Raw genomic sequence first — 57,671 nt, forward strand, 5'->3', positions numbered from 1 at the left:
CACCAACAGACACGGAAGGCTGCTGCTGGAGATCTTGCTAAGAGCAATCTGTTGCTTTTCGGCTTGTAACCCACAATTCTCGGAGGCTTTTTCTACCTGAGAGAATTGTAACCGCCCATTGATCAGCGGAAGCCCGGCAGTCAGCGCTGTTTTACTGAGGAAATTCCCATGGGCGCGGGAGACATAAGCGATGCTTTCAATCAGGGCGTCCAGCACCTCATGCATTGGATGGCTACCTTCCTCAGTATTGAGGGCATGAGGGCTGGACAAGCGAAAATCACTCACGGCGTGTTCCCTTGATTTATGACAGTAATCGCAGTTTCATTTACTTGTTTTTTTCGAGGGGCCACGCTTTGTTTGGTCTTCTTGCGAGAAGCAGAAAGATTAGGAGATACAACGCATTACAGGTATCAAATAATCTCTCAGTTCTCGCTAAGAAGTTTCGGTGTTCTTGTGGGATCTAAGAAAACACCCTGAGTAAAATGTGGCAATCTCGGGAACTTGTACTGTCAAATAAAGGGGCAAAAATAGCAGGAGTGTATTTGCCAAGGCATTCGCTATAAGATCAGCGCCTTAAAATTCTGATTGTCCGGAATCGCAAGTTTCCCAATGAACACAGCGTTTCCCTCCAAACCAACATATCCGAAAGTTTGAGAGTGAGCGTGTGTACGAAAGGGGATAGTGGGATAATTTCCCCTACGGCAAGTTATCCCATGCATTCTTAGGGGTAAAACGCAAGACCAGTGAGGTTCAGCACCCAGAACCCCTCAATCACAATAGCTTAGGCAGTTTTCCGGCTAAGAAGCCAAAAAACAGCTTTATGCGTGGAATTTGCTTGAGAGTGTGCGGCGAAGCCAGCCAGACAGGCAAAGCAGGCAATGGGTCCTCCAGATCAAGGCGCACAAGACTGTCATCCTCAAGGCCGATTCCAATCTGACCAAGACCAACCCCGCATCCGGCACGCACCAATTCCCAGTAAGTTACCCTGTCATCACACCGCACACTAAAGAAGTCCCGGTCCACGTTCAGGCCAGCTTCCTGCATGCCGCGCAGGATCAGGTCAGACCTGTCGTACCCGATCCAGTCAAGCGCTAAGAGTTCCTCTCTTGTGCTCGGCATGCCAACCCGCTCTACAAACGCACGGCTTGCGAAAAGCCCCAATGGCGTCTCGCCAATCTTCTTGGCAACAATGTCCAGCTGCGTCGGCGTAAACATGCGCACTGCGATGTCGGCTTCTTGAAACAACAAGTTTTGCGCATCGTCAGAAGGGAGAAGCTCAATCTGGATCTCAGGGTAGCTCTGCCGAAACTCTGCAATAAGCTTTGGCAGCACATAATGAGAGATCACCTGACTGGCGGTGACACGCACAGGCCCAGCAAAACCGCTTTGCTTGCGCTCTTCTGCATGAAGCAGAAACTGAGCTGCCGCTGAATGCATGGCCTTGGCGTGGGGCAGCAACGCTTCCCCATCCTCCGTCAAGCCAAGCCCGCGCTGATGACGGTAAAACAACGAGACGCCCAGCTCCGCCTCAATCGCCTTCACTTGCCGCCCAATTGTTGGCTGGCTCTGGTTCATCTTCTTGGCAGCAGCTGAAAGACTACCTGTCTCCGCAACCGCTACAAAAACACCAATGAGATCCCAGGAAAGATGATGTAGTCTGCTATTCATAATTGAATATCATATCTGCAATTCATTCGAATTTACATAGGAAATGGAGCTACTACTATCATGTCTAACGCGTGTTCCCGAAACGTGACTGCCGGTTTTCAGATAAGAATACGCGATTTGGAAAAGAGTATTGGACAGGAGCGGTCATGAGACCCGTAGCTTTGATTTTAGGTGCCTCTGGCAGATTTTCAAAAAACATGACTGAGCAGTTGGAAGCTGCAGGCTGGGAAACCCGCGCCTTTGATCGTGCAAACCAAAATATGAAAAAAGCTGCAGAAGGTGTTGATGTCATCGTGAATGGAGCAAACCCGCAATATCCGCACTGGAAGCGGGATGTGCTTCCCTTCACCCACAAGGTGATTGAAGCAGCCAAACATGCCAAAGCCACAGTCATCATCTCGGGCAACAATTACTGCTTCGGCCCAAACATGAGCTCTCCCATTGGCCCGCAAACACCTCAAAAAGCAACCAACGAACTAGGTGTGATCAGAATAGAACTGGAACGCCTCTACAAATCATCAGGTGTGCGGACCATTTTGCTCAGAGCCGGAGATTTCATCGACACCTCTGCCAGCGGCAACTGGTTTGACCTGATCATGGCCACCAAGCTGGAGAAGGGGAAGCTCATCTATCCCGGTAAGACCGATATACCCCACGCATGGGCGTATTTGCCGGATATGGCGCGTGCTGCCGTCCAACTGCTGGAAATGCGAGACCAGTTGAACACCTATGAAGACATCTCTTTCCCCGGCTACACGTGGACGGGGAATGAACTCAGCAAAGCACTCACAGAAGTCACCAAACAGAATGTGAGCATCAAACAGTTCAGCTGGTGGCTGATCCGTCTGAGCCGACCTTTCTGGCCCATGGCAAAACACCTTTTGGAAATGCGCTATCTTTGGAATACCCCGCATTGGATGGATAAAACACGGTTTGATGAGCTGCTCCCTGACTTTGAGGCAACGCCGGAACGGGAAGCCCTGAAGCAGGCCATCAGCCATTTACCCGCTTTCCAGCTGAACAAGCCGATCTCACTGAAACAGCCCAAAAGAGCGGCATGAGATTTTACCTGAAGTGGTCTCCAAGAGTTTACAGAGGCAAAGCCGACAGGATATAACTGAGTAGTCCAATCAGATGTATTATGCGGCATTTGCCTCTTTGAATTTTGGAGTGCTCTTTGACCTTTAAACTTGGAATTCTGGAAGTTGGCCGACCACCCGAGAACCTGAGCAAGACATTCGGTGATTACCCGTCAATGTTCGAAACGCTCCTGAAGGATCAGGGGGGCAACTGGCATTACATGTCTTACCCTGTGGTGGATGGCCAACTGCCTCAAAACGTTCATGACTGCGACGGCTGGCTGATCACAGGCTCCAAGCACGGTGTCTATGATGATCTTGAGTGGATCGACCGGCTAAAGACTTTTCTGAAAACGGCCTATGACGAGCACGTGCCAATTGTCGGCATTTGCTTCGGACATCAGATCCTTGCTGAAGCGCTGGGCGGTAAAGCTGAAAAGTCCAACAAAGGCTGGGGCTGTGGCGTCTTCACTTACTATGTCCTGGAAAATCCCAATTGGGTGCCAGAGGGCCTGACCAGTTTTTCCATTGAAGCCTATCATCAGGATCAGGTGACAAAACTGCCAGCAGATGGAGAGGTCATCGCGTCCTCAGATTTCTGCGAGTTTGCAGCGATCGATTACAAGGGCAGGGCGCTCACGCTACAAGGGCATCCGGAGTTCAACAAGGACTACTCAGTAGCCCTGTTTAAGGAACGCCGGGGTGACACGCTGCCTGAAGACATCGCCGATCATGCAATCGCCTCCTCGGAAGCGCCCATGCAAATTGGAGAGGTCGCACACATGATCGTAAACTTCATTCAGCAGGCAGCAGTGAAAGAAAAGCAAGAAGGGCACTAACTGTTGCCCTGCGCTGTTTAAGAGGCTCGGGTTTGCAACCTGAGCCTTCTCAAGGACTTATATGGCTATTTCCCAAGGCTTTCTTCACGCCAATGATAAGGCAGGCCAATACCCAGCCTCCTACTACACCGCGACCGCAAACAAGCATCTCTCCTTTCCCGCACTGGAAGGCGAGCATACCTGCGACGTCTGCGTCATCGGCGCTGGTTATGCGGGCCTGTCTTCTGCCTTACATCTGGCCGAGCGTGGCTACAAAGTCCATCTCCTTGATGCGCACCGTGTTGGATGGGGAGCCTCAGGCCGCAACGGTGGCCAGCTTGGCAGCGGTCAGCGAAAAGATCAGGACGAGCTGGAAAGCCTTGTTGGTCTGGAGCGTGCCAAAGAACTCTGGAACCTTGCTGAAACCGCCAAGTCCCTGACGAAAGATCTCATTGCAAAACACCAGATCCAGTGCGACCTGAAACCGGGAATTCTCCACGCAGATCACAAACAAAGCTATGTGAACCACAGCAAAGCCTATGCCGAAAAGCTGGCAAACACATACGGTTACGAAGAGCTTCGCTTTGTAGACTCTGCCGAAATACAAGAGATGCTCGATACAACGGCGTATCATGGTGGCACGCTGGATACGGGGGCAGCTCACTTGCACCCGTTCAACTTCGTGCTGGGCCTTGCTGACGCCTGCAAGAATGCTGGAGTGCAGATCTTTGAAAACTCTGAAGTACTGGAGGTCGAAAAAGGCGAGCCAGCTAAGTTGAAGCTTGCCAATGGACAAGTCACAGCACGCTACGTGGTCTTCGCCTGCAACGGTTATATTGATAGCCTTGAAAAGCGTGTGGCGGCGCGGGTCATGCCCATCAACAATTACATCATTGCCACCGAACCTTTGGGCGAAGATCTGGCTCGTTCCTTGATCTCCAATGATGTGGCTGTGGCAGACTCCCGGTTTGTGATCAATTACTACCGCCTGTCCGCTGACAATCGCCTCTTGTTCGGTGGAGGGGAAAGCTACAGCTTCCAGTTCCCGCTCGATATCAAAGCTTTCGTCCGTAAGCCCATGTTGCAGGTCTACCCGCAGCTCAAGGACGTACCCATAGAATATGGCTGGGGCGGAACGCTGGGCATCACGCTCAATCGCATGCCTTACTTCGCTAAGCTCGCCCCCAACATGCTCAACGCCAGCGGCTTCTCCGGTCATGGTGTCGCCATGGCAACGCTTGCGGGCCAGCTGATGGCAGAGGCCATTGATGGTCAAGCGAGCAGGTTTGACGTGATGGAAAAAGTCCCAACCCACGTCTTCCCCGGTGGCCGCCATTTACGATGGCCCCTGATGGTCCTTGGAATGCTCTACTACAGCCTGCGGGACAGGCTATAGGTCTGGCACTCAGCTTTTCTCCAGCTCTTGCTCCATTTCTGGCTTGTCCAGATACAGCCGTTGCCGCTGATAAAGCTTGCCGTCAACCTCCACCAGCAATCCTTGCCTGCGCAGCGAGGCCACATATTTTGCCATGCCCCGTCGGCCTTTCTTCTCAAAGAACGGCAAAATGCGCGGCATCATATTGGGCAGCACCATGGCCAGTCGTGTTAGCCAGGAGTCACTGGCTTTTGGGTACCGCTCCAGGCATGGCTTTTCCAGATGCTTCACGAACTGATCAGCCACCACGCTCGGTGACTGCGGCTCATCAATGAAATTAAGCACGCTGCCACCTTCCAACGCTTCCTGGCGCAGCATGTAGGTGTCTGTGGCTGTCGGTAAAACGCAGCTCACCTTGATGCCGTGCAGGTCTTCATCCAGTGCAAAGGAAAGCATGGCCCCGCGCAGACCAAACTTGGTCGCCGCATAAATCGGGGTTTCCCGAAGTGGCTGGATGCCGCCAAGCGAAGTGGTCGTGATGATGCGTGGATCATCACCTTTCAGCAGATAAGGCACCGCCAATCGGCTCAAGACCAACGGGGAGATCATATTGATGGTGATCTCTTCTTCAATGCTTTCTGGTGTGCGTTCATGAAACCGATCCACTTTGGTGATCGCCATGTTGTTGATCAGCACATCCAAAACACCAAAGTTCTCTTCCACCTCGCGCAAGAGTCGGATCATCTCCTCGCGTTGTGTCAGATCTCCTTCGAACACATGCACACGCAAACTGTCCAGTTGGGCCTGAAGCTCCCGCGCGGCACGGCCATTCTTGTCTGCCAGAACAAGATTCATCCCTCGTTCGTGCAGGCGTTTGGCGATGTGCCCGGCGATGTCACCACCACCACCGGTTATCACCGCCGTACGCCCCTGAAAACGATAGGTACTCATGCAGCCACCTCCGCTTTCTTTGCGCTCGACGAACCCTTTGGCTTGAGCGCAGCGCGCTTGAAGCGAATATCCTCAGGGAAGGTCCAGCCCATCCGCTTGTAAAGCTTCTTCACATACTTGGTGTGCGCTGTGGCATCACAATATCCCGTATGTCGGTCCGTCTTCAAAAAGTGGATGCCACCAGAAAGGTCCGGTGTTTCACTCCGAATAATCGCGTGCATCTGGCTGGCGCGAGATGGATTATCTTGCTGGTCTTTCAGATAGTTGGCGACCAGTCCGGCCATGTAGTCAAACCGCTTGTAGGCACCGGAGTTGGTCTCAATATAGCTGATGCCAAACAGGTTCTTGTGCTCGCGAGAAGCTGCCTGAATGAACATCTTGGGCCGTCCGCCCTCATAGCTGAAATACTCACCGGCAAAGTCCAGATGCTGGTTGAATCCGGTCGCACACAGGATCAGGTCAATCTCTTCCCGGCTGCCATCTTTAAACACCACTTCTGATCCATCCAGTCGGTCCACATCCGGCTTCACCGTCACATCCCCATGCTGCAGCGAATGCACCAGTTGAGTGTTGAGCAGAGGATGCGTCTCAAACAGCTTATGATCCGGCTTGGGAATGCCGAACCGTTGCAAAGTGCCGTTAAACATACGCAGCAACAGCGTGAAGAACGGGCGGATCATCCAGATGGGTAAGTTTGGACCACCATCAGCAAATACATCTGCTGGCATACCAAAAACATGCTTGGGTACGATGTAATAACCGCGCCGCATGGAAAGGAAGGCTTTCTCCCCCAAAACGCCTGCATCACAGGCAATATCGCAGCCAGAATTGCCCGCTCCAATCACCAGCACCCGCTTACCGTCAAACTCGCGAATGTTCTTGTAAGTCTGGCTGTGGCGGATCTCGCCATCAAACGAACCTTGCAACTCCGGCATGTTGGCCTGCCATTGCGAGCCCGTTGCGCAAACCACGGCCTTATATTCGCGGCACTCCCCGTTAGACAGATGAACCTGCCAGCGGTCATTCTCGGTCTTGGTCAGCTTTTCTATCTTGGTTGAGAAGGTAATCTTCTCTTGCAGCCCATAAGCCTCTGCGAAATCATGCAGATACTTCAGGATCTCGGTGTGCTTGGGATAGTCGGCAAAATGCTCCGGCATCGGGAAATCCGCAAAACCAGACAAGCTGCGAGAGCTGATAAAATGCGCACTCTCATAAATGGCCGTACCTTCGTGTTTGATGTCCCAGAGACCACCAACATCCGGGTTTGGGTCAAACTGATCCCATTCAATGCTGTTGTGTTGTAATGCGCGGGCCATCACAAGCCCTGCAGGGCCTGCACCAGCAATGCAGACCGCGTCACCCCTATCTATAATCTCCACGGTTCCCTCCCCGAACTGTGAAAATCTTACCCTACGGCAATAAGAGGGACGTTTAGAAGGACATATACGGACGTAGGGCGGACAATTTCGGTCATATCTTGCGGTCACTCCCGTGTTTCCGTAGCATGATTGCATTGGGAGAGGGCATGCATTCTGAAAATAACCAGTCGGCACCGCCAGAAATGGCTCAGCATTCAAAGGTTCCACCACACCTGTTGCGCTATCTGTTACAGGAGCTGGAGCAGCGCGGCATCGCCGCAGGAAAGGTGCTGCCTCATACATTCCTGGGCCAGAACACTGACCCTTCGGTGTTTCTGTCTCACGAGGCCCGCCTGACCTATCAGCAAAGCCGCCTCATCATCCTCAAAGCACTGGCGTTGACGGGAGATGAAAGCCTCGGTCTTGCCGTCGGCCATCGTCAGTCCATCACCTCTCTGGGGCTTGTCAGCCTTGGCGTTATGGCAAGTGCAACGGGAAGAGCAGCCCTTGAGTTCGGTATCAAGTACCACCGCCTGACCGGAAGCATGCTGGAAATTGATCTGGAACCTGCAATTGATAATGCGCTCACAATGATTGCGCGCAGCCGGTTCCATGAGCCGGTCCTGCTCACATTCTTTGTGCAGGAACTGTTTGCCGCCATGGTGGGTGTTGTCCGCTTCACAACGGGAAGCAAGCAAGCCATCCAGCGTATTGAGATGATGCAAGCACAACCAGCAAAGAAAAGCCTCTATCAGGAGGCGCTCGGATCATCTGTCAGCTTTGATGCCTCGCGAAATGCAATATTTTTTGACGCAGAGCACCTGCAACGTCCGCTGGCAACGGCAGACAGGTTTGTTGTGCAGGAAGTTGAAACACTTCTGACATGTATGGTGCAGGAAGAAAGCAACCGTTTGGGCTTCCTTAAAACCGTGGAGGAAGAAGTCCGCCGTGGCCTGAAAAACAACCCATCCATCGAAGAAATCGCAGGTGGGTTCTCCATGAGTGAACGCAGTTTTCGGCGTAAACTAGCCGCTTTTCAGGTCTCCTTCCGCGATATCCTCTCGCAGATCCGCCAGTCGCAAGCCATGGAACTGCTCTTATGGTCGCGCCTATCATCTGAGCAGATTGCAGCAGAGCTTGGCTACTCGGATCCAAGGGTGTTTCGAAGGGCATTTAAGCAATGGACAGGGGAGACTCCAAGCCAGTTTAGAAAGTCCGCAGTTCAACTGTGAATGGTACATACCGCACCAAAAGTCCCATTGGGTATCTCAACGTTATTTTATATTCTCCGAAAATTCCTTATAAAGGCGCAGGAAGCACATGTTGCACTGCGCAATTCCGAAAGACAAAGAGTGGCTTTCGGTGAGGTCGCGCAAAGACATAAGTCTGAAAGCACAGGCACAGATCAAAAACCAATAATAATAAGCGTACGCCGGTTTGGGGATGAACAGACTGGCAATGAGTGCGCGGAATAACAAAGAATGAAGGCAGTTGGATTGCTCCAGACAAAGGGCCAGCTGCTTGGATGAACGAAACGGGCACCTAAATCAATGTCTCATACATCTGCGACTCAGCGGAAAACCATTAAAGACATCATGAAGGCAAAAGGCCATCACAAGCTGGTCTGCCTCACGGCCTACACTGCACCAATCGCACAGATGCTGGATGAGCACTGCGATCTGCTGCTGGTGGGAGATAGCGTCGGCATGGTGCTCCACGGCTTGCCAGACACGACAGCTGTCACACTGGACATGATGATCATGCACGGCAAAGCCGTCATGCGTGGCTCTCAAAATGCGCTTGTTGTTGTTGATATGCCTTTCGGCTCCTTTGAAGAAAGCCCGCAAGCCGCATATCGCAACGCGTTGCGTGTGATGCAGGAAACCGGCTGTCAGGCCGTCAAGCTGGAATACAATTCCGCAGCGCCTGAAACCATTCGCTTTCTCGTAGATCGCGGTATTCCCGTGGTGGCCCATATCGGCCTGCGCCCGCAATATCTACATGTGGAAGGCGGCTACAAGGTTGCTGGTAAAAGTGAAGAAAGCCGCAAAGAACAGCTGGAATGCGCACGTCAGGTGGCCGATGCTGGTGCATTCTGCGTTGTGGTTGAAGGCACCAAAGACGAAGTCGCCCGCGAAATCTCTGACAGCGTGCCAATCCCGACCATCGGTATCGGTGCTTCCGTTGATTGTGATGGCCAGATTCTCGTCACCGATGACATGCTCGGCATGTTCGACAAGACCCCAAAGTTCGTGCGCAAATACGCTGAGCTGAAGTCTCAGATCGAGCAGGGCGTGAAGTCATTTGCAAACGATGTTCGCCGTGAGCAATTCCCAGCTGAGAACGAAACCTACTAGACGAGATAAGAACCGTCGGGATCCATAGATACCAGTAAAACTGCTGGATGATCTTGGCGGTTCAGCTCCCTAAAATTTGGAAATGTCAGCCCCCCCTCAACAGCATGATATGGTGTGGGGACTGGCATGACTTGGCTTGGGGGAGCAAACGGTGCTTATTCTGGTTTTAGGAGCTTTACTTTGCGTGGCAGCTCTTGCTGCCTATACCTTTTGGGGTGTCCTCAACATTCAAACACCAACCAACGGCCCGTCAATCATGTTTGAAGGCCGCCGAGGCACTGCGTTGTTGGTGATTGATGTTCAAAGTGACTTCACCAAGGAAACAAGCTCTCGGAAATGGGAGCCAGACTACCTGCAGGCTCGCATCGACTACATAAATGCGCTGGGTGCGTTGGCACGGGATAAAGGCTGGTCCGTCATCTCCATTCGCCATGTATATAAGGGATGGTACACCAACTTGTTGGTCCGGCTCCTTGGAGAAGGCTTGGGGGCAAAGGGCTCTGATGGCCTTCAGATGGATCCACGCCTCACTACTGAGCCCGATCTGGATCTCGTAAAATCAAAGAGCGATGCTTTTGGTGAGCAAGCGTTCTCCGAGTTCCTAAAAAATCACGAAGTTGACCACCTGATCGTGACAGGTCTGGATGGCAATGCCTGCGTCAAGAACACAACAATCGGTGCGCTTAACAGAGGGTACCGCGTCGAACTTTGCGACCCCGCCATTCTCGCCCAAAATCAGAGCGCATGGAAACTGCAGAAGGAGGCGCTGCAGGAAATGGGCGCCGCCGTCTCATGGGATATTGTTGAGAATAAAGCTGATCTCAAAACAGAGAAAGATCCAGCTTAATCAATCAGTTTGCCATCCTTATCAAAGAATGGATGTTGACCACCAAAGTCGCCGATAAAGCTCAGATGGTTGATCAGTTCTCCCTCACTCCAGCGGAAGATACGCACCGCAGGCGGGTCCATAACAAAGCCAGGTTCCCCATGCGGATCCAGATCAAGCGTCACCTGATGACCAGAGGCAGGGCAGATGCTCACCGGAATGCCGTTCTTGAAGACCTCGATCGCCCGGTGCACATGGCCACAAGCGATCTGTCGGATTTGCGATTGCCCTGTAACAACAGGCCAGAAATCCTCATCAGCGCGCATCAGCATGATGTCATCCATGTGCTGAATACCAGTCTTGAACGGCGGGTGATGCATGAACACCAAAGTCGGCTGATCTTTGTGCGCTTCCAGCTCATCGCGCAACCATGCTTGCTTATCAGCATCAAAATGGCCGTCATGCTTACCCGGAATGGTCGTGTCTAATCCGATAATGCGCAGGCCTTCCTTCTCGATGGAAAACTGAAGCGCACCCTCGGATGTTAGGTAGTCATGATCCGCAAACGCATCCCGCATTGCATCCCGGTGATCGTGATTACCGGGGATCACATAAAACGGCATTTCCAGCTGATCAATCTCTTGCCGGAACAGCTCATACTCATCCGCATTGCCCAAATCCACCAGGTCGCCGCTGATCACGACAAAATCAAGTCGTGGACGAAACGCGTTGAGATGCGCAACGGCCTGACGCAAATGATAGAGTGTATCAACACAGTTGTAGGCGAATTTTCCGCCAGCCTTGATATGAATGTCAGTAAGCTGCGCGAAGATCATGTGTGGTACCCCAAAAAATAGGCTGCAAGTCAGAATAAACTCTAAACGATGAATAAGCCTGCATCAGCGGAAATTGCGCTGCTGACTAATCCGTCTTACCTCAAACAACAAGTGAACTTTTCATGACAGGGGCATGGTTGCAAGACATCACTCTGGACAATCAGAAGGGGTGGGCAGGCGATGGGCGCAATACAACCACAGACCTCCCACATATTAGCATCTCCTTGATTTGCTCATTTTTCGCCAGTTTTAGGCAATAAAATCGCCTAACTGCGGGTTTTGACGCATTGAAAGGATTTTTAAAACATATCACAGTACACCCCTGAAATATGAGAGGCGAATTTTCGGGAGATATTCGGCTCAGGACAGTTTCGAGCCGTAGCGGAGGAGGAACCGCGAGCGGTTCATTGGGAGAAGGGCGTGTTATGGGGATAGCACGCCCTTATTTTTTGCTGGGTCTGTTAAATGATCAGACTTCTTAAGGCGTAAGAGACCACTGCGATGGAGGCAACGCCTGCCACCCAAAGGGCTGCAAACCAAAGCAACCGCTTCCATAAAGGTTGGTCAATTTCGCCGGTTTTATCGAGGCTCATCAGTGATACCCTTCCGTTGATTTGATCTTGCCACGGAACACGTAGTACGCGTAGGCCGTATAGGCGAGGATCATCGGGATGAGGATGACCGCTCCCACAAGCAGGAATTTCAGACTACTGTCAGGCGCAGCTGCTTCCCAAAGGGTGTAAACATTTGGCACCACATACGGGAAGATGTTGATCCCAAGTCCCACATAGGTCAGCAGGAAGATCACAAGTGACGCGAGGAATGGTGTGTAATCCGCATCGCTCATCAAAGCCCGCCACAGCACCAGCGTGGTGACTGCCACAAGAAGTGGAACCGGGAATGTGTAAAGCAGATATGGGAAGCTGAACCACTTCTCCATAATGCTCTCATTGATGAATGGCATCCACATGCTGACCAGCAGAAGGAAGCCAATCAGAATAAGAGCGGCGTACTTCGAGACGCGGCGGAAATGCGCTTGCGGCACACCTTCCAGCTTCATCACCAGCCATGTAGCGCCAAGCAGGGCGTAGCCGGAGATCACGGCAAAACCGGTCATGACAGAAAATGGTGTCAGCCAATCCCACCAGCCGCCGGCATAAGTGCGGTCAACCACCTCAATGCCTTGCACAAGCGTGCCAAGCACCAGTCCCTGACAGAACGCAGCAACGATAGACCCTGCAAAGAAAGATATATCCCAGAAAGGTCTGCGCTCAACAGATGACTTGAAGCGGAACTCAAAGGCAACGCCTCTGAAGATCAGCCCGATCAACATGCCAATAATCGGTGCGTAGACCGCAGGCATGATGACTGAATAGGCCAGCGGGAACACGGCAAACAAACCACCGCCACCAAGGACGAGCCAGGTCTCATTGCCATCCCAGACAGGGGCAACACTGTTCATCATCAATGTGCGTTCATCAGCGTCTTTGGTGGTCGGGTACAAGATCCCGATGCCAAGATCAAAGCCATCCAAAATCACATAGGCGAAGATCGCGACTGCAATGAGAAAACCCCAAATGAGTGGATAATCAAGAATCATGGGAACGATCTCCCTCATGTGGTTGCAGGGCCTGCGCAGGAGTGATGCCTGCGGTTCTGACGGGTACGCCTTCCTCAACGCCCTGGCTCGCGTCCGGAGACTTCGCCATGGATCGGAAGATGTAGAAGATACCAACGCCAAAGACGATACAGTACACCGCTACAAAGATGACCAGCGAAGCCCAGACGGCAGGCGCTTCAACGGGTGAGACGGATTCTGACGTCCTGAGCAACCCGTAGACCGTGTAGGGTTGGCGGCCAACTTCCGTTGTTGTCCAGCCCGCTATGACAGCGACGAAACCAGCAGGCCCCATAACGATGGAAGCTCGCTGAAGCCATTCACTCTCATAAAGCCGGCCACGGATCCGAGACCATAGGCCCCATACGCCAACAAGCAACATCAAGACACCAATACCAACCATGATGCGGAAAGACACAAATACGATAGCTGCCGGTGGCCAGTCTTCCCGTGGAAACTCATTCAAACCAGGGACAACACCATCGAGGCTGTGGGTCAGAATAATGCTGGAGAGATAAGGGACTTCAATCTTGTACTTTGTTTCTCCAGCTTCCGTATCCGGCCATCCAAAGAGGATGAGCGGGGCAGGGCCCTGAGAATCAAAGTGCCCCTCCATAGCTGCAATCTTGGCAGGCTGATGCTCCAGAGTGTTGAGGCCGTGATAGTCCCCGGCAAGCATCTGGATTGGCGTGACAACAATCATCATCCACATGGCCATGGAGAACATCACCTGCGCCGCCGCATTAAAGCGGTTCTTCAGCAGATGATAGGCACCCACGGCACCAACCACGAAGGCGGTGGTCAGGTAAGCTGCCAGCACCATATGCACGAGCCGGTAAGGGAAGGAGGGGTTGAAGATGATCGCCCACCAATCCGCAGGCACGAACTGGCCAACGTCATTCATGGCGTAGCCTGCTGGTGTCTGCATCCAGCTGTTTACGGAAAGAATCCAGAAAGCGGAAAGGGCGGTGCCAATGGCAACAACCACAGTGGCGATGAAGTGAAGCTTCTTGCCTACGCGGTTCATACCAAACAACATGATGCCGAGGAAACCTGCTTCCAGAAAGAACGCAGTGAGCACCTCATACCCCATGAGCGGCCCAATGACCGATCCGGTTTTGTCTGCAAAGGCAGACCAGTTGGTGCCAAATTGATACGCCATGACGATGCCGGAAACGACACCCATGGCAAAAGATAGTGCAAAGATTACGATCCAGAACTTGAAGACCCGCAAGTATACATCGCGACCTGTCCATAGCCATAAGCCTTCGAGCACGGCAAGAAAACTCGCCAAGCCTATAGTAAAGGCGGGAAATATGATATGGAACGCGATTGTAAAAGCAAATTGGAATCGAGCTAGATCAACTGCTAAACTGTCCATGTGACCACCTGTCGATGGGATGTGCTAATTTTAAATCATGGAATTCCGTAGCGGAACACTGTTAATAATTATGTTTTTTCCGCGATCCATGACCAGTGCACCCCAAAAGATAGGGCACTTGTCTTTGCTGTAGTAACTGTTTCCTTGAAAAAGTGAGTTGCATTAGGAGCTATGCGCTATGCAAAGTGTCGCATAATTTCTGCTTATGCCCGATCCGACACAGCACTATCCAGTTTGTATTAATTCTAATTCTAATATTTCGTTTTGCCATGGAATGATGGCTGCACAAACCAGTAAAGCAGCAGCAAACCACCTAGAATCGGTATGAAAGCGATCAGCAACCAAAAGCCAGATCGATTGATGTCATGCAGCCGCCGCACGGCCACGGCCAGATTGGGCAAGAAGAATGCAATGCTCATGATGGAGCTTAACGGAGCACCATCCTGCACACTCCCCGCAGGCAATCCCAGAGTAGGGGCGATCACAAAGTTATCGATAAGGTGAGCGGCAACCATCACGATGAAAACGAACAGAGCCCACCACCAGTATTCGGACCGCGGTGCGCGGCCAGTGAACTGCACATACTTCTTGAAACAAGTTCTGATGGCTCGTTCAAAGGTCATAGCGTCCTCACATCGTTGTTTTGCTTCGTGCACAGCTTGAGTGCCAGAATGCCCAGGAACACAAGCGGGCGGCAATCACTGAGATGATGCGGGTTCACTGATAACGGGCAATCACAACTTCTCGGGATGGCAGGACGTGAAGATAGAGTAAGAACACCCAGCCTAAGATTGGCAAGAGCCAGAGAAACAACCAAAACCCGGAATAGTTCACATCATGAAGGCGACGAACGCCCACGGCTAATCCCGGCAGGAGCAATATAGCTGAGACGATCAAACCTATTGGCTGCGTGGTGTGCTGATTGCTCTCAGGAATTTGCTGAAAAAGACTTTCAAGGATCAAACCGTCAACACCAGCTGCGATTAGGCCCATAATGGAGCTGAAGAGAACCCACCACCAAAACTCAGAACGTGATGCCCGACCATAGAAGTGAGCATACTTCTTGAAACAGGTTCTGACAGCTTGGTTAAAGGTCATCGCATCCTCACGTTAATTGCCAAATCTATGACGGTCCGAAGGTCAGAATGCCAAGCAACGTGTTTCAACTGCAATTACTGAGATGCAAGGGGCCTGTGACTGTGGTTCAATTGAAAGCCCAAATGCAAAACAGGAGAGTAAAGAACCGGTCTTTACTCTCCTGTTTGTGTTTATTTGCTTAAGCAGAGCTTACTGTTTGAGCTGATACTGAACCGTCGGCGCAAAGCTGCATCCCCCACAGGAGCTTGCACAGCTGCTGGAGGCGGAGCTTGAGGAGCATCCCACTTCCTCAATGCGCCCCAATGCTTTGAGCTGCGAAACCATCGCCATGGCAAAGTCACTTGGGATGTTCATATCCTGAGCGATCTCACCCACGGTGGCGCCGCCACGCTTTGCCAAAACACCTTCGATCTGCTGCAACATTTTATTCTGCGGCCTCCAGTGCTGCCTGATGCGCAATGGTGCTCTCTGCTTTCTGACGCATGAAGACCAACACACTGGCAATTGCAGCCAGCAGTCCAATGATCCAGAGCGCAGAAGACGTTGGATGGCGAGCGAAGGTGCCAATCTGATAAGCCAGAGAAGCGCCGGAATAGGCCAGCAAGGTGGTCCAGCCTGCCGCAAACAGAGCCCAGTTGCGACCAACCTCACGCCAGATAGTTGCTAGAGCCGCAGTGCAGGGAATGTAAAGCAGCACAGCAACCATGTAGGCGAATGCACCGACCTTTCCGTCAAAGTGCGCTGCAAGTGCAGTGAACAAGCCAACCTCAACCTCTTGCTCTTCTGCAGCCACATTGAAGCTGGAGGTGTCACCAATATCGATGCCAAGTGGATCAAGCATCTGCGAAGTCAAGTCCACAATGCTGGTCGTGAAGGTATTGATGGCCTCTTGCGCGGTTTCCAGCGGTGCAGGAGCTCCACCTTCTTCATCAGTGGTGACGTAGAGTGTCTGCAAGGTACCAACCACAGCTTCCTTCGCAAAGATGCCAGTGACTAGACCGACTGTGGCTGGCCAGTCATCTTCACTCAGCCCCATAGGGGCAAAGATTGGTGTTACTTGCTTGGAAACCACTGCTAGAACAGAGTTGCCATTGGCCTCGTTGCCAACGTTTCCTTTGAAGTCCACGGAGTTCAAAATGGTCAGAACAGCGACCACCGTGACAATGATCTTACCAGCGCCAAACAGGAAAATCTTCAGACGCGTCCAGACCAACTTCATCACCTGCGCAAACTGTGGCATCTGATAGGTTGGCAGCTCAATCGCAAGACTGGTGGATTGCCCTTTATAGAAGGATTTGGACAGCGCCCAGCCTGTAAAGACAGCAACGCCAACGCCCAGTAGATAAAGCGCGAACACGATGTTTTGGCCATTGACTGGGAAGAACGCAGCAGCAAACAGCGCATAAACCGGCAGACGTGCACCACAAGACATGAACGGCGCCATCATGGATGTCACCACCCGCTCACGCTCCGTCTCCAGCGTACGGGTCGCCACAACAGCAGGTACAGTGCAACCAAAGCCCAGAATAAGCGGCAGGAAGGCACGACCGGGCAGTCCGATCCGGCGCATCAGGCCATCTGCAACCACTGCGGCACGAGCCATATACCCGCTCTGCTCAAGGAAAATCTGACAGAGGAAAAGCAAACCGACGATAGGGGCGAACGTACCGACAGTCTGTAAACCTCCGCCAAGTGCTGTGATCAGCATTTCCAGTGCACCACCTTCAAGCCCAACTGCATAAAGCAGGCTCAACGGCGCCTGAATAAACAAGGCGTCTCCCAATCCATCAAACAGATCGATGAAGTAGGAGGAAACATTAATCGCGATGAAGAACATCGCATACATCGCGCCAAGGAACACAAACGGGCCAGCCCACTTGGAAAGCACAAAGCGGTCAATCTTATCTGAGAAGCTGCGCACATCCTGTGGCTCAGGCAATTCCATCAGTTGCGCGAGAGAATAAGCCCGATTGAAGTAACTCGTCGCCATCACCAACTCAGTTGGATCTTGCAGGCGAAGCTCACATCTTTTGGAAACAGCTTGAGCCTTCTCCAGCACAGCAGCAGGCACCATCTCACGCGCCAGCTTGTCTCCTTCCATTAACCGATGCGCCAATGGCATGGATTGATCTGACAACGCCGGAGCCAGTTTGGCGATCTCATCAGCGAGCTCTTTGACAGGCTCAATCAGATCAAACGGGTCTGTCAGCAAACGGGAGGGGACATCTGGTGAGCGAACAGCAGTCGACAATTCATCACGCAAACCAGCCAGAGAATGCTCGTCGTGGACGGAAGTTGCGATCACCGGCATAGCAAGCGCAGCTGAGAGGCGATCAGCTGCTGACTGCAAAACACCGGCAGGCCAAAGATCTGCTTTGGTCATCACTGCAACGATTGGCACATCAAATGCGAGGGCCTGCAGCAAAATAGCGAGAGAACGCTCCAGCGCAATCGGATCAAGCACAACGGCCAGTGCAGTCGGGCGATCAGACAAAAGCGCTTGACGGGTAATACGCTCGTCAATGCGGTCATCTTCAGGGGAGGAAAGCGTCGCAACACCCGGCAGGTCCAGCAGGGCGAGCGTGGTGGTCTGAGTCTGGCAAATGCCAGTCTTACGATCAACAGTAACACCGGGCCAATTGCCGATAACCTGACTGCGGCCAGTCAACTTGTTGAACAGGCTGGATTTGCCGGAGTTGGCAGTTCCAAGCAAATGAACTTGGGGTTTGTCTTCACAGCGACAAGAGCCGGTGTCGTGGCAGCTCATTGGCTAACCTCTTCCACCAAAATGGTGTCAGCCAGATCAACGCCAACTGCCACGCGCTGAGAGCCGATGGAAAGGATACGTGCCCGCTTGCCGCTGCCTTCAAAAATGGAAAGTGGACGGTCACTCGTCAGGCCAAGAGAGCGCAACTTCAGGGCATCTGCCCGGTTTCGCCCAAGGCGAACAACTTTCAACTCAACACCTGCACGTGCTTCTGTCAGCGGCTTGGCCTGTACTGGTGGAACGAATGTTTCGCGGTAAGGCGCGAAGACTTCTTTATGGGGTGCTTGCTCGAATGTTTCTCTGGCTAGCAAAGACATCAACGTCTCCAAAATCTTATTTCTTGAAGACATAAAACTGCAATTGCGAATGACTTGCAATGACAGCAATCAAACAAAAAGGGAAGATTCCCTCATAATAGAGTGCTGCTATCACTTTGGAATTATTATAAAAAATGGAATATTACTGTAATTGAGACGGCCCTGTCACTCTACGCGCTTGTTCTAAAACAGCTTCTTTGGATTTAGCGCTATCCAGCCTAACCCAGTGGATCTCGCCCAGATCGTAACTTTGCTGCATCCGCACCACCTCAGAGTCTGCATCTGATGCGTCGCCGTGTCGCGCATCAACACGGTTGATAAGCGTCTCCACATCAGCTTCCAGCCAGATCCCCTGAAATTCTGCACCCGTCTTTATGGCAAGTTGCTCAACTGAGTCTCTTTCTGCCGGCTTGCTATAAACCCCATCGATAATGACGGAGTGTCCGGCTGCCAGCACCACTTCAGCCCGATGCAGCAACTCAGCATAGACCTTATTAGAAAACTCTGGTGTGTATGTCTCTTTACCAGCAGTCTCCACCTCACCAATCTCCAACATCTCCTTACGCAAAACATCCGTACGCAGATGTACAGCTCCCGGCATGCGCCCAAGTAAGGGGGCCAGGCCTTGAGCAAGCGTGGTTTTACCAGTGCCGGAAAGACCACCAACCACACAAAGAACAGGTGGTGTTGGTTCAAGCGCTCTTTGGCAAATCTTGAAATACTCTTGTGCCTGATACTCGGTCTTCCGCCGTGTTTCACCTTCTTGGTGCAATGACGCCGCTGCCCCGATCTTGGCGCGGATCGCAGCTCGCATCATCAGGTAGAACCTTAATACGCGAAGGTCTTCCAGATGCTTCGGCTGTCGCGCCAGTTGGAGATAGGTGTTCAACACGACATTCGCTGCTTCGGGCTCTTTTCGCTCACATAGGTCTAGTAGTAAAAAGGCGAGATCATAAAGAACATCTCCCGTCGCGATTGCATCATCAAACTCAACCGCATCAAACAAAAGCGGCTTCCCGTCATGCATAACGATATTGGCCAGGTGGGCATCACCATGATTGAGACGCACAAGCCCCAACTTGCCGCGGTCCCGGATCATGCATTCGATATGTTGGTGCTCTTTGCGGGCAGCTTCGTCCAGCGCTAACACTTGATCACCGGGAAAAAACTGCGGGAACTCTTGGAATGCAACAAGGTTTTGGTCGGTGTAATTGAGCAGATCATCAATCCACGGCTGGGCTTCCCGCAGTGTTGTTCGGCTATGGGCATCTACCATCAGTTTCGCTAAGTCTACCGCCAGCTCTCTGCTGATACCCTTTTCCTCAGCAACTCTGTCCAGCCCGAGGTGTTCGTTAAAGCGGTTCATATGGACCACCCACTCAACGACAGCGCCATGACCGGCCAGCTCTAAAGAGCCATCCGGCTCCAATGTGATGGGCAGGGTACTGCGGTAGATCTGAGGGGCGTACTGACTGTTGAGTTTGATCTCGGCTTCACAAGCTGTCTTCCGCTTCTCCAGAGTGGAATAGTCAAGGAACGGAAACTTCACATCCCGCTTCATCTTGTAGGCGTCATTCCCAACCAGAAAGGCAATATTCGCATGCGTGTCGATGCGCTTGACCTCTTGCCCTCGGTGCGCTTCGGGAGAGGTGAAAAAGCTGATGATGTCGCTTTGGGTCAGAGTATCCACGTCAAAACTGTCAGCGGTCATTGGTCCATCCATCAAAACTACGCAAAAGCAGACTCTCTGGAGGTGTTGTGCACCTTCAGGCTGCAATTGCCAATCTATCAATCGGGCTTAAGAGGTATTCTAGGGCCATAGATTTATTGTGAAAGTGAAAAACAGGGGTAACTCAACAAACTACTCAATCTGTCATGCAGGCTTCATCATTCACACTGTGTTTTGCCCAGTTCATTCCATCTAGGAATAATAAAGAGAAATACTGCAGATTTTCACGAGAGCATAATCCGCGTATCTTCCCTTCAATTGAATTAGGACTGGAGTGAGGGATGAGCCAGACAATGCGGACCGGTGGTCAGTTAATCGTGGATGCGCTGGAAGATCAGGGCGCCGAACGTGTCTTCTGTGTGCCGGGTGAGAGCTATCTTGCTGTTCTGGATGCGCTGTATGATGCCTCCGTTCCCATAACCCTGTGCCGTCAGGAAGGCGGCGCGGCCATGATGGCAGAAGCTTGGGGTAAAATGACCGGGAAGCCGGGCATTTGCATGGTGACACGCGGCCCGGGTGCAACCAACGCATCTGCTGGCGTGCACATTGCGCAGCAGGATTCCACGCCGATGATCCTGTTTGTTGGCCAGATCGCTCGCGATATGCGCGAACGTGATGCCTTTCAGGAAGTCAACTACCGTCAGATGTTTGGCAGCATCGCCAAATGGGTTGCTGAGATTGATCAAGCGGATCGTATCCCGGAAATGATCTCGCGCGCTTACCATGTCGCAACATCAGGCCGTCCCGGTCCTGTCGTTTTGGCCTTGCCAGAAGATATGCTGATAGAGCTGGCAGAGGCACAACGTGTTCCGGCTATGCGCCCAATTGAGACTTATCCGTCCAATCATCAGATGGAAGAGTTTAAACAACTGCTGGAAGGGGCCGAGCGTCCATTCTTCATTCTCGGCGGTTCCCGCTGGTCAGAAGAGACCTGCGACGCCTTTAAGGCTTTTGCTGAAAAGACTGATTTGCCGGTTGGTGTATCGTTCCGCCGCCAGATGCTCTTTGACAACGGCCATGCCTGCTACGCTGGTGATGTGGGCATCGGCATCAACCCGAAGCTCAAAGCTCGCATCGAGAACTCAGATCTCATTGTTCTGCTCGGTGATATCCTCTCCGAGATGCCAAGCCAGTCTTATTCCATGCTGAACATTCCAGTACCGGCACAAAAGGTCGTTCACATCCATCCGGGTGCAGAGGAACTTGGGCGCATGTACATGCCAACGCTGGGTATCAACGCCAGCCCTGCAGGCTTCTGCGAAGCTCTGGCAGAGTTAGACATAAAGCAGCAAGCTGGCTGGAATGCACAGGTTGAAGAAGCGCATGCGGATTATCTGGCATGGTCAGGTGCTCGCCCAACGGTGACGGGTGATCTGCAAATGGCTGAGGTGATGGAGTGGATTGAGAACAACCTCGATGACTCCACCATCTTCACCAATGGTGCGGGCAACTACGCCACTTGGGTGCATCGCTTCCATCGCTTCCGCAAATATAACACGCAGCTGGCTCCAACCTCCGGCTCAATGGGCTATGGCCTACCAGCAGCCGTAGCAGCCAAGCTCAAGTTCCCTGAGCGTGATGTGGTCTGTTTTGCGGGTGACGGATGTCTGCAGATGACCATTCAGGAGCTGGGTACTGCAGCGCAGGAGGGTGCAAACATTATTGTAGTTGTTGTCGACAACGGCATCTACGGCACAATCCGCATGCATCAGGAACGTGAGTATCCAGGGCGCATCAGCGCAACCACACTGCACAATCCAAACTTTGCTGATGTTGCAAAAGCCTATGGCTTCCACTCAAGCACAGTGAAAACGGCTGATGAGTTCGGTCCCGCCTTTGAAGCTGCAAAAGCAAGCGGCAAGCCAGCTCTGTTGCATCTGCATCTGGACCCAGAAGCGATCACGCCAATCCGTTCGCTGTCACAGATTCGCGAAGCCTCTATGGCGACGAGTTAAGCGAAACATTGCGGAGACGATGGCTTAGCTCATCGTCTCCCGGTCAAGGGTTGTGACGTCCAAAACAACATCAGCAAGCGCATCGTCATCAGGAGAGCGCTTCACGCGGAAACCGAGGCTGCGGCACATATCCAGCATGGTGGTGTTCTCGCGTAGAACCTCACCTTTGACGGTCTGGATGCCGTCCACCTTCGCATAACGAATAATCAACTTCATCAGAACCCAACCAAGACCCATGCCCTTGAGGTTGGATTGTACCATCACGGCATACTCGCCCTCGGTGTGGTCCGGGTTTGCATGAAGCCGAACCACTCCCAGAATATCGCCCGTTTCAGGATCAATAGCCGAAAATGCCATGGCCCGCGCGTAGTCCAGCTGCACGAGCCGAGCTAGAAACGTATGCGAAAACTCTTTGACGGGAGCAAAGAACCTTAGCCGCAAGTCTTCAACCGAAACCTTCTCAAAAAAGTTCTTCAGCTTGCCTTGGTCTTCAGGTCGTATTGGCCGGATCAGGATCGTCTTGCCATCCTTCAGCTTATGTGTGTGTTCCCATTCAACAGGGTAGGGCACGATAGACAAGCGAGACGCACCTTGTCGTCCAGGCCGTTTATCTGGAGCACTGATCGCGACACGCGCATCAAGCACCACGATGCCATTTTCATCGACCACTACCGGATTCAAATCCAGCTCTCGCACTTCCGGGAAATCAACGGCGATCTGAGAGAGCTTCACCAGTAGATGCTCGACCTCTGCAACATTGGCAGATGGACGATTACGGAACCCCTTCAACAGCTTGGCTGTGCTGGTACGGGAGATCATCGCCTTGGCGAGGTTAAGATCAATTGGCACCAGATCAATCGCCCGGTCACCAACCACCTCAACGGATGTGCCGCCTTTGCCAAACACGACCACGGGCCCAAACACCGGATCATCCGCAAGGCCAGCATAGGTTTCTAATCCAAACCTGCGCGTCACCATTGGTTGGATTTCAACACCGGTAATGTCAGCATGCGGATAGGAGTGCTTCACATTGCCAAGGATTTTCTCAAAAGTTGCTTTCACACCTGCAACACTGTCAACGCCAAGATGCACGCCGCCAACATCAGACTTGAAGGTTAAATCAGGGCTGCTGACTTTAAGAACAAGTTGATCGTGTTTATCGAACAAAACCTCAGCAACCTTGGCAGCTTCCTCAACGGTTTTTACCAGATGCAATTCGACTTGATTAACTGAATAGGCTCGCAGAAGTTCCCGCGTTTGCAAAGGGGTCAGCCACTTCTGTCCATTCTCCAGCGCAACGCGAATTGTCTCTTTCGCCAACCGCAAGTTCGGCTTGTAATCGCTGGGCAAACTGTCCGGCACAGCAGAAAGGTGATCCTTCGCTTCCTTGTATCGAACCAGGTGCATAAAGGAGCGGATTGCGCCAGACGGGCTTGGATAACAAGGCACACGTGCTTCATCAAGAACTTGTCGCGGAATATTGGCACCACCAGCCAGCGTAGTCACAAAAGCCTGATGCTTGCCGAGCCGTTTGCGGTCTTCCTGACCTGCCTCAGCAAAGGCTTTCGCAACCTGAGAGAAATCTTCAAAAGCTGTCGGTGCAGCAATGGCCAGCACACCGTCGGAATTCGGGTCTCTCAATAAAGCGCTGATGCCTTCTTTGAACTCCTCAGGACTCGCAGCTTCAGACAAGACCAACGGATTGTCCGCCCGCGCATCAGTCCGGGTCAAAGAGCAAAGCTTCTCTTTGGTTTCCTCACTGATAGGAGCCAGCTTGCCACCAACCTTCGCAAGGCGGTCAGCAGCCAGCGTTGCCAGACTACGACCATTCGCGATGATAGAAAGTCGCCGCCCCGCTGATGGAGCAACGCGGGTGACAGTCTCTGCGGCTTCAAACATCTCATCAAGGTCGTAAACACGAAGCACGCCAGCACGCTGCAAAGCTGCATCATAAACAGAATCGCGCGTTGCCAGACGGCTGGAGTGGGCGGTGCCTGAAATGTGCTGGTCACGGCTCGCACCACTGCGAATAACGATCACTGGTTTAGATCGGGCCGCAGCACGGGCTGCTGACATAAACTTGCGAGGGTTTGCAATGGTCTCAAGGTGCACAAGGATCGCTTTGGTCCGATAATCCTGCGCATACCAGTCCAACAGATCAGAAACATCAACATCCAAGCGGCGACCAAGAGAAACAACACCAGAGAACCCGATGGAGTTGGCTTTGGCCCAGGACAAGGTGGTGTTGAAGATAGTGCCGGAGCGGGAAATAAGCGCCAGTTCCCCTTTCAAAGCTTGCTCACTTGTCAGGAGCGTAGAGAGCTTGGAATGTGGGGAAGCGATCCCGAGGCTACCCGGGCCGAGAATTCGAATATTGTACGGATGTGCAGCTTTCAAAAGCGCATCAAGGTGTTCATCACGCCAGCTGTCAAAGCCGCTTGCGGGAATAACCACAGCGCGTGTGCCTTGCTCGCCGAGAAGCCTGATGTCATCTGCTGCTGTAGTATGGTCTCCCAGCAAAATGGCAAGATCTGCTTTACCATCCACCTCTGGAATTGAAGCGATACTCCTAAATCCATCTGCTGAAGTTCCGGGCAAGTTAATAAACGCTTTAGGGCCAGAAAACCCGCAGCCGACAAGGCTGTCGATGAGACGCTGCAGGACCACCTCCTGCTTGCTGTTTGGGCCAACAATGGCAATAGAGCGTGGAGAGGTCAAACCCTCTAGATTGCAGATCGTCATAGCGCATTTCCCGTCAAACTCTGTTGAGTTTTAGGTGCTGTTACTCAGGTATTCAATTCAGACCAATGCCCCTCACAATGGAGCTGAAGGGCGTTTGATCTTCAAAATAGAAGAGAGGTGCGACAGCAAAGCGACACCTCTCTCCCTTTCAAAATGGGCAAGGATCGGGAGACAAAATGGGACGTCCCCCAACTAAATTAGTGAGCCATCAGAACTGGAATAGTCATGGAATGCAGAATGTCGCGGGTCGCTCCACCTACGAGATATTCACGCATACGGCTGTGACCGTAACCACCCATAACAAGCAGGTCTGTTCCATTTTCTGAGACATAGTTGAGAAGCGCATCGCCAACACCGATTGGTGGGTTGTTGATCACATCAACATTGATCTCCAGATCGTGGCGGGCAAGATACGTTGCAATGTCGGAACCTGGCTCACCTTCAAGAGGCAGACCTTTGTTCACGATCACGATTGTAACATGCTCTGCCATTTCCAGAATTGGAAGCGCTGAATGCACTGCACGTGCTGCTGTCGCGCTGCCATCCCAAGCCAAAACAACTTTTTTCGGCTTGAAATCACCTTTGGAGATGAATGGAACGATCAGCGTAGGTACGCCAGATTCGAACAGCAGACCTTCGATCAACATTTCGCGCATTGGCTCAGGTGCCTCAGGATTGTCCTGACCAATCACAACCATGTCGCTCAAGCGGCAATGACCCATGATGGATTCAAGGCTGCCACCGGTGACGATCTCTTCCACACGAGTTTCAGTGGAGATACCAGCAAGTTCTGCGTAGCCTTTGAACTTCTCAGTAGAAGTCTTAGCAGCATCGATGGCCTGATTTTTAGCAACCTGCAAATAATCGGTTGGCATTGGTGCTGCCAAAAAGCCGGGAACGATTGGCTCGAATGCCAGTGCAAGCCCAGTTGCATGTGCACCTGCCTGACGGGCAAATTCAACAGCAACCTTAGATGCTGTTTGATCGCCGTTCAGGTCTGTAATGGTGAGAATGTCCTTGATTGCCATAAGCCTTGTCTCCTTGCCCTCTATTTCTTAGCGGTACGGGAGGTTGTCCCTCGCCTGAAATATTAGGTCAGCATTGCAATAGCTGCTTTGATCCTTGTCAACCTTAATCATTGGGATAAGGTTTTGAAAAATAATGCAGTTTCACTATTATTATAAGTAAGGGAGTGTAAGGTAGCCCAGTTTCGCTCCAAATAGGTATACTTAAAGTCTTTATACTTTAGACAAAGAAGAACTCATCAGCTGAATAAAAGCAGAGTTTTTATACACTTGCGCCCTGCAAAGATATTTTGGACGAACGAACCTAGGGGCATGTGAATAGTCATTAAATCTTCGAATTACTAAGGTTTATTACTGAGAAAATTGTGATATTTCTATATTCGACGGAATTCAGGGAGGGGCTGGATTTGCACCTATTGCAAGGACGGCCAATTTATTTTCGGGAGTTGATAAATGAAAAATCTTAAGGTTGCGACCGCTGCGCTCGCAGCAACAATGGGCTCCGCGTTTGTGGGCGAAGCTCTGGCTGCAGATGTGACCTGGAATGTCTCGTTGTGGGGCAAACGACGTGCATTTACCGAGCACGTTGAAAAGCTATCGGAAGAAGTGGCAGCACGCACAAACGGCAATTTCGAAATCAAGCTGCATTACGGTGGAGCACTCTCCAAATCTCGCGAAAACCTTGATGGTATCTCCATCGGTGCGTTCGAGATGGCGCAGTTCTGCGCATCTTACCATGCAGACAAAAACCCGACATTGACCACCACCGATCTGCCATTCCTCGGCGTGCCTGATCTGGAAACTCAGGTGAAGGTAGATTTTGCGCTCTACAATCACCCTGCAGTTCAAAAAGATCTTGGTCGTTGGAATGCAAAACTGCTGATGCCATCTCCAATGCCGCAGTACAACCTGCTGGGTAAAGGCGATGCACCTGCAAAGCTGGCTGACTTTGAAGGCATGCGTGTACGTGCTCTTGGTGGCGTTGGTAATGCTATGAAGACCATTGGCGCTGTTCCGACAACCGTGACAGCTTCAGAGGCGTATCAGGCGATTGATTCTGGTACCGTGCAGGCCGTTGCTTTTGCACCTCATGCACATCTGTCATTCAAAACGGTTGAAGCTGGCAGCTGGTGGACCAACAACCTGAACCCAGGCACCGTGAGCTGTCCGGTTGTCGTCAGCACAGATGCTTACGACTTGCTGTCACCTGAATTCCAGAAGGCACTGGATGAAAGTGTTGCACCAGCAGTTCAGCACTACCTGGACACCTACGCAAAGGTCTACGACAAGTTCTATCCAGCTCTGGAAGCAAACGATGTTAAGCAAGTCTCCTTTACGGAAGAAGAGCTTGAAGGCTTCAAAGCTATTGCTGGTAAGCCAATCTGGGACAAGTGGGTTGAAGATATGTCTGCAAAGGGCCTCCCAGCAGCAGAACTGCTCACGCTCGTACAAAACACAATTGCTGGTAAGTAATTACCTATCAAAAGGCGCACCCTGTTTGGTGCGCCTTTTTTATTCCGATGGCTGCTCATCGGAGTTTTGTTTAAGAGCCTGCTCAAATGTATTCGCTCTGAGCAGGGCACAACATTTCTCTTAAAATCGGGCTGATAACATGTCCAAATCAAACGGCCCCGCATATCCCAAGTCGGATATGGCCTATCTCCGCTTTAACGGCGTGCTGGGGAAAATCGAAAACCTGTTCAACCTCATTGCAGCAACATCCATCCTCGTCTTGATGTTGCTGGCCGTCGTTCAGGTCGCTGGACGCAACTTGTTCAACCAGCCCGTACCCGGTTTTATTGATATTACAGAGCAAGCCATGGCCGTGTTCGCGTTCATGGGCATCGCTTATTGTCAGCGTGTTGGCGGCCATATCCGTATGGAGTTGGTAATCGGCGTCTTCAGAGGTCGTACTCAGTGGATTGCAGAGTTCCTCGGTGTGCTGGCAATCCTCCTCGTTGTATCGGTGTTGATGTATGGCTCCTTCCTGCACTTTGATCGTGCATGGACCTTTGGGGACAGCACGATGGATATTTCCATCCCGACCTGGCCGTCCAAGTTTATTGTTCCACTTGCATTGTCTTTGTTGTGGCTTCGCCTCGTTCTTCAGCTGTTTGGCTACTCCCGCCTGATCATCAACCCGTCAGCCTCAGTTTTGGATTTGCCGCACGTGATGGATGCTGCTCAGCATGCAAAAGCTGAGATTGAGGAGACATTCCATTCCGCCGAAAACGGAGAAGAGGGGCCTGAAATGAGAACACCTGCCCACGGAGGTGCATCATGACCCCGTTTGATATCGGTCTCATCATGACCGGGATGCTCTTGCTCCTCGTCATCATTGGTGTTCGTGTTGCCTTTGCGGCAGCGTTCGTTGGCATTATGGGCATGGTCGCGATCTTTTCCATGCGCCTCGGGTTTGAACGCGGTGTCATGACCGCTGCAAAAATGGCTGGCACGATCCCGCATTCCAAATCTGTAACTTACGCACTGTCCGTTTTGCCCACCTTCATCCTGATCGGCTTTCTGGCCTATTACGCTGGCCTGACAAAGCAGCTGTTTGAAGCCTCAAAACGCTGGCTAGGTTGGCTTCCAGGTGGCTTGGCAATCGGCACCGTTTTCGCCACAGCAGGTTTTGCGGCTGTATCAGGCGCATCGACTGCAACCTCTGCCGTGTTCGCCCGTGTCGCTATCCCGGAAATGTTGGAAGCAGGCTACTCCAAACGCCTCTCCGCGGCTGTGGTTGCGGCTGGTGGAACACTGGCCTCGCTGATCCCACCAAGCGCTATCCTCGTGATCTACGCCATTTTGGTGGAAGAGAGTGTTGGCAAACTCCTCATGGCTGGCTTTTTGCCCGGTGTTGTTTCCGTTCTCATATATGCAGTCATCATTTATGTCATCGCTGCATGGCAGGGCGGAGCACCTGCAATCGGTGGCTACAGCTGGAAAGAGCGCTTTGAATCTGTACCCGGCACGTTCCCTATCATTGGCGTGATCCTGATCATCTTCAGCAGCCTCTATTTTGGCTTTGCAACACCAACAGAAGCTGGCGCGTGTGGCGCGTTCGTGGTGCTACTGGCTGCGTTTTACAAAGGTATGCGTACCAAGCAGCTTTTCCTGGCCCTTCACGAGACAGCAAAGCTGACGGTGATGATCTTCACGCTCATCTGGGGCGTACTCGTCTATGTCCGTTTCCTCGGTTTTGCAGGCCTGCCAGATGCGTTCCGAGAGTTCATCGTCGCACTGGATTATCCGCCAATGATGATCATTGTTTGCATTCTGCTTGGCTATGCTGTGCTTGGCATGTTCATGGATGCAATTGGTATGCTCGTGCTGACCCTTCCGGTGGTCTTCCCGGCAATCATGGCACTTAATGGTGGCCTCGATGTTAGTGCAGCAGAAAGCACACTTGGCATGTCTGGGGCAGCCTGTGCGATCTGGTTCGGTATCATCGTGGTGAAAATGGCAGAGCTCTGCCTGATTACACCGCCCATTGGCTTGAACTGCTTCGTGGTCTCTGGCGTGCGTCCAGACATTCCGGTTCAGGAAGTCTTCCGTGGTGCAACACCGTTCTTCGTAGCGGATGTGGTGACTGTAGCTGTCTTGGTGGCTTTCCCGGCAATCATAACTTTCCTGCCATCCTTGATGTAAAATGGCTGTTCAATTGAGATAATGGAAAACCCCGGTCAGTGGACCGGGGTTTTTTACTGCGCCATACTCTGTGGTTTCAAACAAAGAGCATTGCCATGAAAATCAAAAAATTATCTAATCAGGATCAAGAGGCAGTTTGGTCGTTCTTGATGAAGCACGTCTACAGCTCAATGTTTCTGCTCAGCAATATCGAAAAGGCGGGCCTGAAGTACACGGGCGAGCTATATTCAGGAGAGTATTGGGGCGCTTACGATGAGGCCGGTGAGCTAATAGGTGTTCTGGCGCAATTCTGGAACGGTAACCTGATGACACAGGCACCTGACTTGAACGCTCTGGAAGCTCTCACCACGCATTTCTGTGAAGTTGTTAACCGTCCCATTGCCGGATTGGTTGGCGATGGTGAGCAAGCCAGTTTTGTGTTGAGCAAACTGAACTTTCCCGTAACTGCCTTCAATACCAACCGCAGCGAAGGCCTCTATCAATTGGCCTTGGAGGAGCTGCAACTCACTGAGAAAGCAACTAGAGATCAGTTCACTCTGATCCCAACGTCAGAAGCTGATACGTCATTACTGTTCGATTGGCTAAAAGCGTACGAGCTGGAAGCCTTTGGCGGTGAAGCCAACGAAGAGCATGACAAACACATCACAAACCGCGTGACGCAAATGCAAAAAAGCGGTAATGCATGGGTCTTGTTGGACAAAGAGCAACCTGTTGCGTTGAGCGGGTTTAATGCAACCCTTGCGGAAATCGTGCAAGTCGGCCCTGTCTGGACACCACCTGAACATCGCAACAACGGATATGCCAGAGCCGTCGTTGCACTCACACTGGATCTTGTGAAGAAACAAGGTGTACGGAGATCGGTTCTGTTCACCGATAATCCCGCGGCAGCAAAAGCTTATGAGGCTATCGGTTTCAAGCAAAACGGAAGCTTCCATCTTGCCTTGCTTAAGGAGCCAGTTGAATTATCGAGAGTCTCCGCCTGATCTGTTTTTGTCTCGCTTGAACTACACATACCCCTTAGTGTCTCGGATAGTGATTTCTACCGAGGTTCGATAGCATCCAGAAACCCATCTCCTTTGCAAAGCAGCAGCGTGAGCCAGTCCACGCAATCGGAGAAATTAGGCACTCCGATCGTAGCAATGCCTGGTGAAGGAGGTGGTAGATGGATGAAATTTGAACTGAAGTTCAAAATAGAAAAAGCACGGAACAGACTGGTACTCTGGTTCCGTGCAATTCTAAAATAAGCCATCGGGAAAGGAGGCTGTAGCTCCCTTTCTCTTCCTCAATATAGTCCTGATCCCTTAATCACGCAATCTTGAAGGGGGCTGTCGCTATGCCAGAATATCAGCCGCCAGAAGAAAGAGAATAACTCCACCCTTTTCATTCATAAATAGCAGAGGCTTGCAACAACTTGTAAAGATCGGCCCACGTAACATAACGATCAGATGGCTCATCAAACAAACTGTTGCGCCCCTCAAAAGCCTCAAGCCAAGCCTGCATGGCTTCAATAAATGCAACAGTTCGAATGTTCTCCTCTGGAAACGTGGGATCTTCCAACAAGAAACTCAACGCCTTACAAAAATCTTGCGTTGATTCAATTTTTACATCTCGGTTATTGTCCTCGGACCGCAATATCCTGCCCTCCGTTTATCGTAGAAAATTTAAAATGAGGAAATAGAGGGTATTCCTCCGTAATCACTTCTAAAACAAGCTGCCTTGTGCGTCTGGATCAACCACACTTTTCTTCTTTCTTGGAGCAGGCTTAGTCTGTTTTGCTTTTGTCTGAGCCACATGCTCCTCCAGGTTCTTTGGAGGAGAAGTTGGCTCCGCAGTAGCCTCAACGACGGTTTCTGACATCGGCTTCATTGGTCGCGGAGGCGTTGGCGTTACCCCACCCCCATCAGCCACAGCTCCAACAGTGCCACCCTTCATCTCCAGTTTCAGGGATTGCCCTGCCTGAACATCCTGTGCGCTGGCCAGTGGAACACCAGCCTGATCACGCACCACAGCGTAACCACGCTCAATCACTCGCTCATAGCTTAGTGAGGCCAAAAGCCCGGCAGAGTTGGAAAGGCGCAGGCGTTGCCGTTGCACTTGGTTGGAAAAGGCTGCAATGGCACGACCTTTCAAAACCTGAAGCCGCTCGCGCCCTTGCGCAACCTGCCGTTCAAGTGTGATAGGACGTAAGCCGGAGGAAACTGCTGTCAGAGAATTCCGGTGGATTTGCGTGTTCGTCTTCAGTCCCTGCTCAAGACGGCCTGCCACCATATCAAACCGCTGGCGTGGAAGAGCAAGAAGATCTCGTGGAGCAGGCAGTGCAGCACTTGCGGCCCGCAGCTCCGTGCGGCGCGTTTGGACCAAGCGCAACAGGCCTGTTGAGAGGCGGCGGGACAGATCATCCACCTGTGCGGTCATCTCAGCCTTTACCGGAACAGCAAACTCAGCAGCACCAGTTGGCGTTGGCGCACGTACATCGGCGGCCAGATCAATCAATGTCCAGTCTGTCTCATGTCCAACAGCTGAAATCAGCGGGATTTGGGAGTCTGCTGCAGCACGAACCACAGCTTCATCATTAAAGCCCCAAAGGTCTTCAATCGAACCACCACCGCGCGCAACGATCAGAACATCTGGGCGTGGTATCGCTCCGTTGGCCTCAAGCGCGTTAAAACCGCGAATACCAGCTGCAACTTCAGAGCCGCAGCTCTCACCCTGTACGCGAACTGGCCAAACCAAAACATGCAGAGGAAAACGGTCGCTGATGCGATGCAGGATATCGCGAATAACCGCACCAGTTGGGGACGTAACAACGCCAATCACGCGTGGCATACGTGGTAAGGCAACCTTGCGCTCTTCTGCAAACAAACCTTCTGCCGCCAGTTTGCGCTTGCGCTCTTCCAGCAGCGCCATCAACGCCCCGGCGCCAGCGGGCTCAAGGCTATCAATCACCATTTGGTACTTGGATTGCCCGGGAAAGGTGGTGATTTTACCCGTCGCAATGACTTCAAGACCTTGCTCTGGCTGAACCTTGAGCCGTGAAGCATTGCCACGCCAGATAATGCCGGAAAGCACGGACTTGTCGTCTTTTACATCCAGATAGATATGCCCTGAAGCTGGTTTGCTCACACGTCCTAACTCGCCACGCACACGGATATAGCCAAACTTGTCCTCAAGCTCGCGTTTGATATCACCGGAAATCTCGGAGACGGTATATTCAGCAATGTTGGAGCGTTCAGACAATGTCAGACTTCTTTCATATGCGGCAAAAAGTAAACCATTCTCTCTTAGTGTAGCCCGTGACAATTGCAAAGGGGAACCGTGAGAAGCGCTTCCACCTGTTGAGACATTGAGTTCTCACCAGCAAATCTTTAAGCGCAAAGTGGTATCTGCCGTGTGCTTGGCATATGGTGCCCCCATGTCCCGCTATGAGTTTCGCATGCAACGCTTATTTGTCGATCAAGATCTCCGCGCAGGCCTTCAATTGGAGGCAGACCGCGCACAGGCCAACTACCTTCTGAATGTCCTTCGCATGAAGGAGGGAGGCGATGTGCTCGTCTTCAACGGCAAGCATGGAGAGTGGCGGGCTCAGATACTGCCGACGGGGCGTAAGTCCTGTCACCTGATTGTGACTGAGCAGTTGCGTGAGCAGACACCGATGCCAGACTTGGACTATCTGTTTGCACCGCTGAAACTGGCGCGTCTGGATTACATGGTTCAAAAGGCCGTGGAGATGGGAGCAGGGCGCTTACGCCCGGTGCTCACCCAGTTCACCCAAAACCCAAAAGTGAAGCTGGAGCGCATGGAATCCAATGCGCTTGAAGCCTGTGAACAGTGCGGCGTGCTTTCAATCCCCTCCGTAATGGAGCCGCAGCAACTTAAGAAACTTCTTTCTACGTGGGAGCAAGAGGAAGGTGATCGTCAGATTATCTTCTGTGACGAAGGCCATGGGACGCACAATCCGTTGGATGCACTGAAAGATGTTCCTAAAGGACCTCTGGCCGTATTAATCGGCCCGGAAGGCGGTTTCTCTGAGGAAGAGCGTGCGCTTTTGCATAGCAAACCATTTGTACATGCTATCCCGCTTGGCCCACGGATTTTAAGAGCAGACACAGCTGCCGTCGCGGCTTTGGCCGTTGTTCAGGCAAAATTGGGAGATTGGTTCTAAGGTACTTCCAAATGGAGGCCTGAATGGACCTGAACAACAAGACTGCTGGCGCTAAAAAGCAGCCCCAAAAAGAGAGTTCAAAAAAGAAAGACCGCAAAAGATGGCGCCTGTCCATCTCCGCCGTCTTCAGCATTGGTGCGGCGATGCTGCTGGCCTTAATTGGCGGTTCCATGCTCCTTTATGTATCTGATGCCACAAACCGTCAGACAACCGTCATTATGCGCGAAACCGGGGCTCTCATTGTCGAACGTGGTCTTGAGGTTGTTGAAGATTTCTTCCGCAATGAAGAACGGATGGGGCTGCTGGCGGCTGAAGTCCTATCAGATCCACTGATCTACAACGCGCCTGTCGCTTTGCGTGAGCAGTTGATTTCCATCCTATCACGCCAGACCAATATTAAGCGGATTTCCTACACTTTCCCGACTGGACGACGGATCTCGGTTCAGTTAGATCACGCAAACCAGCCGGTTCAGCAGATGATGGTCATGCCTCCTAATGAACAGGATATGGAAGTCGGCAATCATCGTTGGGCTCCGCCGTATTATGATGAGGGCATTGGCGAAACGTTTATGCAGTTTGCCGTCTACATCAGAAATCCGGTCGACAATACAATCTCTAAACTCACGTTGGATTATCCAATATCTCTACTCGGTCAACTGATGGCTCGCATCAAGTGGCGGGCTTCTCAGATTCCGTTTATCCTTTATGGGCGAGATCAAGTGTTGGCGAGCTCAGAGCAAGCGTTTCTGAGCTTCAAGCCGAGTAAGGCAAAGCCGATCCCATTAATCTCAGATCTGCAGGACACACCTCTGAGCAATATCTGGTCCGAAAATGCCAACCGCAGGTCTCTCAACACCAATTATAAAGCCCACATCGACACAACCACCCATGGCACCTATCTGTATCTTTATGACGATTTGAGAAACGGAAATCGCTTCCCCATCATCATCGGTAGCTATGTATTAGCCTCTGAGTTCAGTGTTCCCTTCGAGAACCTGCACAAAATCTTTGTTGCTGCCACGGCTTTTCTGGCTGTCGGTGTGCTTCTTATGTTTTTGATTGGCCGAAGACTTGCAGGACCGTTTGTGGCTCTCGGAACCCAAGCAAATGCTATCCGTAAACTTAATATGGAAGGGTTGAGTGCGCTGCCAAGATCGCGGCTTAAAGAGGTAGATCAAGCCAACCAGGCCTTCAACTCAGCAGGCGTGGCTCTGAGTGCATTCTCCAGATATGTGCCTAAGGACTTAGTCAGAGTGTTGCTGGAACGAGAATTTGAAGGTCTCAACAGCACAGAGCTTCGCGAGATGACAATCCTGTTCTCTGATATCGCAGGGTTCACTGGTGTCGCCTCAAAGCTGACAGCAGAAGAGACCACGTCCTTACTCAACACGCATTTTCAGGAGCTTGCCGATTGCATAAGCCACACTCATGGAACCATCGACAAATACATTGGTGATGGTTGTATGGCGTTTTGGGGAGCCCCGGAAACCATGGAAAACCACGCGCAAGCAGCTATCGATGCAGTACATCTCATTGCACAAAGGCTGGAGACAGAGCTCAAAAACGAGGAGGGTGCGACTGAGAAGCCACGCTTGCGTATAGGAGTTCACACAGGAACAGTCGTTGTCGGCAACATCGGTGCCATTGAACGGATGAACTATACTGTCGTTGGAGATGCAGTGAATGTGGCTGCACGTCTACAGGAGCTTGGCAAAACGGTGGATCCTGATGCCAGAGTGATTGCCCTTGCCAGCAACGCGACGGTGGACCATCTCCGGGATAAATCTCATACGAAACATTTGGGAGATTATCAGTTGCGTGGCCGTGAGGAGGCCGTTGATGTCTACCGGATTGTTTAGAGCGGGCATCACTATTGAACCCAATTCAATCAAATTTCGTCTCTTAGACATAATATTTGCAGAATACTACATCCAAAATTAGGGAACTGACGTTACGTCTGATGAGTGATTAAATAGCCGTGAGAAGCTTACGAGGGGAAAACCTCATGTTACGACATGCCAATAACAATATGTTTTCCCTTATGGAAATGCTCAGCCAAAACTATGCAAAAGCCTATAAGGACTACTGTGAGACTAGCCACGGTTTTATGCCCTTCATGCAGAAAGAGGAAACGCCCTCTGGAAAGTCGGGTGCAAAATCTGCAGGTGTTCCTGAGTTCCCATACATGAATTGGGCTGATCCGTCTAAATGGCAAGGGATGACCGGGTTGCCACAGCAGGCTATGCTCTCTCAAGTTATGAGCATGTTCAGTGGTGATAAAAACATCAGTGCAGCCATGCAACGCCACCTCAGTCGCAAAGATGCCATGAATGTTGAAAGCTGGATGGAGCTAATGCCCATTTTACTGATGCTTTCCTATGGCAACATGATGAAGAATTATCTGGCAGGACCTCAACGCACTATGATGGAGGCCTACTTGCAAGGCTTCGCAAAAGGATGTCCAGAGTTACATCAGGACACGGATGCTGCGCGTAACCCAATCTTGGATGCACGGGAAGCTTTCTGGTCGCAGATGATGCCATTAGAAAATCCGATGCTTGAATTCTGGACAAATGCTCTGCAGGGCACAAGCACAGCTTCTGATGAGCACAATGAGTCACCAAAAGAATCTACAACGCAAAACACACGAGCCAAGAAGCCATCGTCTCCGGGGAATGGATCAGGCCGTAAGGCGCATCAATCCACTGCGAAGGAATCGGGTGTGCCATCCTTGTCTGGAGGTTTGGCAGCAATGCAACAAGCTCAGGGCGAGGCTTGGCAGCAATATTGCGACGTTTTTTGGCCAACTCGATCTCATAGGTAACAATATTTCACATATACCTGAGGATAACTTTTTGTGATGAAGATCACTAATTGAGGAAGTTGTTTACTGCAATTTCCTCCGTTTCCGTTCAGACCGAGAGTTCAGAACTAGCCTGATCGTCCAAGCTAATACAAACCGACATGAATTAATCTAGCATAACTCTCTATCTCAGTGAGAATTACTAGATGTTTTTTATATCGTAACTCCAAGTCGATTGGTCTTTTTCGGTTTTTATTTCAACTATTGGATTCTTTCGAGAGTCTCGTCGAATATAAGAGCAAGTTTGATTATATTAATTATTGTGATGAGTTGGTCTAAACTCCCTAAGAGAGGGAAAAGACTGCGATAATTAAGTATTATATTCCAACTCTCGGTTTTCTTTCCACCAGTATGCTGTATGTTCATATCAAATTGTTATGGATTGGGGACATGACAGCACTATTAGACTTAGATTCTCTGCGAACTCTGGTAATGATTGCGGATACTGGGAGCTTCACAAGAGCAGCAGAAGAACTTGATAAAACGCAATCAGCGATTTCCATGCAAATGCGCCGCATGGAAGACAAGCTTGAGCGCACGGTCTTCCGGAGAGAAGGGCGGCACTCAAAACTGACAGAAGATGGTGAGCTACTGCTGCGCCATGCCCGTCAGATGCTTCGTTTAAATGACGAGACATTAGCTATGTTCTCAGAGCGCGAAGTGACCGGTAAGGTTCGTCTTGGTCTTGCGGAAGGCATTGACGAAACCAGAACCGCAAAGATCATTTTCGAGTTCTCTAAGAACAATCCAAAAGCTGAAGCATCCATCGTCTGCGCACCAGCGGCAGATCTTCGTAAAGCTTTGGGAGAAGGCAAACTGGATCTTGCCATTATCGGCAGCCTTGCAGATGAAGCTGAAGCTGGTGAGGGGAGTGTTCTCTCCAGCGAGCGACTCGTCTGGGCAGCAGGCAGCAATTTCAAACTTGCCAGTGAAAGAGAACTGCCATTGGCTGTTGGTCTGGAACAATGTCGCATCCGAAAAGCCGCTGTTGAAGCGCTTGAGGATGACGAACGTGCATTCCGTATCCAATATAGTTCAAGTAATCCTGGTCTTGTTGAAATGACAGCAGCAAGTGGCATGGCAATTACAATTCAGCCACGTTCATCCCTTGTTGCATCGGATGCCGGGCTGTTGGAACTGGAAGGCCTGCCAAAGCTGCCAAACTACGTGGTCAAGCTGGTTCGCGGTAAGGAAAGCCACTTCAAAGCAGCGAATGCTTTGAGTGATTATCTAGCGAAATCCTTCGAGAAAACCGCAGCCTCTGCCTGAGTGGCATGATGAGAATAAGTTCCGTAGACCGGAAAAGAAGAAGGGCCTGCGTAATGCAGGCCCTTTTCATATGTGGGTGATGAATTTTTGGCGGTTCAATTAGGGGTAGAGCCGCCAATTGAGGCTCCCACAAAAATTATGCGCGTTGGCGGCGTTTTTCCATTTCTGCGCAGCGGCGTTCACTGGCACGAATACGCAGATGCCAGCTTGGGTCTTTACCATCACCAGCAGAAAGCGCGCTGAATACGTCATCGCGAGTAATGCCAATGTCGTCCAGCATACGGTCTTCCAGGCGTGCAAGCTCAACCATGGCACGTCGGTCCTGGTAGTGCTTCCAGAGCTTAAGAGGCAAAGCAGTCAGCACATGCAGTGTGTGAGCCAGCGTCAGCGGTTCAAAGGTGCCTGCATTAGCGCGATTTGGGTTGCGATATTCAGAAGGGGTAGGGAATGCAAGCGTCATGGTATCACTCTCCCGTTTGGATAAGCTGCTCTGGCTATCCATTGGAACTGGTATAGGGGGTTTAAAAAAGAGGGAACGGTGTCGTTCGATACGTCAAATATCACCGAAAAGTTGTAGACAAACAAGAGAATGTTTTCGATTGAAATCCATTCAAGATCGTGATTGATTGATCATCGTCAAATGGGAGGGAGCCCATGCCTTATTCGATCGATGTCGATCAATTGAGAACATTTCTGGCCGTCGCAGAATTGGGAAGTTTTACCAAGGCTGGCGATGCAGTACACAAAACTCAGTCCGCTGTTTCCATGCAAATGAAAAAGCTTGAGGAACGTATAGGACAGCCAATATTTGTTAAAGACGGACGTAACTCTAGGATAACAGAGCACGGAAGACGTCTTGTCGAATATGCGCGGCGCATGGTTGCTTTAAACGACGAAACGCTCTCTGCGTTTCATGAGCCTGAGATTGCCGGACGCATCCGACTCGGGCTGCCAGATGACTACGCAGAACGACTGTTGCCACAAGTACTTGCAGCATTTAATCGGCTGAACCCTTGCATCAATTTGGATGTGGAATGCTCCAGCTCAAATGAAATTGGGCGGCGAATCCAGAAGGGTGATCTGGACGTGGGAATCGTCACCAGTGGTGACTGCACCAGCGTACCGGGACAGATTGTGCGCCGTGAGCCTCTTCAATGGATAGGCTCTCGTGAGCATATCGTTCATGACCAGCGCCCATTACGTCTTGCGGTTGGCCCAACAACGTGTTCATGGAGACAGGCAGGTGTTGCCGCGCTTGATCATCTGAACGTTCAGCATCAGGTGGTGTACACCAGTGCCAGTGCTGCAGCTCTTGCTGGTGCCGTAAATGCCGGACTAGCGATCGCAATCCTGCCAGCCAGTGCGTTGCGTCAAGGGCAACGTATTCTTGGAGAAAAAGAAGGCCTGCCGCCACTGCCACCTTGTGACATCACCATCATCAGATCTCAAATGGCAATTGAGCCGGTTCATGATGCGCTCTGCCATCACATTGTAGCGTCCATTGGCAACGTCACTATGGAATATAACGGAATGGAAACAGAAGCCGCTGAGTAAGCGACTTCTCTATTGAAATGCTTCAAGTCCGGTGGTTCAAAACACCGGGCTTATTTTTTGGCAGAACGGCTGAGCACGATCCAGTTACCACCTAAAGCAAACATCAAACCAAGAATGGATGTTGCAGTCCAGGTGTAACCTTCCATCACCGTGGAAACGCCAAGCGCCACAATCGGAAACATCACTGTCGCATAGCCTGCACGCGCAGAGCCGATCCGCCCCAGCAATGTCAGATAAGCTCCAAAGGCGACGATGGAACCGATGACCACCATGTAAAGGAAGCTCCAGATAAACTCCGGCGTAAACGGAACCTCAAAGCTGGCACCTTGTAACAGGCCATTCAGACCAAGAAGAACAGTGCCGTACACCATGCCCCATGCACTGGCTGAGATCACCGAGATCTTTTTGGCTGTCGCACGTGCAGAGACGATGTTGCCAAAACAGAAGCTCAAAGTCCCTAGAGCACACAGACCAAGCCCGCCCAACGCTGCAATGTTCCAGGTACTGCCTGCAATCTCTTGATAAAACATCAGACAGATGCCGGAGAAGCCAAGCACAGCACCAACCACAAGCGCACGGCTCACTTTCTGTTTGAACAGAATGAAGCCAAGCACGATGTTGAAAACGGATGCTAAGGAAAATACCACCGACAGTAAACCTGAAGGCAGCTCACGCGAGCCGTGATAAAACAGTAGGAAGTTGGTTGAAAATAGTAACAGACCAAGCCCACCAAAGCTCAGGTGAGCGCGCAACGGAAAGGCCATCTTATGTCCGCCAAAGATTGCCCAACCCCACATCAAGATTGTCGCAAACAGAAACCGCCAGAACAGCGCAATCTCAGGGGTAATGACCGCCTGCAACTTTAAGGCATACCAGCTGAAGCCCCACGCAAATACGGTTGTGCCGTACAGTGCAAGATCGAACATACTAAGTGCTTGAGGCCTTTGAGAAATTGCAATGCCTGCATCAATATCGCTAGCACTCGTCATGAAATATTCCTGCTAATACAAAGTGTTCCAAGCAACGTCCTGCATGAAATCGCATGATGAAACAAATGAATAAACGTCATCAATTCATTTGAAAAGCGAATGATTTACGGTGCTATAGGTCAGTATTATAGATTAAAGATGCCCCATTTCGGGCTATAGCCATCATTCAGGATCGCAATGATCTGCAGTGGCGTAATCAGAGTCACATCTTCGGGCAACTCCCGCTCAGCCGCCGTATATCCTTCAAAACTCCAGCTCCACCATTTGTGGTTCTTCAGAGCATAAAACCTGTCGCCGCAATGAACCACCGTCCCATCCGGCCAGTCCTCATGCGGATTGATCTGCGGAGGACAAGCCGGTGATTTCTTGTGCCCGCAACGTTGCGAATGCAAAACCAAATCCATTTCATCGGAACTTGGAGCTACTTCTAATCCTTCGCAGTTCTTCCAATGCTCAGCAAAACGACGTGCCTCCTCCTTCCGACAGAAGAAACAAGGTCGATGACCTGCTGCCAGTGCGGTCACCTCGTCAAAGAAGAAGAGTTCCGTATAAAACTTGCCCCAGACATCGCGGTGCCAGTCTTTATAGGTCGTTGAGCAGCATAACCACCTGCGAGAAGCATGCGTTCGGCCAGTGAGTTTCTGCGTCTCTGGATCATGAATACGACCGCCGCGATTGCCCATGAACATGCCACGGGCAGGGACAGCACACAGCACACCATTGGGAGCAACACGGTTTTGCAAAGGCATAAGAACACACGATCAGGTAAAGATAGAACAGCCCAAACACACAACAAAGCATAGGGCACCAGTAAGGAAAGAAGTCCTAAGCCAGATTATCTGCTCAGCAGGAAGATGCCAAGAGCCGGAATCAAAAAGAAGATGCCAACCACGTAGCTCGCAGCCACGACAAACCGGCGCGCACCCAGTTCGCCAACAAACTCTGCAAGGCGTACTGGCAGATATCGCATGAAGGGCACACTGTAGATCAGCACAACACCCAGCACGTTATAAACCAGATGCACGATTGCAATCTCAAATGCCAGTTCTCGCTGACCAGTCACAGCAAATGCAGCCAGAATTGCCGTTAAACAAGTACCGATGTTCGCGCCAAGTGTGAACGGATAAACCTGCTTGGTTGTCAGAACGCCGGAACCCGCCAGCGGAACAATCAAGCTGGTTGTTGCTGAAGAAGACTGCAGCAGCAGAGTAGCGACCAGTCCGGTGAAAATGCCGGAGGACGGCGCAACAGATGTCATCTTCTCGGCCAGACGATGAGCATGGCCAGCCAGCAGAAGCTTGAGTAGCTGGCTTACAAACGTGATGCTGACTACAATCATCACAAAGCCCATCGCTGCAATCACAAGGCCATTCCACGGTTGTGCCAGACCGTACGCCAGCTCACGGATTTCTCCAATGAGGGGTTCGGTTAAGTAATTGACGAAGTTGAAGTTTGCGGTAATCAGATTGTCGGCAGGATCAAGCGCCGTGAAAAAATCACCAACAGCCATCGCAATTTTCTGCAAAAAGCCAAAGGCCAGCTCCAGCGGTAGAAAGATCAACAGGCAGATCAGGTTGAATGCGTCGTGAACCGTCGCCGCACTAAAGGCGCGCCGGAAATCTGCACGATCTCGCGCATACCCAAGGCTCACAAATGTATTGGTGAGTGTCGTGCCGAAGTTGGCACCAATCACAATAGGAATAGCAATGGAGATAGGCATCCCTGCTGCAACCAAGCCAACCACAATAGACGTGGTGACAGAAGAGCTCTGCACTAAAGATGTGGTCAGAATACCAACAAGCACGCCTGCAATTGGATTGGTGGCATAGGAAAAGATCTGTTCGGCTGTCTGATGACCAATGGCAACAAAGCCAGCTTCAATAAGGCCAACAGCACAAAGAAGAAAATAGATCAGGAATCCGACAGAGATCCAGTTGAGCAAACTTATGCCCAGTGGCATGTGGTGCTCATCCTCAAGATAGGGCTCGTCGTTGTTCAGGGGATCTTTTTGCACCGACATATCCGTCTATAAAAGTTCACCACGACATTTAGCCGTATCTTCTAACACCAGTAGCACAACCTAGGAAATCACCAAGGCTTTCGTTGACCGCCTCTGCATTTGCAGGGTAAATACTCAAGCTAACTACGGTATTTTACAGGTCAATCACCTGCATCCTATTGCTCACTGATCGGCTAACTGTCAACATCTGCCGGGTGTGATTCTGCCAGATTTTTCTACGTGGTGGCCAAATTTTCCTTGGAGGGGACATACCCGATGATGAAGAAATTTAAACTAGCATTAGCAACTCTTGCTCTTTCTGTCGGTTTCGGAGCAGCAGCTTCCGCTACGGATCTGCCAGATCTGAAGGGCCGCACCGTTGTTGCAGTGACCGAAAATGCATACACACCTTTGAACTTCGCAGATCCGAAAACCGGTGAGGGCATCGGTTGGGAGTATGACGCATTCAACGAAATCGCAAAACGCCTCAACATGAAGGTGGATTGGCGCTTGGCCTCATGGGACAGCATGATCGAAGCAGTTCGTCAGGGCCAGTTTGATGTGGGCATGGACGGCATTACCATCAACGAAGAGCGTGAAAAGCAGATCGATTTCACTGATCCTTACATGACCTCTGAGATGTTCATGCTGGTGCGTGCGAACGAAGACCGCTTCGACAACTCTAAAGCTTTTGCTGACGACCCAGGCTTGTTGGTTGGCGCACAGCCGGGCACCACAAACTTCTATACCGCTGTTTATGCTGTGTTGGATGGCGATGAAAACAACAAGCGCATCCAACTGTTCGAAACCTTTGGCGCTTCTGTTCAGGCACTGCGTGCTGATGATGTTGACATGGTGTTGATGGATGCAACGGCAGCAGCAGGCTACATGGGCGCATCCCCAGATAGCTTTAAAGTCGTTGGCGGTCCAATTGGTTCGGAAGACTTTGGCTTCATTCTGACCCCAGGTTCTGACCTGCGCGAGCCAATTAATGCAGCACTCAGCGCCATGCGCGAAGACGGCACCATAGATGCCTTGAACCAAAAATGGTTCTTTGACTATAAGTCCAAGAACTAACAAGAGCTTAGTTGATTTGGCGGGTGCACGGCGCCCGCCATTTCTATTAAAGGCATTACAAAAGATTTCTGGACCTCATCAAGAAATCCACAAACGAGATTTAAAGGAAACGCGATGGGCATGCGTTCTGCCACAAGATCCCGGTTGAACAAGCTTCCCTGGTGGTTGCTCGCATCATTTGTTCTCGCAGTTTTCTTTCTCTGGCTCATCGCCGCAAATGGTGATTATCGCCAGATCTTTGAGACCCTTCTCAGAGGTGTTGGCATCACCCTGTTCGTCACCTTTGTCTCATTCATCATCGCGAGCATCCTCGGGCTTGTCATTGCATTAGGGCGCGGTTCCAAACACCGTGCCATACGCGAGTTGTGCTCGTTCTACACCGAGATCATGCGCGGTGTACCCATGTTGGTGTTGCTCTTCTACATTGCTTTTGTTGGCGCTCCACAAATGGTTGCAGCTTACAACTGGATCATGGGGCCGTTGATTGAATGGGAGATCGTCGACAAGCTGCGTGTCCGCGACCTCTCCATGCTGTGGCGTGCGATCATTGCACTATCCATTGGTTATTCTGCCTTCATTGCAGAGATTTTTCGCGCAGGTATTGAGAGCGTCGATGACGGGCAGTTGGAAGCCGGTCGAGCACTTGGCCTCTCCAGATGGCATACGTTCCGCTTCATCATCTGGCCGCAAGCACTCAAGAACATCCTACCGCCATTGGGAAATGACTTCATCGCGCTTATCAAGGAAAGTGCGCTGGTCTCGGTGCTTGGTGTGCAAGACATCACCCAGCTCGGCAAAATCTATTCTGCATCCACTTTTCAGTTCTTTGAAACCTACAATGTGGTTGCGTATCTCTACCTCATCATGACAGTCTCGCTGTCTCTGGTCGTTCGCGGTTTGGAACAGCGCATGAAAAGAGCCTTTGAAAACGAAGCTTAGAACCTGCCCTTAAAAAGCCCACAGAGGCTTTAGGTCGGATTTCTACAAAACAATGATAAATGCAGCATGCCCAACAAAGAAAGCACAGCTGCTTATGACAGGAAGTTGGAATGACCGTTCTCGTTATTGAAAACTGCGAAAACGTAACGCTTGGCCTGCTGGGACAGGCGCTGGATCACGCGAAAATGCCGATTGATCTGCGTGTCATGGCACAAAATGATCCGCTTCCCACTGACATCTCAAAGTTCAACGGACTGGTTGTTCTGGGCGGCTTGCAACATGCCAGAGCGGATGAAGAGTTCCCATTCCTGACAGATGTATGCGATACGATCCTTGCATTTCACGAAGCCGACAAACCGGTGATGGGCATCTGCCTCGGTAGCCAACTGATCGCACGCGCATTCGGCGGTGAGAACATTCTGGGAAATCCGGTTGAAGCCGGCTGGCTACCGCTACAAGTCTCAGAGCAAGGCAAACAAGACCCAGTCATCTCCGCCTTTGAAGAAGACGACCACATCTTCATCCTGCACACAGACACGTACACTCTGCCGAAAGATGCCATACATCTGGCATCCAGTGAGATGACGCCTAATCAGGCCTTCAAGATGGGCCGTGCAACATACGCCATCCAGTTCCATTTCGAGTGCTCCGTCGATCAAGTGAACCATTGGAACGGCTGCTTCCATGGCCCAATCAACGAACTGGTTCCGCACTGGAGCGAAATTCTGGAAGAGCAGGGACCAAAGTTTGGCCCAAGAGCTGACGCGTTGGGACTGGAGATCTCCCGCCGCTGGATCGCCTTGCTGTAGGTCTACAGTCTTCTACTCATCGTATATCTGAATGGTCATCTCGCAGGCTGCATCGCGGAGAGGGATGATTTTCTTGTAAGCCTCGGAGGTATAAAAATCTTCGAGGCTTTGAAGGTCTTTGTAACGGAACACGGCTGCAATGTGTGGCATCAGCTCATCACCCTGTTTCGTTTGCGAGAATTTGCCGCGCGCAATGACCTCTACTCCGGCCTCTTCCATCAATGCCGCAGCCGCTTGCACATACTGCTGAAACTGATCCATGTCTTTGATAATGGCATAAGAGAAGTTCAAAACTGACATTCAGAAGAATCCTTTCGAGTATTTAGTGAGTTTGTGCTGATGCTTCCTTTCATACAAGTAAGCTATTCGCAGGATTCCTCATTTGGGCTACCGTCGTCCTCCAAGTTGCCGAAGCACCTTTGCACTTAGTCGAAGCACCCAATTGGGTATCTTCAGGAAACGAGCTTGAATGCCGTTCTTAAAGGCCTCACGAGCTTCAATCCGCGTGATCCAGTCATTCACATTTGGTAGAGATTTGAACGAGTAGCCCAACTGGCGAAGAATGATCGTATTGGGGAACCAGGCGATATCCGCCAGTGAGTATTGGTTGCCAACAAGCCAGTCTTGGGTCTTAAGAAGGTGCTCAAGTTCAGAAAATTGCTCATGAACAATCCGTTTTGCACCCTCAGGATCGTTGGCAGTCTGACCAGCCAGCCGTTCTGCATGAAATTTGGCGCGATGAGGCACGTGATCCTTGTAAAACTGGGCATCGCGCGGTGTCGGTAAACGCCCATATCCGCAGGAATAAACATAGTTCACGACCATACTCATGTGCGATGCGTCCGCACTTTCTAGCAGAGCCTCCATTTGCATTTTGAGTGTTGAGTCTGCCGGTGTGAGGGATGGATCAGGGTAAAGCTTCTCCAGATAGTGCAACATCGTGATGGACTCGTTTATCGCCACACCATCATGCACCAGTGCAGGAACCGAAGCATTCGGATTGATGGCATGATACTTTGCTGTCAGTTGCTCGCTTCGCATAAGGTCGACAAAGTGCATCTCAGCCTCAATGCCTTTCTCTGCCAGCAACAGCATCACTCGCTGAGCGCAATTGGAATAGGGGTTGTAGAACAAGTGCAGACCGTACAGGTCTTGGGGACGAATAGCTTCCATGGCAGACCTCAGAGAACTCGGGTTAAAGCAAAGCGACGTTTGGGAAAATGGACATGAACACGCCCTGCAACATCGGTATTACGAGCAAGAACCCAACGCTGTTCATCCTCACCAACCAGCTCACCATGCGTGCCTTGTGTTGCGTAATCTGTTGGCCCAATAACAACTGATGCCCCAATCAACGGACTACGTTTCATCTCGACTGGGATCTCTCGTGGATCAGCGTGCGAGGCAACTTGGAGAGCGTCGTTTGCCGAAATATCCGTGCGATATCCATGTCCGATGGATACCATTCGGTGAAACCAGTTTTTCAACAGACGGCGCCCTGCAAACACCTGCCGATGATCCATTTTTTCACGAAACCAGACCATATGAACCGCGCTGAAGTCTGCGATGCCGGGTGTGTAACCATGTAGAAAATCAGAGGTTAGCTGGCTTTCAAGCTGATCCAGAAACCTCTGCCAAATGGCCTTTGCTTCTTCTCGGGATGGCTGAACGAGATGCGTATCAGTCAGCAGCTTTTTCTTATCTTGAAGGTAGCCCGGAATCGCACGCAAAGGCACCTGTTGGAGCAATGCTTTGATCAATCCAAATACTGGAACAGATGCAATGCACCCAAAGAAAACGCTTGTCTCAAGCTCCTGTAGGAATGCGCTGATTGCCTCATTTTGTTCATAAGGAGATAATTGAGGGTTTTCTGAAGACTGTGCAATCTCCTCTGCAATCAGGATGGTATCGCAAAAAACATCAGCTCCTTTCTGCGCAACGGGAATACGCCGGTATCCGCCCACCAATGGATCGATGGAAGGGCGTGGCGGCGCAAGAGGAGCTTGTACGGAGGACCAACTGATTCCGGTGTAGCCGAGCATAAGTCGGATCTTTTCTGAATACGGCGAAACGTCTTTGTGATGGAAAATCATGACAGCACCGCAAATCAGGAGGCAAACGGGCGGAAGGCACCGTTCTTGGCAAGAGCCGTTTTATAAGCAGGGCGCGAACGCATCCGGCCCAGATACGCGGTGATATTCGGATACTGCCCACCAAAACCGATGCGAACCTCGGCAACCTCCAGACAATACCCCATCACGATATCTGCAGCACTCAGGCTATCGCCTGCAAGCCATGTTGAGCGCCTCAATTCCTCTTCGATGAATGAAAGCATTCTGGTGATGCGAGGTTCCAGATAAGCTGCACGTACCTTTCCAACCACAGCAGACATGACTGGCCGCAAGAAGAAGGGCACTTTGGAAATCATCCGCTTAAAAATCAGGCTGTCCAGCAGCAGCGGCATAAAGCTGCCCTGTGTTGCATGGAACCAGAACAGGTACCGTGCACGTTCCTCAGAGCCCGGCTCAGGGCGCAACGTGGCATTGGGATGCTTATCCAGAATGTAGTCAACGATCGCATTGGTCTCGGGCAAAACCAGATCACCATCCGAGATTGTTGGTGATGTGCCAATCTGGTGGAGGCGTTTATAGTCGGAAGGGGCGAGGTCAGTCGCTGCATCTCGCTTATACTGCTTGATTTCATAAGGAACATTAAGTTCTTCAAGCAGCCATAAAATGCGAATGCTCTGTGAATTTTCCAGATTATGAACGGTAATCATGCCAAACCCTTTGCGTCTTGCAAAAGGGGCAAGCCTTAAAGTTTGAGCAGCAACTCGTAGAGCTTCTCGTAATCGTCCTTTGTCAACGAGGAGGGTCCCATCTTCAAAAGCTCCTCATCAGCAGCCCTATGGGCCATGCGCCCATCATCTGTAATGCTGATAAAGACGGTTCTTTGATCCTCTTCGCTGCGCTCCTTGGCAATGTACCCTTGAGCGACCAGCTTGTTCAAAGTACGCGATACGTTAGGACTGTCATCAATCATAATCGATTTGAGCTGGCCCACGGTAAGTGTGCCTGTTTGTGACTTGTCGAGCCCATGCAAAATGGTAAGCTGTAGCAAAGAAAGGTTCTGCCCACTGATCAGGCGTTCCATTTCCGCTTTATGCTCTTGAGCAGCGCACATAAGCAAAGCCATGGCTTTATGCTCAATCTCCAAATCTGATTTGATGATAATGTCCTTGTTGGCCAACCGCGTCTCCTTGTCTGTTGAGATGCTATTTCGCACAGAACTTCATGATGTTGCAAGTTGCTGAGACTGCGAATGACCCACTGCTGTCGGCTTTGGCCTTCCCCTATGTTGTCTTGATTTCATAAGAGATCAATGGAACTGACGGATACCGCCATCTGACCTCTTGGCGTTGGGGGCAAGGGCTTTGCTGTTCCACTGATCTCATAAAAAGGAGTAGCTCTACCCATAATAAGTGTCAAGGAATATAAATCCATGAAATTTAAATTATGACGGTTTGACGCAGGATAGAGGAGGGGAGGTGAGCAAAAAAAGCCCCCACATCAGACTGCAGGGGCTTGAGGTTTTAGGTTATTCAGCAGGCCATTTCATCTCGCCCATCACCACCTTGGCTCCAAGAGCAAGGTCACTGGTTCTGCGCTCTTCCAGTGCAGGAAACTCCGCTTTCATCAATGTCACCAACTCATCAGAGTTTTTCGCAAGAGCTGCATTCTTCTCAACCGCAGCGATATAGGCTTTTGTGAACGCAATAGAACCCACCGTCTGGCTGTTGGTCTTGCCCATAAAATGACCTGGGATCACACGTTTCGGATTCAGAGCAAGAAGATCATCAAGGCTCTTCTGCCAGTCTTCGCGTTTCTCTGATGTTGGGTTATCAGCCTGCCAGATATGAGAGTTGTCAAAGACAAGTACCCCACCCAAAACAGTGCGTTCTGAAGGAACCCAAAGACTGGTGTGAGATGGATCATGCCCCTCAAGACCAAAGATCTCAATTGGTGTTCCATCCACTTTGAGCTCGTCACTGCTAATCGCTTCTGGAATGACCAAATCCTGAGGTGCATCTTCTTTCAGGATCGGCCCCCAAAAAGCAAACTTGCCTTCAATTGTGGCTTTGATCTTCTCGACAGTAGGCTGCGTGGCAATAATCTTGGCATCAGGAAATGCTGCGCGCAGCACATCCAACCCGAAGTAGTAATCAGGATCACCATGGCTGATATAAATGGACGTCAGTGTTTTACCACTCTCCTTGATGATTGAAATCAGGTTTTGAGCATCACCGCGTTGAAACTGCGCATCTACCAGAACAGCTTCGCTTGGGCCTTCAATCAATGTGGATGTAACAGGGAACAGACCTTCATCACCCGGGTTGTAGACCTCAAAAGTTAGGGCGGTTGTATGCTGAGCATAGGTTGCAACAGGCGCAAGAGTAGCGGTTGCTGCAAGGCTTGCAGCAAGAGCAAGAGATTTAATCATTTGTTTTCCTTGGGGTTAAAGAGCAGGAAAGTCCTGCTGAATGCTGTGAGAGAAACTGTTCAAAGCCCCCGTTAGCTGTTCATAAGAGCCGAAAAGCAAATCAGAGGGCAGCAGCATGCGTTCACCGTGTGCGTCTGCAACAAGTGCCGGTACACCACGCCCACCCATCTGGTTCAAAACCATCTGGCCATGAGCAACACGCCGTGCGGCCTCTGCTTCAACAGACGTCATATGGCCTTGAAGCAGGGCAGCTGCATCTGCAAAGTCTGAACCGGAGAGCAAGCCTACCAGCAATGAAAGATCAGTGATGTCTTCACCAGCCACATACCGCGCGTTTTGGATGAGTTTCAGCGCATCTGGCCCTCGTGCTGGTTCTACGATCGAGCATGCGGTCATAGCGAGTGTCGCAAATGTTGAATCTAGTGCTTGCCCGTCACCATTCAGGACCTGACTTTGATAAGCACTGCTGAAAGACTGCCCTGTCAGCTTTGCAATCTTTTGGTCAGAAGCCCAGGCATAAGACGCAAAAGAACGATCCAGAGGCCGAGCACCAGCACCGCTAAACAGGCCCGCTGGCAACATCTCAATCTCATAGTCCTTGGCCAGATCCGCCAGTCTGGGAGCTGCGCCGTAGCACCACCCACATAGCGGGTCATAGATGTAGAGGAATGAGTGCGTCATAGGTTTCTCCTTGTTGCAGGGGAACCTAGGGCAACTTGACTATCTGTAGAATGCAGATAATTTTGACATACTGTATGAAAAATAGAGACAATTAAATGAGCCTCTACAATCTCAACCGCCTCCGCCACTTTGTTGAAGTCGTCGAAAGTGGCTCCTTCACTGCAGCGGCGAAAAAGCTCGGTCTGGGAAAAGCCATCGTCAGTCACCAAGTTGCAAAGTTGGAAGAAGAGCTCGGTGCAGCCCTACTGGTGCGCACTACACGCTCTCTTCAAATGACAGAAGCAGGGCAGCGGTTTTATGAGAATGCCGCAGAAATTCTTGCTCAGGCGGAACGTGCGGTACAGGAACTCCAGCAGGAGCAGGAGATTCCCAGCGGCTTGCTCACGGTCACAGCGCCAGAAGATTACGGCCAGTGCGTCGTCGCCAGAGCGCTCATGCGATTGAGGGCGAAATATCCAAAAATCAGGGTCAATGCGGTCTTTACGGACGAAAAACTGGATCAGCTTAAGGAGAAAATAGATGTCTCCATCCGTGTTGGTTGGTTAGAAGACAGCTCTGCTATTGCAAGAAAAATTGGCAGTTTTCAGCAATATACTGTGGCATCGCCGCAATATGTCGAAGCAATGGGACCAATCACAACACCAATGGATCTGCAAGATAAAGACTGGATCTACCACTGCAAGCTGCCTGCGGGAATATCGTGGCAATCAGCTGAAGGGGAGGAGGTGCAGTTTGTGCTCCAAAACCCGCCAATCACAGTCTGGAACACACTGACTTCGCATGCATGTGCCCTCGGCCACGGTGGCCTGTGTCTCCTCCCATCCTTTCAGATCCGCGAAGATCTGGCATCAGGCCGCTTGCAACGCGTGTTGCCCGACTGGCACCATAAAGAAGGTGGCATTTATGCGCTCTTCCCAAACAGCCGCTTTCGTCCAGCCAAGACCAAGGTGTTTGTAGAAGAGTTGATAAAGGCGCACAAAGAGGTTCGCGATGTATTTTAAGACGAGCGCTGGCGCTAAACCCAGGTCTTCTGATGCAGTTGACACATCCGGTTGATCAGCCACTTACAGGCAGGCGCTTGCGCCTGCTGCTTGCCCCAGACAAGAGAGACCTTGTTGAGAATAGCGTTCTGCTGAAAATCATAGGAAAGCTCTTTCAACTCACCAGCCTTCACCTCATCATCCACCATCTGTGCTGGCAACTCTGCCCAACCCACGCCGCCATGCACCATATTGTGCGCCACGCGCGGGTTGTCCGTAATCAGCAGATGCGGTCCTTTCTGGCGAGAAAACTCAGGTGAGTTCCGATCAATCTCTGTCTCAGAAATAATCTGTCGGTATCCGCGTAAGTCCACCAGTCGGACTTCTTCCAGCTCAGCCAGAGGATGGTCCTTGTGGCAAACTGAAATCCGACGCTCAAATCCAAGTCCGCGGAAGTGGTAGCCTTCCTTGTAAGGGTGCCGTTCGATGATAATCCCAAGCTGAGCGCTTTCTTCTGCAAGCCTGGAAAACACATCGCCAAAAGAGGCGGTCTGGACGTGCAGTTCCACCTTCGGAAACTGCTTGTCGAAATCATGAAAAACATCGTTAATTTCAGATACATAAGTTCCATATTCAAACACGACTTTGAGGCTGCCTTCCGCTCCCTCACAAAGGGCGCCCGCCTTCACAAGCAAATCCTGCCTGCTCTGTAAAATGGATCTTGCATAGTCCAGCAACGAAACGCCGGAGACTGTCAGCTCTGCACGGTAGCTGCTGCGATCAAATAGGCTTGATCCGAGGTCGATCTCCAGATTGGAAATAGCAGCACTTACAGCAGATTGTGCCTTACCCAACCGCCGTGCCGCAGCAGAAAATGATCCTAACTCTGCGGCAGTCACAAACGCTTCCAACTGGTCAATACTGGGCATCTAACCTCAACATGATCTGAAATAATGATGGAGTTCAACTTTACTGCATAGGTCAAACTGATCTTTATGTCACCCAAATTTGCGAACAGAGAGGAATGACCATGCGAAGAATAATCGGGCTGGCAACCGCAACAATGATTGGCTCACTCATAACTGCAGGCCTTGCCATGGCACAATCAGCGCCATGTGAGACCAAACTGCCAATCGATATTCCATCCAACTGCGATGCTATCGAGATTATTAAACCAATCGAGAAACTGGAGAACTTTCGGTCTTTGACTACCTCAAAAGATGGCCCGGTTTTGAAGCCTCAGCTGATCTTCCGCTCTGACCAATTGGACAACTTGACTGAAGCTGATCAGGAAAAGTTGAGTGCATTGGGCATCGAAACCATCATCGACCTACGCGCTCCGGATGAGTTGGACAAGCACCCCAATAAACATATCTCCTCCGTTGATTTTAACATCAACCTACCAATCGGTTCAGATCCGGCCGACATCGCCAAAATCATGCCGCTGGACGTGGCCTCTCAAATCCGTCCGCTCTGGTTCAGTGGTAAGTTTGAGGAGATTGACCAGCTTCTCAAAGACCACGATGTAGATATCTACCACACCCGCATTGACCGCTATAAGGACTTCGCCCGCAAGTTCACGCCGCAGATCTCACGTTTCATGCACGTGCTCTTGGAAGAGCAGAACTACCCGCTCATGTTTCACTGTGCTGGTGGCAAAGACCGCACCGGTTATGTGGCAGCAATACTGATGTTGTCTCTCGGCTTTTCCGAGGAAGATGTCATGCGTGATTACCTCACCACCAATCTCTACACCTTTGATGAACTCAGCAAACTGGTCGCAAACGGCCCACATTCCCTGCGCCCAGCCTTCGGTGCCCACAAAGAGCAGATCACTGCTGCACTGGCAGCGATGAAAGAAGATTACGGCAGCTTTGAAACCTACCGCCGCGATGCGCTGCACATCTCTGATGAGGAACTCGCCCGCATCAAAAAGAACCTGCTGGTAGACCCGAGTTAAGGCCTCCCAGCACCCCTCGTGCTGCCTTCCCCCAACGTTGGTGGCACGAGGTTCCTCAAGCAAGTTCTACGAGAGGCTCATTTGCGCCAGAAGGCATATCCAGCCTAAACTTCCCTTATGTTTTAGGGGAATTTCATGACTGTATTATCTTCAGCAATTGAACACGGATATCTGGGATTTGCTTTCCACGAAGCCAAAGATAATTCACCTATTTATGAAGAATGGGCGACACATATAGCCGGCTCGCCAATCTTCCACGATTTCCTGATGCTTTTGCCGGAAGCCAAACAGCAACCCAACCTCCTTTTTGCAGCTATAAGATGGGTTACAGGACGCATTCCTGAAGTGGCAGAGCTGGATGATATTCTGCAACGACATAGCGCTGCCATCAAACAAGAGATGATGAAGCGCAGCACGCAGACCAACGAAGCTGGCCGTTGCGCTGTTCTTCTTCCACTGCTCGCCCGCCTCCCACAACCACTTTCATTGATCGAAGTCGGTGCCTCCGCTGGTCTCTGCTTGCTGCCCGACCACTATGCCTATGACTACAACAAGGGTGCACACACACTGGCGCCTGAGACGAATTCACCCGATACACCAGTGTTGCATTGTCAGGCGGCTGGTAATGTCCCTCTGCCAACCAAACTACCAGAAGTCACCTGGCGTGCAGGGGTGGAGTTGAACCCGTTGAACCTTCAGGATGAGGACACATTAGCATGGCTCCAAACGCTCATCTGGCCGGGGCAGGAGGACCGCTTACACCGGCTGCAAAAAGCAACCGCAGTGGCAAAGCAGCGGAAAATTCAACTCGTCAAAGGAGATCTTCTCGCGGATCTGCCAGTCTTGCTGGAGCAAATCCCAACAGGCACTACACCAGTGGTCTTCCATAGCGCCGTCCTCTACTACATCCGAGACACGAGCAAGCGGGATGCTTTTGTCGATCTGATGCTCAACTCCAACGTTCACTGGATCTCTAACGAGGCCCCCGGTGTCCTTCCTCAACTCGCCGACAAAGTCTCCGGCCCGCGCCCTTCAGGCCGCTTCCTCCTCTGCGAAAACGGCACACCCCGCGCCTGGACTGGGCCACACGGGCAGTCAGTAGAGTGGATCGAGTAGAGGCTTGCTAAAAGCCTCTGCACACCATCACAGCATTTAGCTCCAGTTTGAGGGAAAGTACGTAAATTCCAGAAAGCATTCATTTGAGAGGACGTAGTACTTTACTGAAAGCGTGAAAAATACTGGTGTTCGCCTCATTAAATAGTTGGTGGGAGGCAAACACTCATGCTTAGGAGTTGATGGATGCCTCCGCAAACACTGAGCAAACAAGAGCATAAATGGGCCAGCGACATGGCTCGTCACTTGAACCTGACCTTTGCTGAAGAGGAGGGCGAGCAGGTCGGACAACATCACCAAGCCGACGTTGTGAACGCTCCTACAAGTCTACTGGGAAAACTCGCTTCTATGGAGAAAGCGGCAGATGCTCTGTACGCAAACACGGAGTTGATCAAGAACCAAAGCGCTGTTTTCTCACCTTTCAAAAAAGCAGGTCAGTCTGCACGCTCGGGTATTGCAGCTGCACGAAAAGAGCTGAAAGGCCGAAAGCCCCAAAACGCGGAGGCGAGGCTTTCCAAAATTCAAGAGAAAGTTTCCTCTATGGAGCAGCTCATTGCTGTTGCTCAGTCCAATCATAAAGGTTTGGAAGCGCAGATACCCTGGGTGAAGGAAGACCTCGCTCAGTTGGCGATTGAATTACCAGTTGTTGACAGCCTTGCCATTGCTAAGAAAATCCCGAGCAAAAAGCACAAGAAATTCCTCAGTCTTGACCAGGAAGCCAACGGTCTGATCAGTGAAGTTGAGACCCTTTGTGAGAACTTTCAGGTAGATGCTGCGAACAAGGTCTTGAAGAAGCTCAATAAGACACTTCAGGCCTATCAAAAGGAAGTTGATTGGCTGCACGCTCTGCCCGAAGTTACTGGTGTCGGAGCTAGTGAAAGCCCACGTGTGTCCAAGCTCGACAAACTTGCTGCTGCATTTATGCGAAAAAAGACTCAGGAGCATAAAGTTGAGCTGGTCAAAGCTGAGCCGGATGAGAAGACGAAGGCTTTTCTTAAGACTTGGAACAGAGAGAATTTCTCTGATCCTTCCGAAAGGCTCGACCTCCAAAAAAGAGGCGGCTGCAAAGCACCTTTCAAGTTCATCGTTCGAACAGGTTCAATGGATGATTTTATCAATCAAAAGGGCTGCTTTTCTGCTCAGGGAACCGAGTATCTGGAGAATAAGGATGCCATTTGTACGTCCGTTGTGACTGATGAAAAATGCTTTGTCTACGGAGCCTTTGGCGTCATCTTGGATGTCCCGCCACAAAACGTGCTGGTCTCCAGTCCCGATGATCTCATGAGCGAGCTTAACATTGGCCGCAAAGACAAAAAAGACAGAATGGTCAATGTCACACAAGAGCAAAACGAAAAGCTTCTCGATGTGCCAGACCATGTTCGCAACGGTTACTTGAAGAATGAACTGGACAGATACCAGTACGATAAACGCCAGCAGAACGTCGATGACTTGGTGGACAATACCTACTATGCGCATAACGAGGTAATCGTTTCATCCAAAGATGGTATTCAGCATAAGCAAGGCGTAGACGCAACCGAGCCCATCAAGATCAATGGAATCTTTCTCATAGACGCTGAACCCTCTCCCGACACCATCGCGTTTCAGGAGTTTGAAGGCAAAAAGGCCCTGACCAAGGAAGAAAAATACCAGATCTTCATGGAACACGCCGAAAAGGTAGCCAAAAACCTCGGTGTACCGATCCTGTTTTTAGATGGTGAGAGCACGATGGCTTAATCATCTTAGACCAGGTCAGCTGCTTGATGTTGGCTCTGCCAGCTCCCACAGTGCGGTGTAACCTTCCATGAAACTTAATGAACTGCGTTCCTGCATAACTGAACAAACATAAAAAAAAAGCCCGATGCAAACACACCGGGCTCTTCAATCTCATAAAATCTAGCCAGCTTACTGGCAGAGGCTCTTGCCAACGCAGTTCAGGTCTTCGCAAGCTTCTTTCAGGCGCCCAACAATGCCCAGCTCACCTTCACGCAGCCATTTACGTGGGTCGTAAGCCTTCTTCGTTGGGGCGCCAGTTTCCGGGTCGATCTGGTATTTGAAGGCATTTGCGTTTGCTTCCACGTACGCACCAACCTTTTCAGAGAAGGCGAACTGTGTGTCGGTGTCGATGTTCATCTTGAACACGCCGTAGTTCAGGCTCTCTGTGATCTTGGATTTCTCAGAACCGGACCCACCGTGGAACACAAGCGCTAGCGGGTTTGCACCAAGGCTGTGAGTTTCGCTGACCAGTTTTTGGCTTTCACGCAGAATCTCAGGGCGCAGCTTCACGTTACCCGGCTTGTAAACGCCGTGCACGTTACCGAAGGATGCTGCAACGGAGAAGTGGCCAAGCGGGTTCAGACGATCATAAGCCTGCAGAACGTCTTCAGGCTGGGTGTAAAGCTTTGGATTGTCAGCTCCGATGTCATCATCAGAACCGATGCCGTCTTCTTCACCACCAGTCACGCCCAGCTCAATCTCAAGGCTCATTTCCAGCGGAGCCATCATCTTCAGTAGGCGTTCGCTTTCAGACAGGTTGAACTCGATGTCTTCTGCAGAAAGATCCAGCATGTGAGAGGAGAACAGTGGCTTGCCGTTTGCCTTGTAGAATGCTTCACCATGTTTGATGAGCTCTTCCAGCCAAGGGATCAGGCTCTTGTCCGCATGGTCGGTGTGGAGCACAACGCCAACACCGTAATGCTCTGCCAGAAGGTGCACGTGCTGAGCTGCAGCAACTGCGCCAAGTACTTTTGCCTGGAAGCTGTCCTTGATGCCTTTACCGGCATAGAACTGCGCACCACCATTGGAGAGCTGAACGATAATATCTGTATTGTTTGCAGCTGCTGCTTCAAGAACTGCGTTGATGGAGTCCGTTCCAACAACGTTGACCGCAGGCAAGGCGAACTTACCTTCGCGGCATGCTTCAATCAGGGTTTTGTAGTCTTCACCAAAGATGACGCCCGGCTTGAGCTTTCCCATTTTTATAGGCTCCTGTGTAACAGCAGATAGGGGAGACAAAGTGCCTCACACTGTGAACTGGCAACAAAGCCGGACCATGGCCTTGGCCAGTTGCCGCGCACACTACTCAGCAATACGCAGAACTACAACATTTGTAAGGGCATTCTGAGGAATTTAATGGATTTAAGAGGCAAATCACTGGCCTTAAGCAGTAATTCCCGTCATGCAGAATTTGTGTTTTTCACAAGCAGCACCAGGAACCACAATCCCTGCGCA

Annotated in this window: 54 protein-coding genes (1 of these 54 running past the window's edge); 23 read left to right on the forward strand and 31 right to left on the reverse strand. The window is 51.1% G+C overall.

The genetic code is table 11. The features are described 5' to 3' along the window. Both PsAD26_RS06740 and PsAD26_RS06745 read right to left on the reverse strand, forming a co-directional pair. Positions 1–285, reverse strand: partial view of a type I secretion system permease/ATPase gene (locus PsAD26_RS06740; RefSeq protein ID WP_208985547.1) — the 5' end (the start) only. Its footprint begins 1,935 nt before the window's first position; the window shows 285 of its 2,220 coding nt (coding positions 1–285); it begins with the start codon at positions 283–285; its stop codon lies beyond the left edge, outside the window. A 486-nt stretch (positions 286–771) separates the two neighbouring features. Beyond that, the gene (locus PsAD26_RS06745; RefSeq protein WP_063309782.1) at positions 772–1,668 is read right to left on the reverse strand and encodes a LysR family transcriptional regulator; all 897 of its coding nucleotides are present in this window, start codon (positions 1,666–1,668) and stop codon (positions 772–774) included. Between the two features lie 146 nt (positions 1,669–1,814). Between PsAD26_RS06745 and PsAD26_RS06750 the strand changes: the two genes are divergently transcribed. From PsAD26_RS06750 to PsAD26_RS06760, 3 genes are all read left to right on the forward strand, one after another. Next, the gene (locus tag PsAD26_RS06750) at positions 1,815–2,729 is read left to right on the forward strand and encodes a hypothetical protein (protein ID WP_063309783.1); all 915 of its coding nucleotides are present in this window, start codon (positions 1,815–1,817) and stop codon (positions 2,727–2,729) included. 116 nt (positions 2,730–2,845) lie between these two features. Beyond that, positions 2,846–3,586, forward strand: a complete 741-nt coding sequence (locus PsAD26_RS06755) for a gamma-glutamyl-gamma-aminobutyrate hydrolase family protein (protein ID WP_057463794.1) — start codon at positions 2,846–2,848, stop codon at positions 3,584–3,586. A gap of 61 nt (positions 3,587–3,647) precedes the next feature. Continuing rightward, complete coding sequence (locus tag PsAD26_RS06760; protein ID WP_063309784.1) at positions 3,648–4,961, forward strand: FAD-binding oxidoreductase; 1,314 nt, start codon at positions 3,648–3,650, stop codon at positions 4,959–4,961. 9 nt (positions 4,962–4,970) lie between these two features. On the opposite strand, the gene PsAD26_RS06765 is transcribed toward PsAD26_RS06760, so the two are convergent. Continuing rightward, complete coding sequence (locus PsAD26_RS06765) at positions 4,971–5,891, reverse strand: SDR family oxidoreductase (RefSeq protein WP_063309785.1); 921 nt, start codon at positions 5,889–5,891, stop codon at positions 4,971–4,973. Then, positions 5,888–7,270 carry an NAD(P)-binding domain-containing protein gene (locus PsAD26_RS06770; protein ID WP_063309786.1) on the reverse strand — a complete coding sequence of 461 codons (1,383 nt, stop codon included), beginning with the start codon at positions 7,268–7,270 and terminating at the stop codon, positions 5,888–5,890. The genes PsAD26_RS06765 and PsAD26_RS06770 overlap by 4 nt, the downstream gene beginning before the upstream one ends. 146 nt (positions 7,271–7,416) lie before the next feature. Between PsAD26_RS06770 and PsAD26_RS06775 the strand changes: the two genes are divergently transcribed. From PsAD26_RS06775 to PsAD26_RS06790, 3 genes are all read left to right on the forward strand, one after another. After that, on the forward strand, positions 7,417–8,481 hold the full coding sequence (locus tag PsAD26_RS06775; RefSeq protein WP_084403598.1) for an AraC family transcriptional regulator: 1,065 nt from the start codon (positions 7,417–7,419) through the stop codon (positions 8,479–8,481). A 318-nt stretch (positions 8,482–8,799) separates the two neighbouring features. Continuing rightward, complete coding sequence (gene panB, locus PsAD26_RS06785) at positions 8,800–9,606, forward strand: 3-methyl-2-oxobutanoate hydroxymethyltransferase (protein WP_063309789.1); 807 nt, start codon at positions 8,800–8,802, stop codon at positions 9,604–9,606. A gap of 184 nt (positions 9,607–9,790) precedes the next feature. Continuing rightward, positions 9,791–10,453: an isochorismatase family cysteine hydrolase gene (locus PsAD26_RS06790; protein WP_208985548.1), complete on the forward strand. Its 663-nt coding sequence runs from the start codon at positions 9,791–9,793 to the stop codon at positions 10,451–10,453. Here PsAD26_RS06790 and PsAD26_RS06795 read toward each other — a convergent pair. From PsAD26_RS06795 to PsAD26_RS06840, 10 genes are all read right to left on the reverse strand, one after another. After that, positions 10,450–11,268, reverse strand: a complete 819-nt coding sequence (locus PsAD26_RS06795; RefSeq protein ID WP_063309791.1) for a phosphodiesterase — start codon at positions 11,266–11,268, stop codon at positions 10,450–10,452. The two genes, PsAD26_RS06790 and PsAD26_RS06795, sit on opposite strands and share 4 nt — an antisense overlap. A 461-nt stretch (positions 11,269–11,729) precedes the next feature. Beyond that, entirely contained in the window at positions 11,730–11,861 is a 132-nt protein-coding gene (locus PsAD26_RS29295; protein WP_152986720.1) for a DUF2474 family protein, read from the reverse strand. Further along, positions 11,861–12,868: a cytochrome d ubiquinol oxidase subunit II gene (gene cydB, locus PsAD26_RS06800; protein ID WP_063287108.1), complete on the reverse strand. Its 1,008-nt coding sequence runs from the start codon at positions 12,866–12,868 to the stop codon at positions 11,861–11,863. Before cydB ends, PsAD26_RS29295 begins: the two co-directional genes overlap by 1 nt. Next, a complete protein-coding gene (locus tag PsAD26_RS06805) occupies positions 12,858–14,267 on the reverse strand; it encodes a cytochrome ubiquinol oxidase subunit I (protein WP_084403599.1) in 1,410 nt (469 codons plus the stop codon). The genes cydB and PsAD26_RS06805 overlap by 11 nt, the downstream gene beginning before the upstream one ends. Positions 14,268–14,518: 251 nt before the next feature. Continuing rightward, on the reverse strand, positions 14,519–14,890 hold the full coding sequence (locus PsAD26_RS06815; protein WP_084403600.1) for a DUF805 domain-containing protein: 372 nt from the start codon (positions 14,888–14,890) through the stop codon (positions 14,519–14,521). Between the two features lie 94 nt (positions 14,891–14,984). Beyond that, entirely contained in the window at positions 14,985–15,365 is a 381-nt protein-coding gene (locus PsAD26_RS06820) for a DUF805 domain-containing protein (protein WP_063309794.1), read from the reverse strand. A gap of 189 nt (positions 15,366–15,554) precedes the next feature. Then, positions 15,555–15,788 (reverse strand): FeoC-like transcriptional regulator, encoded by a 234-nt coding sequence (locus PsAD26_RS06825; protein WP_063287111.1) that lies wholly within the window; start codon positions 15,786–15,788, stop codon positions 15,555–15,557. Position 15,789: 1 nt separating this feature from the next. After that, on the reverse strand, positions 15,790–18,132 hold the full coding sequence (gene feoB, locus PsAD26_RS06830; RefSeq protein ID WP_063309795.1) for a ferrous iron transport protein B: 2,343 nt from the start codon (positions 18,130–18,132) through the stop codon (positions 15,790–15,792). Further along, positions 18,129–18,449 carry a FeoA domain-containing protein gene (locus PsAD26_RS06835; protein ID WP_063295402.1) on the reverse strand — a complete coding sequence of 107 codons (321 nt, stop codon included), beginning with the start codon at positions 18,447–18,449 and terminating at the stop codon, positions 18,129–18,131. Before PsAD26_RS06835 ends, feoB begins: the two co-directional genes overlap by 4 nt. 142 nt (positions 18,450–18,591) lie before the next feature. Next, positions 18,592–20,160, reverse strand: coding sequence for a bifunctional aminoglycoside phosphotransferase/ATP-binding protein (locus PsAD26_RS06840; RefSeq protein WP_208985549.1), 1,569 nt, complete (start codon positions 20,158–20,160; stop codon positions 18,592–18,594). Between the two features lie 299 nt (positions 20,161–20,459). Here PsAD26_RS06840 and PsAD26_RS06845 point away from each other — a divergent pair, with 299 nt between their 5' ends. Then, positions 20,460–22,133, forward strand: coding sequence for a thiamine pyrophosphate-binding protein (locus tag PsAD26_RS06845; protein WP_063309797.1), 1,674 nt, complete (start codon positions 20,460–20,462; stop codon positions 22,131–22,133). A 24-nt stretch (positions 22,134–22,157) separates the two neighbouring features. Here PsAD26_RS06845 and PsAD26_RS06850 read toward each other — a convergent pair whose 3' ends face one another. Both PsAD26_RS06850 and PsAD26_RS06855 read right to left on the reverse strand, forming a co-directional pair. Further along, on the reverse strand, positions 22,158–24,875 hold the full coding sequence (locus PsAD26_RS06850; RefSeq protein ID WP_063309798.1) for a bifunctional acetate--CoA ligase family protein/GNAT family N-acetyltransferase: 2,718 nt from the start codon (positions 24,873–24,875) through the stop codon (positions 22,158–22,160). 197 nt (positions 24,876–25,072) lie between these two features. Beyond that, a complete protein-coding gene (locus tag PsAD26_RS06855; protein ID WP_063309799.1) occupies positions 25,073–25,903 on the reverse strand; it encodes a universal stress protein in 831 nt (276 codons plus the stop codon). 450 nt (positions 25,904–26,353) lie between these two features. Between PsAD26_RS06855 and PsAD26_RS06860 the strand changes: the two genes are divergently transcribed. The 4 genes from PsAD26_RS06860 to PsAD26_RS06875 all read left to right on the forward strand — a co-directional run bounded on the left by PsAD26_RS06860 (position 26,354) and on the right by PsAD26_RS06875 (position 30,531). Next, positions 26,354–27,373 (forward strand): C4-dicarboxylate TRAP transporter substrate-binding protein, encoded by a 1,020-nt coding sequence (locus tag PsAD26_RS06860; RefSeq protein ID WP_063309800.1) that lies wholly within the window; start codon positions 26,354–26,356, stop codon positions 27,371–27,373. Between the two features lie 139 nt (positions 27,374–27,512). Next, positions 27,513–28,184, forward strand: coding sequence for a TRAP transporter small permease (locus PsAD26_RS06865; protein ID WP_063302498.1), 672 nt, complete (start codon positions 27,513–27,515; stop codon positions 28,182–28,184). After that, positions 28,181–29,548: a TRAP transporter large permease gene (locus PsAD26_RS06870; protein ID WP_063309801.1), complete on the forward strand. Its 1,368-nt coding sequence runs from the start codon at positions 28,181–28,183 to the stop codon at positions 29,546–29,548. The genes PsAD26_RS06865 and PsAD26_RS06870 overlap by 4 nt, the downstream gene beginning before the upstream one ends. Before the next feature lie 95 nt (positions 29,549–29,643). Continuing rightward, positions 29,644–30,531: a GNAT family N-acetyltransferase gene (locus PsAD26_RS06875; protein ID WP_063310069.1), complete on the forward strand. Its 888-nt coding sequence runs from the start codon at positions 29,644–29,646 to the stop codon at positions 30,529–30,531. A gap of 397 nt (positions 30,532–30,928) precedes the next feature. Here the strand turns inward: PsAD26_RS06875 and PsAD26_RS29645 are convergent, their stop codons facing one another. Continuing rightward, complete coding sequence (locus PsAD26_RS29645; protein ID WP_193758265.1) at positions 30,929–31,105, reverse strand: hypothetical protein; 177 nt, start codon at positions 31,103–31,105, stop codon at positions 30,929–30,931. 144 nt (positions 31,106–31,249) lie between these two features. Next, positions 31,250–32,785: an exodeoxyribonuclease VII large subunit gene (gene xseA, locus PsAD26_RS06885; protein ID WP_063309803.1), complete on the reverse strand. Its 1,536-nt coding sequence runs from the start codon at positions 32,783–32,785 to the stop codon at positions 31,250–31,252. 196 nt (positions 32,786–32,981) lie between these two features. Here xseA and PsAD26_RS06890 point away from each other — a divergent pair, with 196 nt between their 5' ends. The 4 genes from PsAD26_RS06890 (at position 32,982) to PsAD26_RS06905 (ending at position 37,842) form a co-directional block, all read left to right on the forward strand. After that, entirely contained in the window at positions 32,982–33,710 is a 729-nt protein-coding gene (locus tag PsAD26_RS06890) for a 16S rRNA (uracil(1498)-N(3))-methyltransferase (protein ID WP_082596932.1), read from the forward strand. A 23-nt stretch (positions 33,711–33,733) separates the two neighbouring features. Further along, the gene (locus PsAD26_RS06895) at positions 33,734–35,569 is read left to right on the forward strand and encodes an adenylate/guanylate cyclase domain-containing protein (RefSeq protein WP_063309804.1); all 1,836 of its coding nucleotides are present in this window, start codon (positions 33,734–33,736) and stop codon (positions 35,567–35,569) included. 146 nt (positions 35,570–35,715) lie between these two features. Beyond that, entirely contained in the window at positions 35,716–36,534 is an 819-nt protein-coding gene (locus PsAD26_RS06900) for a hypothetical protein (protein WP_208985550.1), read from the forward strand. Between the two features lie 429 nt (positions 36,535–36,963). After that, positions 36,964–37,842, forward strand: coding sequence for a LysR family transcriptional regulator (locus PsAD26_RS06905; RefSeq protein WP_063309806.1), 879 nt, complete (start codon positions 36,964–36,966; stop codon positions 37,840–37,842). A gap of 136 nt (positions 37,843–37,978) precedes the next feature. Here PsAD26_RS06905 and PsAD26_RS06910 read toward each other — a convergent pair whose 3' ends face one another. After that, a complete protein-coding gene (locus tag PsAD26_RS06910; RefSeq protein WP_063309807.1) occupies positions 37,979–38,302 on the reverse strand; it encodes a DUF1127 domain-containing protein in 324 nt (107 codons plus the stop codon). 194 nt (positions 38,303–38,496) lie between these two features. Here PsAD26_RS06910 and PsAD26_RS06915 point away from each other — a divergent pair, with 194 nt between their 5' ends. Further along, positions 38,497–39,396: a LysR substrate-binding domain-containing protein gene (locus PsAD26_RS06915; protein WP_057463767.1), complete on the forward strand. Its 900-nt coding sequence runs from the start codon at positions 38,497–38,499 to the stop codon at positions 39,394–39,396. 50 nt (positions 39,397–39,446) lie between these two features. On the opposite strand, the gene PsAD26_RS06920 is transcribed toward PsAD26_RS06915, so the two are convergent. From PsAD26_RS06920 to PsAD26_RS06930, 3 genes are all read right to left on the reverse strand, one after another. Continuing rightward, entirely contained in the window at positions 39,447–40,385 is a 939-nt protein-coding gene (locus PsAD26_RS06920; protein WP_063309808.1) for a DMT family transporter, read from the reverse strand. Positions 40,386–40,510: 125 nt separating this feature from the next. Then, complete coding sequence (locus PsAD26_RS06925; protein ID WP_063309809.1) at positions 40,511–41,134, reverse strand: hypothetical protein; 624 nt, start codon at positions 41,132–41,134, stop codon at positions 40,511–40,513. Between the two features lie 86 nt (positions 41,135–41,220). Next, entirely contained in the window at positions 41,221–42,405 is a 1,185-nt protein-coding gene (locus PsAD26_RS06930; protein WP_193758266.1) for a Na/Pi symporter, read from the reverse strand. Between the two features lie 258 nt (positions 42,406–42,663). On the opposite strand from PsAD26_RS06930, the gene PsAD26_RS06935 reads away from it, so the two are divergent. From PsAD26_RS06935 to PsAD26_RS06945, 3 genes are all read left to right on the forward strand, one after another. Continuing rightward, on the forward strand, positions 42,664–43,461 hold the full coding sequence (locus tag PsAD26_RS06935) for a transporter substrate-binding domain-containing protein (protein ID WP_193758271.1): 798 nt from the start codon (positions 42,664–42,666) through the stop codon (positions 43,459–43,461). A 114-nt stretch (positions 43,462–43,575) separates the two neighbouring features. Further along, positions 43,576–44,400: an amino acid ABC transporter permease gene (locus PsAD26_RS06940; protein WP_063309812.1), complete on the forward strand. Its 825-nt coding sequence runs from the start codon at positions 43,576–43,578 to the stop codon at positions 44,398–44,400. A gap of 110 nt (positions 44,401–44,510) precedes the next feature. Continuing rightward, positions 44,511–45,209, forward strand: coding sequence for a type 1 glutamine amidotransferase (locus tag PsAD26_RS06945; RefSeq protein WP_063309813.1), 699 nt, complete (start codon positions 44,511–44,513; stop codon positions 45,207–45,209). Between the two features lie 12 nt (positions 45,210–45,221). Here PsAD26_RS06945 and PsAD26_RS06950 read toward each other — a convergent pair whose 3' ends face one another. The 7 genes from PsAD26_RS06950 to PsAD26_RS06980 all read right to left on the reverse strand — a co-directional run bounded on the left by PsAD26_RS06950 (position 45,222) and on the right by PsAD26_RS06980 (position 50,390). Continuing rightward, the gene (locus PsAD26_RS06950) at positions 45,222–45,509 is read right to left on the reverse strand and encodes a DUF1330 domain-containing protein (RefSeq protein WP_063309814.1); all 288 of its coding nucleotides are present in this window, start codon (positions 45,507–45,509) and stop codon (positions 45,222–45,224) included. Positions 45,510–45,596: 87 nt separating this feature from the next. After that, positions 45,597–46,382 carry a glutathione S-transferase family protein gene (locus PsAD26_RS06955; RefSeq protein ID WP_063309815.1) on the reverse strand — a complete coding sequence of 262 codons (786 nt, stop codon included), beginning with the start codon at positions 46,380–46,382 and terminating at the stop codon, positions 45,597–45,599. 8 nt (positions 46,383–46,390) lie between these two features. Then, positions 46,391–47,302: a glutathione S-transferase family protein gene (locus PsAD26_RS06960; protein WP_063309816.1), complete on the reverse strand. Its 912-nt coding sequence runs from the start codon at positions 47,300–47,302 to the stop codon at positions 46,391–46,393. A gap of 14 nt (positions 47,303–47,316) precedes the next feature. Beyond that, a complete protein-coding gene (locus PsAD26_RS06965) occupies positions 47,317–47,988 on the reverse strand; it encodes a glutathione S-transferase (RefSeq protein ID WP_063309817.1) in 672 nt (223 codons plus the stop codon). 35 nt (positions 47,989–48,023) lie between these two features. Continuing rightward, the gene (locus PsAD26_RS06970; protein ID WP_208860121.1) at positions 48,024–48,458 is read right to left on the reverse strand and encodes a MarR family transcriptional regulator; all 435 of its coding nucleotides are present in this window, start codon (positions 48,456–48,458) and stop codon (positions 48,024–48,026) included. A gap of 348 nt (positions 48,459–48,806) precedes the next feature. Continuing rightward, the gene (locus PsAD26_RS06975) at positions 48,807–49,709 is read right to left on the reverse strand and encodes an MBL fold metallo-hydrolase (protein ID WP_063309818.1); all 903 of its coding nucleotides are present in this window, start codon (positions 49,707–49,709) and stop codon (positions 48,807–48,809) included. 15 nt (positions 49,710–49,724) lie between these two features. Then, complete coding sequence (locus PsAD26_RS06980; RefSeq protein WP_063309819.1) at positions 49,725–50,390, reverse strand: hypothetical protein; 666 nt, start codon at positions 50,388–50,390, stop codon at positions 49,725–49,727. Between the two features lie 95 nt (positions 50,391–50,485). Between PsAD26_RS06980 and PsAD26_RS06985 the strand changes: the two genes are divergently transcribed. Next, complete coding sequence (locus PsAD26_RS06985; protein WP_063309820.1) at positions 50,486–51,391, forward strand: LysR family transcriptional regulator; 906 nt, start codon at positions 50,486–50,488, stop codon at positions 51,389–51,391. Between the two features lie 14 nt (positions 51,392–51,405). Here the strand turns inward: PsAD26_RS06985 and PsAD26_RS06990 are convergent, their stop codons facing one another. Beyond that, complete coding sequence (locus PsAD26_RS06990) at positions 51,406–52,299, reverse strand: LysR family transcriptional regulator (protein ID WP_063309821.1); 894 nt, start codon at positions 52,297–52,299, stop codon at positions 51,406–51,408. Positions 52,300–52,400: 101 nt separating this feature from the next. Between PsAD26_RS06990 and PsAD26_RS06995 the strand changes: the two genes are divergently transcribed. From PsAD26_RS06995 to PsAD26_RS07005, 3 genes are all read left to right on the forward strand, one after another. Continuing rightward, positions 52,401–53,330 (forward strand): tyrosine-protein phosphatase, encoded by a 930-nt coding sequence (locus PsAD26_RS06995; protein WP_208985552.1) that lies wholly within the window; start codon positions 52,401–52,403, stop codon positions 53,328–53,330. Positions 53,331–53,465: 135 nt separating this feature from the next. Further along, positions 53,466–54,446 carry a DUF2332 domain-containing protein gene (locus tag PsAD26_RS07000; protein WP_063309823.1) on the forward strand — a complete coding sequence of 327 codons (981 nt, stop codon included), beginning with the start codon at positions 53,466–53,468 and terminating at the stop codon, positions 54,444–54,446. Positions 54,447–54,629: 183 nt separating this feature from the next. After that, positions 54,630–56,177 carry a hypothetical protein gene (locus PsAD26_RS07005; protein WP_063309824.1) on the forward strand — a complete coding sequence of 516 codons (1,548 nt, stop codon included), beginning with the start codon at positions 54,630–54,632 and terminating at the stop codon, positions 56,175–56,177. A gap of 168 nt (positions 56,178–56,345) precedes the next feature. On the opposite strand, the gene fbaA is transcribed toward PsAD26_RS07005, so the two are convergent. Further along, positions 56,346–57,416: a class II fructose-bisphosphate aldolase gene (fbaA, locus tag PsAD26_RS07010; RefSeq protein WP_063309825.1), complete on the reverse strand. Its 1,071-nt coding sequence runs from the start codon at positions 57,414–57,416 to the stop codon at positions 56,346–56,348. Positions 57,417–57,671 lie beyond the last annotated feature (255 nt).

Origin of the sequence: Pseudovibrio sp. Ad26 (assembly GCF_001623285.1) — a bacterium.
Classification (GTDB): Bacteria; Pseudomonadota; Alphaproteobacteria; order Rhizobiales; family Stappiaceae; genus Pseudovibrio; species Pseudovibrio ascidiaceicola.

Coding starts and splice junctions, on each gene's coding strand:
- PsAD26_RS06955 (WP_063309815.1), bottom strand. CDS start 46,382: ATGGAAGCTATTCGTCCCCAAGACCTGTACGGTCTGCACTTGTTCTAC.
- feoB (WP_063309795.1), bottom strand. CDS start 18,132: ATGAGCTGCCACGACACCGGCTCTTGTCGCTGTGAAGACAAACCCCAA.
- PsAD26_RS06990 (WP_063309821.1), bottom strand. CDS start 52,299: ATGCCCAGTATTGACCAGTTGGAAGCGTTTGTGACTGCCGCAGAGTTA.
- PsAD26_RS06935 (WP_193758271.1), top strand. CDS start 42,664: ATGAAGAAATTTAAACTAGCATTAGCAACTCTTGCTCTTTCTGTCGGT.
- PsAD26_RS06750 (WP_063309783.1), top strand. CDS start 1,815: ATGAGACCCGTAGCTTTGATTTTAGGTGCCTCTGGCAGATTTTCAAAA.
- PsAD26_RS06915 (WP_057463767.1), top strand. CDS start 38,497: ATGCCTTATTCGATCGATGTCGATCAATTGAGAACATTTCTGGCCGTC.
- PsAD26_RS06890 (WP_082596932.1), top strand. CDS start 32,982: ATGCAACGCTTATTTGTCGATCAAGATCTCCGCGCAGGCCTTCAATTG.
- PsAD26_RS06985 (WP_063309820.1), top strand. CDS start 50,486: ATGAGCCTCTACAATCTCAACCGCCTCCGCCACTTTGTTGAAGTCGTC.
- PsAD26_RS06835 (WP_063295402.1), bottom strand. CDS start 18,449: ATGTCTTTGCTAGCCAGAGAAACATTCGAGCAAGCACCCCATAAAGAA.
- PsAD26_RS06760 (WP_063309784.1), top strand. CDS start 3,648: ATGGCTATTTCCCAAGGCTTTCTTCACGCCAATGATAAGGCAGGCCAA.
- PsAD26_RS06870 (WP_063309801.1), top strand. CDS start 28,181: ATGACCCCGTTTGATATCGGTCTCATCATGACCGGGATGCTCTTGCTC.
- PsAD26_RS06820 (WP_063309794.1), bottom strand. CDS start 15,365: ATGACCTTTAACCAAGCTGTCAGAACCTGTTTCAAGAAGTATGCTCAC.
- PsAD26_RS06930 (WP_193758266.1), bottom strand. CDS start 42,405: ATGTCGGTGCAAAAAGATCCCCTGAACAACGACGAGCCCTATCTTGAG.
- fbaA (WP_063309825.1), bottom strand. CDS start 57,416: ATGGGAAAGCTCAAGCCGGGCGTCATCTTTGGTGAAGACTACAAAACC.
- PsAD26_RS06940 (WP_063309812.1), top strand. CDS start 43,576: ATGGGCATGCGTTCTGCCACAAGATCCCGGTTGAACAAGCTTCCCTGG.
- PsAD26_RS06865 (WP_063302498.1), top strand. CDS start 27,513: ATGTCCAAATCAAACGGCCCCGCATATCCCAAGTCGGATATGGCCTAT.
- PsAD26_RS06795 (WP_063309791.1), bottom strand. CDS start 11,268: ATGATCTTCGCGCAGCTTACTGACATTCATATCAAGGCTGGCGGAAAA.
- PsAD26_RS06765 (WP_063309785.1), bottom strand. CDS start 5,891: ATGAGTACCTATCGTTTTCAGGGGCGTACGGCGGTGATAACCGGTGGT.
- PsAD26_RS06805 (WP_084403599.1), bottom strand. CDS start 14,267: ATGGACAGTTTAGCAGTTGATCTAGCTCGATTCCAATTTGCTTTTACA.
- PsAD26_RS06950 (WP_063309814.1), bottom strand. CDS start 45,509: ATGTCAGTTTTGAACTTCTCTTATGCCATTATCAAAGACATGGATCAG.
- PsAD26_RS07005 (WP_063309824.1), top strand. CDS start 54,630: ATGCCTCCGCAAACACTGAGCAAACAAGAGCATAAATGGGCCAGCGAC.
- PsAD26_RS06975 (WP_063309818.1), bottom strand. CDS start 49,709: ATGATTAAATCTCTTGCTCTTGCTGCAAGCCTTGCAGCAACCGCTACT.
- PsAD26_RS06840 (WP_208985549.1), bottom strand. CDS start 20,160: ATGACCGCTGACAGTTTTGACGTGGATACTCTGACCCAAAGCGACATC.
- panB (WP_063309789.1), top strand. CDS start 8,800: ATGTCTCATACATCTGCGACTCAGCGGAAAACCATTAAAGACATCATG.
- cydB (WP_063287108.1), bottom strand. CDS start 12,868: ATGATTCTTGATTATCCACTCATTTGGGGTTTTCTCATTGCAGTCGCG.
- PsAD26_RS06775 (WP_084403598.1), top strand. CDS start 7,417: ATGCATTCTGAAAATAACCAGTCGGCACCGCCAGAAATGGCTCAGCAT.
- PsAD26_RS06925 (WP_063309809.1), bottom strand. CDS start 41,134: ATGCCTTTGCAAAACCGTGTTGCTCCCAATGGTGTGCTGTGTGCTGTC.
- PsAD26_RS06815 (WP_084403600.1), bottom strand. CDS start 14,890: ATGACCTTTGAACGAGCCATCAGAACTTGTTTCAAGAAGTATGTGCAG.
- PsAD26_RS06920 (WP_063309808.1), bottom strand. CDS start 40,385: ATGACGAGTGCTAGCGATATTGATGCAGGCATTGCAATTTCTCAAAGG.
- PsAD26_RS06910 (WP_063309807.1), bottom strand. CDS start 38,302: ATGACGCTTGCATTCCCTACCCCTTCTGAATATCGCAACCCAAATCGC.
- PsAD26_RS06845 (WP_063309797.1), top strand. CDS start 20,460: ATGAGCCAGACAATGCGGACCGGTGGTCAGTTAATCGTGGATGCGCTG.
- PsAD26_RS06905 (WP_063309806.1), top strand. CDS start 36,964: ATGACAGCACTATTAGACTTAGATTCTCTGCGAACTCTGGTAATGATT.
- PsAD26_RS06860 (WP_063309800.1), top strand. CDS start 26,354: ATGAAAAATCTTAAGGTTGCGACCGCTGCGCTCGCAGCAACAATGGGC.
- PsAD26_RS06850 (WP_063309798.1), bottom strand. CDS start 24,875: ATGACGATCTGCAATCTAGAGGGTTTGACCTCTCCACGCTCTATTGCC.
- PsAD26_RS06960 (WP_063309816.1), bottom strand. CDS start 47,302: ATGATTTTCCATCACAAAGACGTTTCGCCGTATTCAGAAAAGATCCGA.
- PsAD26_RS06855 (WP_063309799.1), bottom strand. CDS start 25,903: ATGGCAATCAAGGACATTCTCACCATTACAGACCTGAACGGCGATCAA.
- PsAD26_RS06965 (WP_063309817.1), bottom strand. CDS start 47,988: ATGATTACCGTTCATAATCTGGAAAATTCACAGAGCATTCGCATTTTA.
- PsAD26_RS06895 (WP_063309804.1), top strand. CDS start 33,734: ATGGACCTGAACAACAAGACTGCTGGCGCTAAAAAGCAGCCCCAAAAA.
- PsAD26_RS06980 (WP_063309819.1), bottom strand. CDS start 50,390: ATGACGCACTCATTCCTCTACATCTATGACCCGCTATGTGGGTGGTGC.
- PsAD26_RS06900 (WP_208985550.1), top strand. CDS start 35,716: ATGTTACGACATGCCAATAACAATATGTTTTCCCTTATGGAAATGCTC.
- PsAD26_RS06745 (WP_063309782.1), bottom strand. CDS start 1,668: ATGAATAGCAGACTACATCATCTTTCCTGGGATCTCATTGGTGTTTTT.
- PsAD26_RS06995 (WP_208985552.1), top strand. CDS start 52,401: ATGCGAAGAATAATCGGGCTGGCAACCGCAACAATGATTGGCTCACTC.
- PsAD26_RS29295 (WP_152986720.1), bottom strand. CDS start 11,861: ATGAGCCTCGATAAAACCGGCGAAATTGACCAACCTTTATGGAAGCGG.
- PsAD26_RS07000 (WP_063309823.1), top strand. CDS start 53,466: ATGACTGTATTATCTTCAGCAATTGAACACGGATATCTGGGATTTGCT.
- PsAD26_RS06945 (WP_063309813.1), top strand. CDS start 44,511: ATGACCGTTCTCGTTATTGAAAACTGCGAAAACGTAACGCTTGGCCTG.
- PsAD26_RS06825 (WP_063287111.1), bottom strand. CDS start 15,788: ATGTTGCAGCAGATCGAAGGTGTTTTGGCAAAGCGTGGCGGCGCCACC.
- PsAD26_RS06875 (WP_063310069.1), top strand. CDS start 29,644: ATGAAAATCAAAAAATTATCTAATCAGGATCAAGAGGCAGTTTGGTCG.